Source organism: Paractinoplanes rhizophilus (genome assembly GCF_042664765.1).
GTDB lineage: Bacteria > Actinomycetota > Actinomycetes > Mycobacteriales > Micromonosporaceae > Actinoplanes > Actinoplanes rhizophilus.
This window is the reverse complement of the sequence record NZ_JBHTBJ010000042.1, coordinates 1-56,941: the sequence shown is the minus strand read 5'-3', so window position 1 is coordinate 56,941 and position 56,941 is coordinate 1. Positions and strand designations below refer to the sequence as shown.

The following is a 56,941-nucleotide window of genomic DNA, read 5'->3' as shown; positions in this document are numbered from 1 at the left end:
GCTCGATCAGCCCCAGCACCAGCTCGGCGATCGCCCGCCCGCCGCGCATGCCGGGGTTGAACGCCTGGATGATCGCCGCCGCGTTCCGGGCGGAGCCGGGCAGGACGCACGGCTTCGAGTTCATCAGCACCACGATCATCGGCGTCCTGGTGGCCGCGATCGCGTCGAGCAGCGCGATCTGACCGCCCTGCAGCTCGAGCGTCGCCGTCGACTTGTGCTCGCCGGTGAGGTTGACCGTGTCGCCAACGACCACGATCGCGTAGTCGGCCCGGATCGCCTCGTCGCGGGCGACCGCGATCAGGTGGGCGTCGACCGGCGCGGCCTGGGAGATCGGCGGGCGCGGCTGGCCGTCGGGGTAGGTCTCGCCCTCGGGGTCGGGGACGAGCCGCTCGATGTCGGCGCCGCGGGCGTGCGTGATGTCCCAGTGGTCCGGCGCGACCGTGCGGAAGCCGTCGAGCACCGTCTCGATCAGCTCGCGCGGGTGGCCGTCCGGCATCCAGTTGACCTGACCGGAGTCGCCGGCCCAGTCGCCCAGCTGGGACTGCGGGTGGTCGGCATTCGGGCCGATCACCGCGATGCGCCGGAATTTCTCCGGGTCGATCGGAAGCGTGCCGTCGTTGCGCAACAGCACGAGCGACCGCCGGGCCACCTCGAGGTTCAGCTCGGCGTGTGCGGGGATGCCGATCACCTCCAGCTGCCGCTGCGGCGACGGCGCCCGCGGGTCCTCGAACAGGCCCATGGTGAACTTCAGGCGCAGGATCCGGCGGACCGCCGCGTCGATCTCGTCCTCGCGCAGCAGCCCGCGCGCGACCGCCTCCTGAGCGCCCTCGAAGAAGCCGGGCGTCACCATGACCAGGTCGTTGCCGGCGCGCACCGCGACCGCCGCCGCCTCGGCGTAGTCGGCGCAGACCTTCTGCTCCCAGACCATCCGGCCGACGTTGTCCCAGTCGGTGACCAGCGTGCCGGTGAAGCCCCACTCGCCCTTGAGCACGTCGTTGAGCAGCCACTTGTTCGCCGTGATCGGCACGCCGTCCATCGACTGGTAGCCGAGCATGAAGACCTCGCAGCCCTCGCGCGCGACTCGCTCGAACGGCGGCAGGAACCACGAGCGCAGCTTGCGCGGGCTGATGTCGGCCTCGCTGGCGTCCCGGCCGCCCTGCGTCTCGGAGTAGCCGGCGAAGTGCTTGGCGGTGGCCAGGATGCCGGTCGGGTCGGACAGGCCCTCGCCCTGGTAGCCGCGGACCATCGCGGCGCCGAGCTCGCCGATCAGGTACGGGTCCTCGCCGAACGTCTCGTCGACCCGGCCCCAGCGCAGGTCGCGGGCGATGCACAGGACCGGGGAGAAGGTCTGGTGGATGCCGGTCGCGGCCACCTCCAGCGCGGTGACCCGGGCGGCCCGCTCGACCAGGGCGGCGTCCCAGGTCGCGGCCATCGCCAGCTGGGTCGGGAAGATCGTGGCGCCCGGCCAGAAGGAGTGGCCGTGGATGCAGTCCTCGGCGGTCAGCAGCGGGATCTGCAGCCGGGTCTCGGCGACCAGGTCGATCGCCTCCAGCATCTTGGCCGGCGACGTGTGCAGGATCGAGCCGGCCAGCTTCTCGCTGACGATCTCCTTGACGTCGTTGCGGGCGTCCAGCTGGAGCATCTGGCCGACCTTCTCCGGCAAGGTCATGCGGGCGAGCAGGTCTTCGACGCGCTGCTCGACGGGCAGGGCCGGATCCCGGTACGGAAGAAGATCAGCGGGCACTCGTGCCTCCGGTCGTCACGACCGCGGTGGCACGGTCTGTGGAACGCTAACAACCGGCAGTCTTCCAGTCCGGAACCGGTTCCGGCACCCCACCCCGGTTCCGGAACTGTTCACTCAGCTATCCGAATCACTCTCATCGATGCTGGGAACCTCGATGCCGGCCGCCTCCAGGGCGTCCAGGCGGGCCTCCGCCGCCTCCTTCTCGCGCTCCACGAGCGTCGCGTACTCGACCAGCACCGACGGGTCGTCGGTGTCCTCGAGCCGGTCGAAGAAGCGCTGGGTGGTGCGGACGGCCTCGGCGTACGCCGCCGAGGCCTCCCGGATCGCGATGATCGTCTTGTCTGCCATGCGGTCAGTCATACCACTCTTGCCCGTTCCGGCGGCGCGGCTGCCCCTCCGGGCAGGATCAGGCGAGGGTGCAGGCGGTGCCGTTGAGGACCGCCGAGGTGGGCGCGGCGTTGCTGGTACGCCAGCTGCCGAGCAGGCCCGCGCTCACGGTTCCGCCGCCGGCCGGGATGGTGCGGTTCCAGCTCTCGCCGGTCAGGACGACCGTCGTGCCGGACTGGGTGAAGGTCGCGTTCCACGCCTGGGCGACGGCCTGGTCGCCGCCGAAGGTCAGGACCAGCGTCCAGCCCTCGATGGCGGTCGCGCTCAGATTGGTGATCTTGACCTCGGCCACGAAGCCGCCGTTCCATTCCGAGGTCGTCTTGTAGGCCACCGTGCACAGGGTGGGCGGCGGCGGCGTCGTGGTGGTCGGCGGCGGGACCCGGACGATGGTGGAGGCGATCGAGACGTTGCCGGCGGCGTCCCGGGCCCGGACGTAGTAGTTGTGCATGCCGGTGCTGGAGGTGCCGAACGGGACGGTGATCGCCGTGCCGGTGGTGGAGCCGAGCAGCGTCGAGGTGTACCAGCCGTCGAAGTGGTAGACGTCGTACGCGGTGACGCCGACGTTGTCGGTGGCGGGGTCCCAGCCCAGGGAGGGGCCGGTCGGGTTGACCACGATCAGCCGGAAGTTGGCCGGCGTGGCCGGCGGCGTCGTGTCCCCGGTGGTGGAGGCCGGGGTGACGACCGTGACCGTGTTGCTGGAGGGCGAGTAGCCGCCGTCGTCGAGGGCGCTGACCCGGAACGAGTACTGCCGGGTCGGCAGGATGTAGCCGGTGACCGTCGCGGTGGTGACGTTGCCGACCGTCTGTGACCAGATGACGTCGTTGAAGGCCTGGTAGTAGGTGATCTGGTAGCCGGTGGCGCCCGGCGAGGCCGTCCAGGACAGCGTGACCGAGACCGGGGTGACGGCGGTGGCCTGGAGGTCGGTGGGAGTGGGTGCGGCGAGGGCCGCTGTTGCCGGTGCGGCCAGCAGGGTCGCCGCGAGGAGCGTCGCGGCGAGCCACAAACGAGGACGAGACATGCTTCGACCGTCCGATATAGATAGACGTCTGTCAACGCTTACGGCCGGGCCGGCTCGTGGGAAGCCGGCCCGGCCGCAAGCTGTCAGGGGTTGACGACCTTGCCGCCGAAGGTCACCTGCAAGGTGCCGTTGGACGCGTACGACCAGCCCAGGCTGCCGCTGTAGGTGGCGCAGCGGGAGCCATTGCCGCCCGACCAGAACTGGTTGGAGCTGTCCGAGTTGCCGATGATCCGGTCGTTGGTGCCGCTCGAGCTGCGGCACGACGTGTTGTTGCGGAACACCGACGTGCCCGCGTCGAACGAGAAGTTGCGTTCCGTGTTGTCGACGGCGACGTTGTTGGAGATCGTCATCGAGCCGGGGTTGCTGTTGTAGGTGAAGCCGTGCTTGCCGTTGCGGTAGGCGATGCTGTGCGTGACGGTGTGGTTCACCGCGATGTCCTCGCCGCCCAGCTTGTAGCCGTTGCGGTCGCCGTCGCCGGCCTGTGAGCCGTCGCTGAGCGTGCCGTTGTTGTAGGACAGCGAGTACTCGATGGTGACCGGCCCGATCGCCCCGGTGTCGTCCTTGGTGTACAGGTCCCAGCCGTCGTCGATGTTGTTGTGCGAGACGTCGTACCGGAAGATGTTGCCGCTTCCGACGGTGAGTTTCGCCGCGAAGCCGTCCGCGTCCTCGCCGTCCGAGTCGGCGTTGTCGTGCGACTCGGCGCTGACGACCAGGTTGTTGGCCGGCCATTGAGACTTCGGGGTGTCCGACGCGATCCGGGAGAGCTGCAGCCCGGTGTCGCGGTTGTAGCGGGTCACGGTCCGTTCGATGATGTTGTTGCTGCCGCCCACGAAGATCCCGTTGTCGCCGGCCCGCTCGACCACGATCCCGGAGACGCGCCAGTAGTTGCCGTTCACGGCGAGCCCGCGGTTGGCCGAGTCCTCGGTCTGGGCCGAGAAATTCAAGATCGGGACTTCATTCGGGTACGCCGAGAGTGTCTTACGCGCGCTGGAGGTGCCGTTGTTCCCGGGCGCGATGGTCAGGGTCGAGCGCAGCGCATAGGTGCCGCCGCGCAGGTAGATCGTGCCGCCCGCGGCGATCCGGGTCAGCGCGTCGGCGACCGTGGTGGGCGCCGACAGGGTGCCGGCCGCGCCCGCCGTGCCGTTCGGGGCCGCGTAGATCGCGCCGCTGGTGGGCGGGGTCGTCGGGCCGGTCGTCGGCGGCGTGGTCGGCGGGGTCGTTGGCGGGGTCGTTGGCGGCGTGGTCGGATTTGTCGTGGGCGGCGTCGTGGGCGTCGTGCCGCCCCCGTTGTCCACGACCACGTCGTCGAAGCGGCCGGCGGCGTGCTCGGTGAGCAGGCCGATCCGCCCGGCGCCGATCGTCGAGTCGGTGGCGCTGCCGACGGTGGCGCCGTTGACGCTGCCGCTGATCGAGGTCCCGTTGACGGTCAGCTTCAGCGTGTAGAACGTGCTGGTGGAGATCGTCTGACTCATGGCGCCGAGAACCGAGATGGCCGAGCCGTTCATGGTCTCGAGCTGGATCTTGTTGGCGCCGGTCAGCGACAACCGGTACATCTTGGTCGCGCCCGACGCCCGGGCGGTCAGCGCCACCACGCCCGCGGTGGAGGCGAACGAGGTGGCCTTGACCCGGGCCTGCACCGAGTAGTTGGTCCAGCTCGCGTCGCCGGCGAACTCGCGGGCCCGCTCGCTGCCGGCATCGGACTGCTGCAGGACCCGGGAGCCGTCGGAGACGACCGACCAGGTGCCGCCCGACTTGGACCAGCCGCCGGTGCTGCCGTTCTCGAAGTCGGCGCTGAAGACGGTGGCCGCCTCGGCGCTCGTGACAATGCCGGTCAGGCCGACGGTGACCAGCGTGACCAGGCCGCCGACACCGGCGAGGCGCCGCAGGCGCCGCGCGCGTGGGTGGGGTGCCATGCGCAATTCTCCTTGTTCTCAAATGCAATTCCGTTCCAAAAATCCTTGCTCCGTCATAAACGTGGGTCAATGAGTTCGGTTTGCAGATTTGTTGCATTGATCTTGGCGCCGTCTTGCCTGTCGCGCCCGGCCGGTCGTAGCATCGCCGCAATACCGCATTGACGCTCATGAAACTTTAGGCCCGGCTGTCGAAGCGCTTCGACAGACAAAGTCGCAGGTGACGCTCGTGTGGTCGGGATCTCATCGAGAGGAAGCGACATGCGTAGGCGAAAACTCGCCGGGTGCCTGGCCGCGTGCCTGGGCATCGCGGCCGGCGCCGGGGTCGTTACGGCCCTACCGGCCTCCGCGGCGGCCGGCTGCACCGTCACCTACGAGGTGAGCAGCCAATGGCCGGGCGGCTTCGGCGCCAATGTCACCATCAAGAATCTGGGCGACGCGATCGGTTCCTGGACGCTGGGGTGGTCCTTCGGCGCCGGCCAGACGGTGACCCAGTCGTGGAACACCACGCTCACCCAGAGCGGGTCGGCGGTGACCGCGAAGAATGTCGGCTACAACGGCTCGATCGCCACCAACGGCACCCAGTCGTTCGGCTTCAACGGCTCGTGGACCGGCAGCAATCCGGTGCCGACCGCGTTCACCCTCAACGGCGTGGCGTGCACCGGCGGCGTGACCAACCCGACGACCCCGCCGCCGACGACCCCGCCGACCACGCCGCCGACCGGTTCGCCGGGCGGGGTGCCGTCCGACGCGGCCTGGGTGGCGACCGGGCAGTTCGACTCGTGGACCAGCAACGGCTACACGCTCAACAACGACGTCTGGGGCGGCGGCGCGGGCTCGCAGACCATCTGGGCCCGCAGCGGCACCAACTGGGGCGTCGTGTCCAACCAGCCGCGGACCAGCGGCGTCAAGTCGTACCCGCACACCGGCCGGACGGTGAACCGCACCCTGAGCTCGCTGAGCTCGATCTCCAGCTCGTTCAACGTCTCGGTGCCCGCGGACGGCGACTACGAGACGGCCTACGACATCTGGGCCGACAATTACGCGTACGAGATCATGATCTGGACCAACCAGAAGGGCGCGGTCGGCCCGATTGCCGAGTCGTACGACGCCAACGGCGCGGTCCCGTCGGCCCGCAACGTCTCGGCCGGCGGCCACACCTGGAATGTCTACCGCGGGTCCAACGGCAGTAACCAGGTCTATTCGTTCATCCGCACCAGCCAGACCAACGCCGCCACGATCGACATCCGCGCGGTCCTGAACTGGTTGCGCACCAACGGCTGGTACGGCGACGTGACGGTTGGCGAGATCCAGTTCGGCTTCGAGATCTCGGGCACGGCCGGCCAGTCCAACTTCGTCTGCAACAGCTTCAACCTCACGTACGCCTGATCTGGGATTTTTGCTGGGTCGGTATGCCGACGGTGACCTCCTCGCCGCCGGCATGCCGGCGCTAGCTTGTCCGCATGGACGGCTTCCTGCCCTCGAAGCACGGCTTCGCGTTCACCAACACGTGGCCGTCGCAGCCGGCTGTCGTCCTGCCCACCCCGTTCGGCGACCTCCGCCTCGGCAACGCCGCCGGCGGCCTCTGCGGCGGCATGGTCTTCGCCGCCATGGACTACTTCCTCGACGGTCGCGAGCCGGCGTCCGACCGCCCGCCCGCCGGCGACCCCCGCTACAAGTTCATCGTCTGCCGGCTCATCGACTCGTGGCACGTCCCCGCCGGCGTCGCCCAGTACTACCAGTGGATGAGCCTCCCCGACGGCGACAAGACCAGGACGGTCCTTGGCCGCGAGGTCATCGTCGAGCGGGGCCTGGGTTGGCGAACCGTCCGCGTGCAATGGCCGCAGATCAAGAAGGACCTCGACCGCGGCCTGCCCGTCCCGCTGGGCGTGGTGACCGTGGCGTCGCGCAATCCCACGGACCTGGCGTTGAACCATCAGGTGCTGGCCTACGCCTACGAGACCAGCGGGAGCCACCTCACGGTCCGGGTCTACGACCCCAACCGGGGCCGCCGCGACGACACCAGCATCGAGCTGGACACGTCGGCCCCGGCGAAGCCGATCGTCATCACGCACAACCTCGGTCTGGGGCAGAAGCCGGTGCGGGGCTTCTTCCGGGTGGCGTACACGCCGCGCAAGCCTGGTTGAAGACGCAGTGAGCGCTTCGGACGCCGCGCCGGGCGATGCTGTCTCAGCATGACGACCTTGTCCCGGCGGCCGGTGGTGGCGCTGGTTGCGGTGTCGCGGCCGTGGTTCTGGCCTATGTCGGATAGCGCGCGGACCCGGACGCCGGTAGCGGAAACCGGAGCTTGAGGACGTCCGCGGCCACCGACAGTCTTATGTGGTGGCCACCTTTCTCAGCCAGTTGCCGGCGCTGCTGGGCGTCGTTGTCGGAACCGCGGGGACCATTGTCGCGACCACGATCGGGGACCGGGCGCGATGGCGGCGTAACCAGTCCGTTCGCTGGGACGAACGGCGCCTGACCGCCTACATGGAGTTCGCGAAGGCGCTCAAGGACGTTCACCAGCTGACCTTTCGCCTGGCGGCGCCGCGCCTGCCGCAGGTCCGGGCCATCCCGATCGACCCGGAGGAGGGGCTGGAGCTGTTGACGCGGGCCAAGGTGAGCCACACCAAGGCGTGGGAGGCGGTTCTCCTGCTCGGCGACTCCGCGACGGTCAGCGCGGCCCGGCGGTGGCGGGGCGCGGTCGCCGAGCTCGAACTGATCGCCCGCGGGCTGGCCGGCGACGACGTGTCGTGGGCCTCGACCGTGGGCGCGGCCAACGAGGCTCGGGACGAGTTCTATCTCGCCGCGCGGGCCGGGCTGGCTGTCGGGAGCGGCGGTGTCGCGCAAGCCGAGTGGCTGTCCGCCACGGCCGAGTTCGAGGAGACCCCCGGGGAGTCCGCTTCCCGGTAGTCACCCGAGCTCGATACGCATCACGCAGTTCCGCAAGCCCTTCGGGCGGATGTAGGCGAAACCGGCCCGCTCGAAGAGGTTGCGGGTGCCGTTGTAGAGAACCGACACCTTCTTGCCGTCGTTGTCGTGCGGGTATGCCTCCACGACACCGCCGCCGGCCTGGGCGATCAGGTCGAGGGCACCGCGGAGGGCGACCGTGCTCAGGCCCTTCCGGCGGTATTTCTTGTCGACGAACATGCAGGTGATGCGGTAATCCGGCAGCCGGTCGAGCTCGGCGTCGTACTGCTTGCGGTGGTAGATGTTCGGCAGCTCGGCCGGGCTGCCGAACTGGCACCAGGCCACCGCCTGATCGCCGTCGAAGACCAGGGCGGCGTGGGCCCGGTCGTCGTCGACCAGGCGTCGCTTCAGGGATCGGTTGTCGTCGGCGTCGAACGTCTTCTCGTCGTGCATGGTGTGGAAGTAGGTGCACCAGCAACCGCCGAACACGCCGTTGTGGCGCTCCATCATCCGCGCGTACGCGTCCCACGTCTCGGTGGTCAGCGCCTTGACCTCGTAATCGGCCGATGTCACGCCGCCGAGTGTGCCCGCTCGGCCGCCGGGCCGCCAGACCCTCGGGCGCGCCGCCGTCAGGGTAGGATCGGCGGCGAGATCCGTATTCCTGGCTCTGGAAACACGTCGCAGCATGGGCCCGGGACCCCGCCGCTGAGCGCGGGGAGGAGGTGGCGACTCGATAGTTGCCGCCTACCTTCGGGAGACGTCTCATGGAATTCGGCCTTGGGCTGCCCATCAACGACCCCGCGTGCCTGCTCGAGTGGGCCCGCCGCGCGGAAGACTGCGGATTCGGCACCATCGCGGTGCTGGATCGGCTCGCCTACGACAACCCGGAACCGCTGACGGCGCTGGCCGTGCTGGCCGGGACCACCTCGACCATCCGGCTGCAGACCGAGGTGCTGCTCGGGCCGCTGCGCGCGACGGCGCTGCTGGCCAAGCAGGTGTCCACTCTCCACCGCATGTCGGCGGGCCGGTTCGTGCTGGGCATCGGGATCGGCGGGCGCGCGGACGACCACGCCGCGGCCGGGACGCCGATCAACCGGCGCGGGCGGATGCTCGACGAGCAACTCGGGGCGCTGCGCGAGATCTGGCGCGGCGAGCCGTATCGGGGCGCGCGCATCGGGCCCCGGCTCGAGAAGGCGCCGGAGGTTCTCATCGGCGGGTTCGCCCCGGCCGCGTTGCGGCGGGTCGCGGCCCATGCCGACGGCTTCGTCTGCGCGGCGCCGGCCGCGTGGGCCGGCGGGCTCATCGACGCGGTGCGGGAGCAGTGGGCCGGCGCGGGCCGCGCCGGGCGGCCGCGGATCGTGTGCCAGGTCAACGTCGCGGCCGGCCCGCCGGAAACGGTCGAACGGGCCCGCCGGGCGGCGGCCGGCTACTACGCCTTCACCGGGCGCGAGGGCTGGGGCGAGCCGCTGAGCGACCCGGGGCGGATCGCGGCGGCCGTGGCCGAGTATCGCGAGCTGGGCGCCGACGAGGTGGTCCTGTACTGCTACGGCGACGACCCGCGACAGGTCGAGCGGCTCGCGCGGATGGTGCTCTGACCGGCGGGAGCCTGGTCATCGGCGTCGGGGCACGCGGAACTGGATAGGCTGAGCCCGATCGGGGCCCCGGATCTCGTGGCCGGGGTCGCGCGGTGGTCGAGGGGATGCCAGGTGTACGTCAAAGAGATCAGGCTGCGCAACGTGCGGGGGTTTCACGATGCCCGCAACGTCTCGATCGACCTCACGCGGCCGGACGGTTCCCTCGCCGGCTGGACGGTCATGGCGGGTCGCAACGGTTCGGGGAAGACCTCGCTTCTCCGCGCCGTCGCCCTGGCCATCGCCGGTCCCGGCGTGGCCCGGAATCTGGTGTCCGACTTCGCCAGCTGGCCCTCGGTCGGGGAGGCGGAGGCGATCGCCGCGGTATGCCTCACCTACGAGGCGGGCATCGATCGTTTCCCGGATGACGAGCGGCGGCCCGATACGCCGTTCTGGGCGGGCTTGTCCTGGACGTTCCCGCAGGATAGCCCGTTCGGCGTGCGCGATCGGCAACCGGCGATCGGGGTGCCGCGATTCGTCGAGGTCGAGGCGATCAGGGCGGGCCGCGGACCGTGGTACGACAACCCGGCCGGCTGGTTCTGCGGGGCGTACGGCCCGTTCCGGCGCCTTGCCGGCGGCTCGGGGGACGCCCAGCGGCTGATGCTCAGCCGGGGCCCGGCCGCGCGGATGGCAAGCCTGTTCCACGAGGACGCCTCGCTCGCGGAGGGCGTGAGCTGGCTCATCGAGCAGCACCTGCGCTCGCTGGAGGGGCGGGCCGGCGCGGCGCAGCTCAAGGCGGCGGCGCTGGCCGTGCTCGGCGACGGCCTGCTTCCGGACGGGTACCGCATCCGTGAGGTCAACTCGGACGGGCTCTGGGTGCAGCGGGACGGACACCTTTTCCCGCTGCGAGAGATGAGCGACGGTTATCGGACGGTCGTGGCGCTGGTGGTCGACCTGCTGAAACAGGCTCACGACGCGTACGGCGGGCTGGACGTCACGACGACCGGCGAGCACCCGGCGATCGCCGCGCCCGGTGTGGTCATCATCGATGAGATCGACGCCCATTTGCACGTCTCCTGGCAGAAGCGGATCGGCGGCTGGCTCAAGCATCATTTCCCGCGGACCCAGTTCATCGTCACCACACACAGCCCCTACATCTGCCAGGCTGCCGACGAACGCGGCCTGATCCGCCTGCCCGGCCCCGACGAGGACAACCCACCGCGGATCGTGGACCAGGATCTTTACGAGCGCATCGTTTACGGCAGCGGCGACGACGCGGTCATGTCGGAGCTGTTCGGGCTGGACACGCCGTACTCCGAACGGGCGGTGCGGTTGCGCCGGGAGCTGGTCGAGCTGGAGACCGCGGTCATCACCGGACGCGCGGACGACGCCGCGATCCGTCGCTACGAACATCTGCGTGATCTGCTGAGCAGTTCGCCCACCGCGCGCGTCGATGAGCTCGCGGCTCGTCTCGTGCCGGATGCGGAGCAGCCTCGGCCGTGATTCCGATTCCCCGGTTGCCGTTGCCTTCCGAGGTCGGCACCCGCATGACCACGTTGACCGCACGCATCCAGGCCGCTCCGCCGGGCGGGCGCACGAAGGCGGCCCGCGCACTCTGGCGTGACAAACGCACCCGCTCGACCGTGGTCGAACCGCTCCGGACAACCCTGCAGCGGATGGCTCCCGGCGTCGAACGCTGCATGTACTGCGGCGACAGCTTCGGCACAGACGTCGACCACCACGAGCCACTGGCGGTCAATCCCCTCCGGACGTTCGACTGGCTCAACCATCTGCTGGCGTGCTCCCACTGCAACAGCCATCAGAAGCGTGACGTATTCCCGGTGGACGAGCTCGGCGACGCGCTGCTGATCGACCCGACGGCGGAAGATCCGTTCGACCATATGGTGCTGTCGCTGTCCGCCGGCGAATATGCGGCTCTCACCGAGAAGGGGCGGCAAACGATCGCGGTCTGTGGCCTCAACCGATTTCCGCTGGCCCGGGCCCGGCAACAGGCCTACCGCGTGGTGCTGCTTTGCCTGCGCGAGTGGGGCCGGGCGGTGATCGGCGAGAGCGCGCACGAGCCCGCCGAGTTGTTGCACACCATTCGCGAGCAACCGTGCGCCGATGTCTGTCAGGCCATGCTGCGGCAGGTCGAGCAGCCCGGCGCCACCACGGTCTTCGCCCATGTGCCGGATGTCGTCGCGCTGCTCCGCGACAGCAACGTGCGGGAGGCGCTGCTGCTGCCGAAGGCGCTTGAGTAGGGATACCCATGGATCATCGGGCGCCGGTCCAGCAGGCTGGGCGGGTGACTGATATCGCGGCGGCCGGGTGGGTGGCTGAGCGCGCTGGTCTGGTGCGTGGTGATGGCGGTCAGCGCGACGTGGGAGCTGTTCGAGTGGGCCTCGGCGGTGGTCGGCGGGTCGGCGGCGGATGACTTCCTGGGGGCGCAGGGCGACATCTGGGACACGCAATGGGACATGTTCATGGCGGCGATCGGGGCGATCCTGAGCCTGGTGCTGCTCAGCCGGGTCCACGATCGGCAACTGAGAGATGTGACGGCCACTACGGGGGGTATGCGGTTGCCGCCCGGCGGACCGGCTTGATACGGTTCTCTGCATAGTCATGCGGAGGTTGGTATGGGAATCCGGGTTGCGGTCGTGGGGGCCAGTGGGTATGCGGGGGGCGAGCTCCTTCGCCTGCTGGCGGGGCACCCGGAGTTCGAGCTTGTGGCGGCCACCGCGCACTCGCAAGCGGGTGCGCATGTCGCCGCCGTACACCCGCAATTGTCCGGCCTCGACCTGACGCTGAGCGCGACCAGCCCGGCCGCGCTGGCCGACGCCGACCTGGTGTTTCTCGCTCTTCCGCACGGGCAGTCGGCGGCGCTCGCGGGGCAGCTGCCGGCCGGCGTGAAGGTTGTCGATCTGGGTGCCGACTTCCGGCTCCAGGACGGCGAGCTGTGGCGGCGGTATTACGGGGGCGAGCACGCGGGCACGTGGACCTACGGGCTGCCCGAGCTGCCGGGGCAGCGGGAGCTCATCGCGTCGGCCGACCGGGTGGCCAACACGGGTTGTTATGCGGCCACCGTCACACTCGCGCTCGCCCCGCTGATCGCCGGTGGGCTCGCCGACCCCGCGGACGTGGTGGTGGTCGCCGCCTCGGGCACGTCCGGCGCGGGGCGCAACGCCAAGGCGCACCTGCTGGGCAGCGAGGTGATGGGCGACCTCTCGCCGTACAAGGTGGGCGCGCACCAGCACGTGCCGGAGATCAAGCAGGCCACCGGCGCGACGTCACTGTCGATGACCCCGGTCCTGGCGCCGATGCCGCGCGGCATTCTCGCCACCGTCACCGCCCGCTTCGCGAAGCAGGGGGATCCCCGCGCGGTGCTCGTCGAGGCGTACGCGAACGAGGCTTTTGTACATGTCCTGCCCGAAGGGCAGTGGCCGCACACGGCGGCCACCTCCGGCTCCAATTCCTGCCACCTGCAGGCCACCGTCGACGCCGACTCCGGTCGCATCGTCGTGGTCAGCGCCCTGGACAACCTCGGCAAGGGCGCCGCGGGCCAGGCCGTGCAGTGCGCCAACCTCATGTCCGGCCTGCCCGAGACGACGGGCCTGTCCGTCTTCGGAGTCGCACCATGACCGTCACCACCCCCAAGGGCTTCCGGGCCGGCGGCGTCGCCGCCGGGCTCAAGCCCACCGGCAACCCGGACGTGGCGCTGGTCGTCAACGACGGGCCCGACTTCACCGCGGCCGGCGTCTTCACCGGCAACCGGGTCAAGGCCGCGCCGGTGCTGTGGAGCCAGCAGGTGCTCAAGGGCGGCATCGTCCGCGCGGTCGTGCTCAATTCGGGCGGCGCCAACGCGTGCACCGGCTCGCAGGGCTTCCGCGACACCCACTCGACCGCCGAGCACGTCGCGACCGTGCTGCGCGGCGGGTCCAAGCCGGTGATGATCGGGGCGGGCGACGTCGCGGTCTGCTCGACCGGTCTGATCGGCGAACTGCTGCCGATGGACAAGCTGCTGCCGGGTGTCACGGCCGCGGCCAAGGCGTTGGCGTACGACGGTGGCGGGCGCGCCGCCGAAGCGATCATGACGACCGACACGGTGCCGAAGAACGCCGTCGTGCGGCGGGACGGCTGGTCGGTCGGCGGGATGGCCAAGGGCGCCGGGATGCTCGCGCCGGCGCTGGCCACGATGCTGGTGGTGCTCACGACCGACGCGTCGGCCGACAACGAGGTGCTGGACGCGGCGCTGCGCGAGGCGACCCGGCTGACCTTCGACCGGATCGACTCGGACGGGTGCATGTCCACCAACGACACCGTGCTGCTGCTGGCGAGCGGGGCGTCCGACGTGCAGCCGACGCCCGAGGAGCTGACCGCGGCGGTGACCGAGGTCTGCCACGACCTGGCGCAGCAGTTGATCGCGGACGCCGAGGGGGCCACCAAGCACATCGCGATCACGGTGGAGGGCGCGGCGAGCGAGGCCGACGCGGTCGAGGTCGGCCGGGTCGTGGCGCGCAACAACCTGGTGAAGACGGCGCTGTTCGGCAACGACCCGAACTGGGGGCGGATCCTGGCGGCGGTCGGGACCACGTCGGCCGCCTTCGAGCCCGATCGCGTCGACGTGGCGATCAACGGGGTGTGGATCTGCAAGGGCGGGGCGGCGGCCGAGGACCGGTCGAAGGTCAAGCTCGACCACCGGGACGTGACGATCACGATCAACCTGCGCGAGGGGGAGATGGCGGCGACCATCTGGACGACCGATCTGTCGCACGCCTACGTGCACGAGAATTCGGCGTACTCCTCGTGACGCCGCACGACAAGGCGGCGGTGCTGATCGAGGCGCTGCCCTGGCTGGAGCGTTTCCACGGGTCGACCGTCGTGATCAAGTACGGCGGCAACGCGATGATCAACCCTTCGCTGCAGGCGGCTTTCGCCGCCGACATCGTCTTCATGCGGTATGTCGGGATCAAGCCGGTCGTGGTGCACGGGGGCGGGCCGCAGATCAGCCGGATGCTCGACCGGCTGGGGATCGAGAGCGAGTTCCGCGGCGGCCTGCGGGTCACCACGCCCGAGGCGATGGACGTCGTGCGGATGGTGCTGACCGGGCAGGTCGGCCGCGAGCTGGTCGGCCTGATCAACCAGCACGGGCCGTTCGCGGTGGGGCTGTCGGGCGAGGACGCCAAGCTCTTCACCGCGGTCAAGCGAACCACGCTGGTCGACGGCCAGGCGGTCGACCTGGGCCAGGTGGGCGACGTCGACGAGGTGGACACTTCGGCCGTCGACGACCTGATCGCCGCCGGCCGCATTCCGGTGGTGGCGACGGTCGCACCCGATCCGGACGGGGTGGTGCACAACGTCAACGCGGACTCGGCGGCCGCCGCCCTCGCCGAAGCGCTCGGGGCCCGGAAGCTGGTCGTGCTCACCGACGTGCCGGGGCTCTACACCGACTGGCCGGACACCTCGTCGCTGACCACTCGCATCGACGCCGACGCGCTCGAGAAGCTGCTGCCCCGCCTGGAGGCGGGGATGGTGCCCAAGATGGAGGCGTGCCTGCGCGCCGTCCGCGGCGGCGTGCCGGCCGCGCACGTCGTCGACGGCCGGGTCGCCCACTCCACGCTGCTCGAAGTCTTCACCTCGGAAGGGATCGGAACCATGGTGGTGCCGCAATGAGCTCGCTCGTCGATCGCTGGTCGCAGTCGATGATGAACAACTACGGGACCCCGCCGATCGCCCTCGTCCGCGGCGACGGGGCCGTCGTCACCGACGAGACCGGCAAGGAGTACGTCGACTTCCTCGGCGGCATCGCGGTGAACGCGCTCGGGCACGCCCACCCGGCGGTGGTCGCGGCCGTCACCGAGCAGATCTCGCAGCTCGGGCACGTCTCCAACCTCTACGTCGCGGAGCCGTGCGTGGCCCTGGCCGAGCTGCTGCTGGCGCTGGCCGGTCGGGCCGGCCGGGTCGTCTTCGGCAACTCGGGCGCCGAGGCCAACGAGGCCGCCTTCAAGCTCTCCCGCCTCACCGGGCGGACGCACGTGGTGGCCACGCACGGCGCCTTCCACGGCCGGACCATGGGCGCCCTCGCCCTGACCGGCCAGCCCGCGAAGGCGGAGCCCTTCCGGCCACTGCCGGGGGACGTCACCCATGTCGAGTTCGGCTCTCTCGCGGCTCTCGACGCGGCCGTGTCGGACCGCACGGCAATGATCATCCTGGAGCCCATCCAGGGGGAGAACGGCGTGGTGGTCCCGCCGGCCGGCTACCTGGCCGGGGCGCGGGAGATCGCCACGCGCCACGGCGCGCTGCTCGTGCTCGACGAGGTGCAGACCGGCATCGGCCGCACCGGCCACTGGTTCCACCACCAGAGCGAGGGCGTCGAGCCCGACGTCATCACCCTCGCCAAGGGCCTCGGCGGCGGCCTGCCGCTGGGCGCCTGCATCGCCTTCGGCCCGGCCGCCGAGCTGTTCACCCCCGGTTCGCACGGCACCACCTTCGGCGGCAACCCGGTCGCCTGCGCCGCCGGTCTCGCGGTCGTCCGCACGATCGCCGGCGAGGGCCTGCTCGACCACGTGAAGCGGGTCGGCGAGCAACTGCGGCGCGGCCTGGAGAACCACCCGCTCGTGGACCACGTGCGCGGCGCCGGCCTGCTGCTCGGCGTCGTGCTTCGCGAGCCGGTGGCCAAGGAGTGGGTCGCGGCGCTGGCCGGCCAGGGCTTCCTCGTCAACGCACCCCAGCCCGACGTCATCCGGCTCGCGCCACCCCTGATCATCAGCGCCGAGCAGGCCGACGCCCTCATCACGGCCGTGGAAGGCATCCAGTGACCCGCCACTTTCTTCGCGACGACGACCTCACCCCCACCGAGCAGGCCACGGTCCTCGACCTCGCCGCCGAGATGAAGGCCAGCCGCTTCCAGTACCGACCGCTCGAAGGCCCGCGCTCGGTGGCCGTCTTCTTCGACAAGGTCAGCCTCCGCACCCGCCTGTCGTTCGAGGCCGGGATCGCCGAGCTGGGCGGCCAGCCGATCGTCGTGGACACCCAGGCCACCCACTTCGGCCGCGGCGAGTCGCTGGCGGACGCCGGCAAGGTCGTCTCCCGCTACGTCGCCGCCATGGTCTTCCGCACCACCGGCGACGAGCGGCTCGCCGAGCTGGCCTCGGGCGTCGACGTCCCGGTCGTGAACGCGCTCACCGACGGATTTCACCCCTGCCAGTTGCTCGCCGATCTGCAGACGATCCGGGAGCGGCTGGGCAAGACCCAAGGGCACAAGCTCGCGTACGTGGGGGACGCGGCCAACAACATGGCGCACTCCTATCTGCTCGCCGGGGCGACCGCCGGCATGCACGTCCGGGTGGCCGGGCCGTCGGGGTTCGACCCGTCGCCGGCCGTGGTCTCCCGGGCCGCCGAGATCGCCGCGTACACCGGCGGCTCGGTCGACGTGCTGCGCGACCCGGTCGAGGCGGTCGACGGGGTGCACGTGGTCGCCACGGACTCCTGGACGTCGATGGGACAGGAGAACGACGGGAAGGACCGGATCACGCCGTTCCGTCCGTACCAGATAAACGCCCGCCTGCTGGCCGCCGCCGCGCCGGAAGCGTTCGTCCTGCACTGCCTGCCCGCGCATCGCGGGGAGGAGATCACCGACGAGGTGATGGACGGACCCCACAGCGCCGTCCTCGACCAGGCCGAGAACCGCTTGCACGCGCAGAAGGCGCTGCTCGCCTGGCTGTTGTCGGTGAACTCGCAATGACCGGGCCGGTGACCCGGGCCGGGCGCCACGCGCGGATCGTCGAGCTCATCCGCGAGAGGGCGGTCCGGTCGCAGACCGAGCTGGCCGAGCTGCTGGCGGGCGAGGGCGTGCAGGTCACCCAGGCCACGCTCTCCCGCGACCTGGAGGAGCTGAACGCGGTCAAGGTCGGCGGCGCCTACCTCATCCCGGAGGACGGCACCCGCCCGCTGCGCGAGGCCGAGAACGCGCCGGCCCGGCTGCTGCGGCTGCTGCGCGAGCTGCTCACCGGGGTGGACGCCAGCGGCAACATCGCGGTCCTGCGCACCCCGCCGGGGGCCGCGCAGTTCCTGGCGAGCGCCCTGGACCGCTCCGGGCTCACCGACATCGTCGGCACCATCGCCGGCGACGACACCATCCTCGTCGTGGCCCGCGACGTCACCGGCGGCAAGGCCCTGGCCGACAAGCTCGCCGACTGGGCCGGCCACACCCACGACGGCACCGAAGGGAGCCACCCGTGACGGGACGAGCGGCTGGCAGACTGACGTGGTGAGCGAACAGAAGACATCGTTGTGGGGCGGCCGGTTCTCCGGCGGTCCGGCCGACGCCCTGGCCCGGCTTTCGGTGAGCGTCCAGTTCGATTGGCGGCTGGCGCCGTACGACATCGCCGGCTCCCGGGCGCACGCCCGGGTCCTCGCCGCCGCCGGGCTGCTCGACCCGGACGAGCTGGGCCGGATGCTGGCCGCCCTGGACGACCTCGAGGCGGCCTGCGCGTCCGGCGAGTTCCGGCCCACCATCGACGACGAGGACGTGCACACGGCGCTCGAGCGGGGCCTGCTCGAACGGCTCGGCACGCTCGGCGGCAAGCTGCGCGCCGGCCGGTCCCGCAACGACCAGGTCGCCACCGACCTGCGGCTCTACCTGCGCGATCACGCCCGCGGCGTGGCCGTCGCGCTGGTCGAGCTGGCCGACGCGCTCACCGAGCAGGCGGCCCGCAACATCGACACGGCCGCGCCCGGCCTGACCCACGTGCAGCACGCCCAGCCGGTCACCTTCGGGCACTGGCTGCTCGCCCACGTGCACCCGCTGCTGCGCGACCTCGACCGGCTGCGCGACTGGGACGCGCGGGCGGCGGTCTCGCCGCTCGGCTCCGGCGCGCTGGCCGGCTCGTCGCTGCCGCTCGACCCGGCCGCGGTCGCTGTCGCGTTGGGTTTTTCGGCGCCGGCGGCCAACTCCATGGACGCGGTCTCCGATCGTGACTTCGTGGCCGAGTTCCTGTTCGTGACGGCGCTGATCGGCGTGCACCTGTCCCGCCTGGGCGAGGAGGTGGTGCTCTGGACCTCCACCGAGTTCGGCTGGGTGGAGCTGGACGACGCCTTCGCCACCGGCTCGTCGATCATGCCGCAGAAGAAGAACGCGGACATCGCCGAGCTGGCCCGCGGCAAGAGCGGCCGCCTGGTGGGCGGCCTGGTCGCGGTGCTGACCATGCTCAAGGGCCTGCCGCTGACGTACGACCGGGACATGCAGGAGGACAAGGAGCCGGCGTTCGACGCGATCGAGACGCTCGAGCTGCTGCTGCCCGCGCTGGCCGGCATGATCTCCACGATGACCGTCCGCGTCGACCGCCTGACCGCGGCCGCGCCGGTCGGCTTCTCGCTGGCCACCGAGGTCGCCGACTGGCTGGTCCGGCGGGGCGTGCCGTTCCGCGAGGCGCACGAGATCACCGGCCAGCTGGTGGCGCTGTGCTCGGTGCGCGAGTGCGAGCTGGAGGACCTGACGGACGAGGACCTCGCGAAGGTCAGCGAGCACCTCGACCCGTCGGTGCGCCAGGTCCTGTCGGTCGAGTCGGCGCTGGCCAGCCGCACCACGCCGGGCTCGACCGGGCCGGGGCCGGTGGCCGAGCAACTCGCCCTGGTGCAGCATCGCCTCGACAGCTGGCGCCAGTGGGCGGTCGAGAAGGTGGTTCCCCGCTGAGCTGCCCCGCGCCGGATCGCCCCGGAAGCTATCCTCGCCGGTCGTGGAGATCCGGCCGGCCCTTGCGATACATCGATCGAATGCGATGATGGGAGCGCTCCCATTCGATCGTACGGAGGAATCATGCGCCACCTCGTTGCGGTGCTCGCCGCCGCCGTTGTGTTCGGTTCCGTGACCGGCAGCGTGCCGGCCGGCGCGTCCGGCCAGTCCGGCGCCCCGGGCTCGCCCGGCGGCCCGGGCCTTTCCGGCGGCGCCGCGCACCACGGGTCGTGCGGGCGTGGCCTGCTGTTCTGCGAGGACTTCGAGCGGCTGCCGCTCGGCGGTCCCAGCACGCTGAACTGGGGCGTCGACACGCGCCACGGCACCCTCGCGGTCGAGCGCGGGCGCCGGGGCAACCAGGTGCTGCACCTGCACACGGTGGACAACGGGCGCGCGTTCCTGCGCGTCGACGACTTCGCCGCGCCCGGCAACCGGTTCTACGGCCGGATGTGGCTGCGGGTCGACGCCTTCCCGGTCGCCCCCGACTGGGCGCATTTCACGCTGGTCGAGGCGACCGGGACCGGCAGCCCGGAAGTGGTCCGGCCGATCGGCGGGCAGTACGCGCCGACGGTCCCGGGCGTCTTCTGGGGTGTCGGCGCGGACGGCGGGCCGACCGGCGACTGGACCAACTGGCGGGAATCGGCCCCGGCGGTCGAGGACACCTGGCAGTGCTTCGAGTGGATGCTCGACCCGGCCGACAATCGCGTCGCCGTGTGGATCGACGGCGTGGCCAACCCGGAGCTGACCGCGTCCACCGCCGACCACGGCGGCAACCAGGTGCCGTTCGTCCTGCCCGCGGTCGACACCGTCAAGATCGGTTGGCAGCTCTACCAGGGCGGGACCACGCCGGGCGCGTTCGACCTCTGGATGGACGACATCGCCCTGGCCGGCAAACGGCTCGGCTGCTGATCAGGCGCCGTAGTCGCCGAAGCCGCGCTCGAGCAGCGCGAACGCCTCCGCCGCCGAGCGTGCCAGGCGGTCGGCCAGACCGCCCGGCAGCTCGTCGGCCAGCACCGCCTCGCGGACCTGCAGCACGAGCGCTCGTTGCACCGCGATCAGGGCGTGCGCCACGACCCGTGCGGTGAGCCGGTCGCCGGGGCCGGTGCGGGCGAGGGCGGTGGCCAGCAGCTCCGCGGTGCGGGTCAGGGAGATCTGCTCGCGGCCCTGCAGGACCGGGCTCTCCGCCACCACGCGGTTGACCGTGCGCAGCCGGGCCAGCGCGTGCGGGTCGCCGTCGAGCTGCTCGACCAGGCCGCCCTGGGCCAGCAGCAGACGGTGGAACGCCGCCGTCACCGACTCGCCGGGCGGGCGCTCCAGCACGCCCTGGACCAGGCGCTCACCGTGCTCGTCCAGGCGGAAGAAGAAGATGTCCTCCTTCGTGGCGAAATAGTTGAACACCGTGGCCTCGGAGACCTCGGCGGCCCGCGCGATCCCGGCCACGGTGACCCGGGCGAACCCGTGGTCGGCGATGAGCGCCCAGGCCGTGTCGGCGATGTGCCGCCGGGTGCGCTCCTTCTTCTGTTCGCGCAGTCCCACCGCGCCTCCGCTCCGGTTCGAGGTTGTTTTTCGAGTGACTCTAAGTTTAGAGTAACTCTATGGATGCTAACAAGGTCAACGACTTGCAGGATCGAGTGAACCAGGCGCTGCTCGCCGGCGACTGGCAGACGCTGACCGATCTGGTGTCGGCGGACGCCGTCATCACCGGGCCGCGGGGGTACACGATCACCCGGGACAGCTGGATCGGGGCGCACCGCGAGGAGGCGTACGAGCAGGTTTCCCTCGAGGTCGTGGAGTCCGCCGTGCGCACGTACGACGCGACCGGCATCCGATTCGACCTGGTCGAGTCGGAGTGCCGCTACCACGGCGAGCGGATCCTCGGCCGGTTCCGGGTGAGCCAGGTCTGGGCGAGCGACCACGGCCGGTGGCAGCTCGCCTCCGTGCAATACACGACGGCGGCGTGAGCCATGGACGTGAGCATCAGCATCACCTCGTACCCGGCCGGCGACGCGGCGGCGGCGCTGACCGATCTCGGCCGGGCCGCCGACGAGCTCGGCCTGCACACCGTCTGGGCTACCGACCACCTGCTCCAGGCCGACCCGGCCGCGGCCGACACCGATCCGATGCTCGAGGCCTACGCGGTGCTCGCCTTCCTCGCCGCGGCCACCCGGCGGGTACGGCTCGGCGCCATGGTCAGCCCGGTGACGTTCCGCCCGCCGGCCCTGCTGATCAAGACCGTGACCACGCTGGACGTGCTCTCCGGCGGTCGCGCCTGGCTGGGCGTCGGCGCCGGTTACCAGCAGGAGGAGGCGCGGGACATGGGCCTGCCGCTGCCGTCGTCCGGACGCGAGCGCTACGAGCACCTGGAGGACACGATCCGGCTCGCCGCGCAGATGTGGCGGGGCGACACCGCGCCGTTCCACGGCGTCCACGCCCGCCTCGAACGCCCGGTGAGCAGCCCGGCCCCGGTGACCGCGCCACGCCCGCCGATCCTCATCGGCGGAGTGGGGGAGAAGCGGACGCTGCGCCTGGTCGCGCGGTACGCCGACGCCTGCAACCTGTTCGACATCCCGGACGGCGGCGCGACGATCCGGCACAAGCTCGCCGTGCTGCGCGACCACTGCGCCGAGATCGGCCGCGACGACGCCGAGATCGTCAAGACGGTGAGCACCGCGCTCGGCGACGGCGAGCCGGCCGAGCGGTTCGCCGAGCGCTGCGCGACGCTCAAGACGTACGGGATCGGCCACGTCGTGGTCATCGCCCGCGGCCGCCCGCTGACCGTCGCCGACGTGGAACGCCTGGCCGCCGCCACCGCCGTCTGAGAAATCCCCCGGCCGAGGATGATCGCCCGCTCGCCGTACTGACCTGTGGATCTCGACCGTCTACCGTGGCCGGAAGGCCGGAAACGACGGCGCGGGAGGTACGTCCCACGATGATCGGTCTCGAGTCCCTGCGATGGTCGCTGACGCTGGCCTTCGCGGTCGCCACCGGGTTCCACCTCGCCCGCCTGCTCCGGCCGGGCGCCGGCGCGGAACGCATCTCCGACGCGTTGCACCTGCTGATGGGCGGTTCGATGATCGTGATGATCTGGCCGTGGGGCGGCGGGGTTCCGGCCGGGGTGTGGGCGGCCGGCTTCACGGTCTCGACGGGATGGTTCGCGGCGCGGGCGGTCCGGGCCGGCGGGTGGCGGTTCGCCGAGCCGGGGGTGCGGTGGCCGGTGTGCACGGCGGCGGGGGCGGCCGCGGTGTACTTCGCCACGTCGGCGGCCGCGATGGTGTGGATGAGCGTGGCGATGCCGGCCCCGCACCAGCACCACCTCGGGACCGCCGAACCGGCTATCGGGCCGGCCACCGGACCGGACATCGGGCCGGCCGCCGCCTGGGTCAGCGCGGCCCTCGGCGGCTACCTGGTGGCCGCCGCGCTGTGGTGGGTCGCGCGCGGGATGCGGCTCGCGCCGGCCGGCCCGCACGGGGCCACGCCGCACTGGCCGGCGCTCTGCCACGCAATGATGAGCGCCGCGATGGGGCTGGCGCTGCTGGCGATGGCCTGAAAACTTGCCGAACCGGTTCACCAAGCGGTGGCATATCGTGCAAATCCCGCAAGAAGTTACGCGGCGGGTGGGCATGGCGGTCCCCGGTGATCGCGGTGGATTGCCGGCCGTTCGTAGCCGAGAACGTCGAGCGCGGTCAGCACCGCCTGCCGGGTCTCGGCGGAGACGCCGGGCCGGTCGTTGATGACGCGGGACACGGTCGCCTCGCTGACCCGGGCCTGCCGGGCGATGTCGGACATGCGAGCGCGGGACACCCTGAGGACGGGTTGCACGTCATGATTCTGCAAGGTCTTCCAAAAGATGCAAGTGCTTGCTAGCGTCCCCGCAACACGGCCGACACAAGTCGATCCATCGATGGTCGGTCGCGGCAACCCCTTTCACACGCAAACCCAGGGAGACCCCTATGCGCATCCGTGCCGCGGGTGTGGCCGGCGCCCTCACCCTCGCCCTGCTCGCCGCCGGGTGCGGTGGCAAAAGTGACAAATCCACCACCGCGACCGACAATCCGGGCGCGAAAGCGGCAGCGGGGGAACTGGTGATCTGGGCCGACGACAAGCGGGCCGCCGCCCTCAAGCCGTTCGCCGACAAGTTCGGCGCCGAGAACGGCGTGACCGTCAAGATCCAGGCGATCTCGAAGGACCAGCAGACCACCTTCGTCACCGCGTCCCAGCAGGGCAGCGGCCCGGACGTGACGGTCGGCGCGCACGACTGGATCGGCAACCTCGTGCAGAACGGCGCGATCGACCCGGTCCAGCTGTCCGCCGAGCAGAAGGCCGGCATCGCCGGGAACGCATTGAAGGCCGTCACCTTCAACGGCCAGGTCTACGGCGTCCCGTACGCGACGGAGAACCTCGCCCTGATCCGCAACACCGACCTCGCCCCGCAGGCCCCGGCGACCATCGAGGACCTGGTCGCCACCGGCCGGAAGCTGGTCAGCGGCAAGAAGGCGGCCGAGATCCTCTGCCTGCAGGTCGGCCAGACCGGCGACGCCTACCACCTCTACCCGCTGTACTCGAGTGCCGGCGGCTACCTGTTCGGCACCACCGCGACCGGCGACTACGACCCGAAGGACCTGGGCGTCGGCAAGCCGGAGAGCGTTGCCGCGTTCAAGAAGATCGCCGCCCTCGGCGAGAAGGGCAGCAAGGCCCTCAAGCGCTCGATCACCTCGGACAACTCGATCGCCACCTTCACCGGCAAGAAGTGCGCGTTCCTGGTGAGCGGCCCGTGGGCGGTCACCGACGTCAAGAAGGCCGGCATCAAGTACGACATCACGCCGGTCCCGCCGTTCGCGGGCGGGAAGCCGGCCCAGCCGTTCCTCGGCGTGCAGACCTTCTACGTCGCCGCGAAGGGCAAGAACAAGGCCCTCGCGCAGGAGTTCGTCACCAACTACGTCACCACCCCCGACCTGGCGGTGGCCCTCTATCAGGCCGAGCCCCGGCCGCCGGCGCTGACCGCCGCGTTCGACCAGGTCAAGGGCAGCGACCCGGACCTCGCCAAGTGGCAGGAGGCCGGTAAGAACGCGATCCCGCTGCCGGCCATCCCCGAGATGGCGGCGATCTGGGACCCGTTCGGCAAGGCCGAGGCCGCGGTGGTCGGCGGCGCCGACCCGGCCAAGACCATCGAGGCGGCCGGCAAGACGATCTCCGGCTCCATCACCAAGTAATGACGACGCAGCTCGGAGGGCCCGTGACCCGGGCCCTCCCCGCCCCCGAGAAGAAGCCGGAACACCGCGGAAGCGGCGTGGCCGGTAACAGCGTCAAGATCGTCCTGCTCGGACTCGTGGTGGCGATCGCGATCTGGGCCGCCTTCCCCCTGGTCGAGCACGAGTCGTGGCTCGGCCTCGGCATCCTCGTCGTCACCACGGCCGTCCTGCTCTGGCTCTACCTCACCCCCCGGCACATCCCCGCCAAGTACCTGGCCCCCGGCACCCTCCTGCTGATCGTCTTCCAGATCTTCCCGGTGCTCTACACCGCGAGCACGGCCTTCACCAACTACGGCGACGGCCACCGGGGAACGAAGGAAGAGGCCGTCGTGGCCATTCAGACCGCGTCCGTCACGCAGGTGCCGGGTTCCATCACGTACGCCCTGAGCATCGCGACCACCGGCGACGCGGCCACGGGTCCGCTCGTCTTCCTGATCACCGACCCGGCCACGAAAGTCGTGTCGGCCGGCGACGCCGACGGCCTCGAGCCACTGAATGCGGACGACGTGACCGTGACCGCGAGCGGCAAGGTCACCGCGGCCGAGGGCTACACCGTGCTCACCGCCGGCCAGGCCTCGCTGCGCAGCAAGGAGATCACCGCCCTCGCGGTCCCGGTCGACGGCGGCGCGATCCGCTCGTCCGGGCTGTCCCGGGCCTACGAGGGCAAGGCCGGGCGGGTCTACCAGCCGGAGTGCGACTGCATCCGCGACACGACCAGCGGCGAGACCTGGACGGCCGACGAGAGGGCCGGCGCCTTCATCAGCGCGCAAGACGGTGAGCGGCTTGCGCAAGGCTGGAAGGTCGATGTCGGGTTCGGCAACTTCACCCGGGTGGTCACCGACCGGGACATCTCCGGGCCGTTCCTGCGCACGCTGATCTGGAACTTCGCGTTCGCCGTCGGCTCCACCGGCGGCACGTTCCTGCTCGGCATGCTGGTCGCGGTCGCCCTGCACGGCAAGCGCGTCCGGGGCCGCAACCTCTACCGCGTGGTGCTCGTCCTCCCGTACGCGATGCCGGCCTTTGCGATGTTGCTGGTCTGGCGGGACATGTTCAACAAGGACTTCGGCCTGATCAACACGTTCTTCGGGACCGACGTCGACTGGCTGGGCCAGGCCTGGACGGCCCGCATCGCGGTGCTGCTCGTGCAGTTGTGGCTGGGATATCCGTACATGTTCCTGGTGACCACCGGCGCGCTGCAGGCGATCCCGGCCGAGCTCAGCGAGGCGTCCCGGATCGACGGCGCCGGCGCCTGGCAGAGCTTCCGGCGGATCGTGCTGCCGCTGCTGATGGTCGCGCTCACGCCGTTGCTGATCTCGTCGTTCGCCTTCAACTTCAACAACTTCAACGCGATCTACCTGACCACCGAGGGCGGCCCGTTCGCGCCGGACAACCCCGCCAACGGCGCCACCGACCTGCTGATCACTTACACCTACCGGCTCGCCTTCGGCGGTTCCGGCGCGCAATACGGCTACGCCGCCGCCATCTCCATTTTCATCTTCCTGATCGTCGGAACGGTCTCCGCCATCGCCTTCCGAAGGACCAGGGCACAAGAGGAGGTGTACGCGTGAAGCGGTGGCTGACCCGGGTCGGCTGGCGGCATCTCGTCGGCGTGCTGGCCGTGATCTTCTCGCTCGGTCCGATCCTGTTCGTGGTCTCGTCGGCGCTGAACCCGCTCGGCACCCTGTCGTCGAGTTCCCTCGTGCCCACCGACGGCATCTCGTTCGGCAACTTCGGCAAGCTGCTCCACGACACCGACTTCGGGCAGTGGTTCCTCAACTCGGTGGTCATCGCGGGCACGGCCTCGGCGGTCGCCGTCTTCATCTCGGCGCTCGCCGCGTACGCGTTCAGCCGGCGGCGCTTCCGCGGACGCCGTACCGGTCTGCTGTCCCTGCTCTTGATTCAGATGTTTCCGCAGTTCCTGGCCGTGGTGGCGATCTTCCTGATGTTCGCGACGATCACCGACTACTGGCCGGTGATCGGCTTCAACACCTGGTGGGGCTTGGTGCTGCTGTACCTCGGCGGAGCGCTGGGCGTCGGCACCTGGCTGATGAAGGGCTTCTTCGACACCGTCCCGCGCGAGCTGGACGAGTCGGCCACGATGGACGGCGCTTCGCACGTACAGGTCTTCTTCCGCATTTTGCTGCCGCTCGTGGCCCCGGTGCTCGCGGTGACCGGGCTGCTGGCCTTCATCAGCACCATCAACGAGTTCATCTTCGCCAACATCTTTCTCACCGATTCGAGCGCCAAGACCCTGTCGGTCGGCCTGTGGGGGCTGGTCGCGGCCGAGCAGCGCAACACCAACTTCGGCATCTTCTGCGCCGGCACGCTGCTCACCGCCATCCCGACCGTCCTGGTCTTCCAGATGTTGCAGCGCTACATCGTCGAGGGCCTCACCTCGGGTGCGGTCAAGGGATGAGCGCCGCCCGGCAACTCGAGCCGGGCGAGCCTTTACGGCGGCGGCAAGCCGCTGTACACAGCTACGTAAGGGGGACAGCGTGGTCCATAAGGGGGATAGTGTGGTCGCGAAACGACGGCGGCTGGCCACCGCGGTGCTCAGTTTGTTCCTTCCGTTCCTGGTCGCCGTGCCCGCCGAAGCGGGGCCGGCCGCGCCCGCGCCGCCGCTGGGCGACGCCGCGATCGCGAGCTGGGGCAGCGATCGGCTCGACACCTCCGAGCAGTACTACTTCGTCCTGCCCGACCGCTTCGCCAACGGGAACCGGGCCAACGACAAGGGCGGCCTGACCGGTGATCGGCTCAAGACCGGCTACGACCCGGCCGACAAGGGCTTCTACCACGGCGGCGACCTGCCGGGCGTGATCGACAAGCTGGACTACATCCAGGGGCTCGGCACGACCGCGATCTGGCTCGCCCCGGTTTTCAAGAACCGGCCCGTGCAGGGCAGCGGCGACGACATCTCGGCCGGCTACCACGGGTACTGGATCACCGACTTCACCCAGGTGGACCCGCACTTCGGCAGCAACGCCGACCTCAAGCGCCTGGTCCAGCTCGCGCACCGGCGGGGCATGAAGATCTACCTGGACATCATCGTCAACCACACCGCCGACGTGATCCAGTACGCCCAAAATAACCATCCAACCGCCCCGCCCACCACCCAACATTCGACTGAAGACAATCCTGTTTACATCGACAAAACGACGTCGCCCTATCGCGATAGCCAGGGCCGCGCTTTCGAGGACCGCAACTACGCCGACGGCAAGAACGGCTTCCCGCGCGTCTCCGCGGCATCGTTCCCCTACACGCCGATATTCCAGTCCAGATCGGACGCGAGCGTGAAGGTACCGTCGTGGCTCAACGACCTGACGATGTACCACAACCGCGGCAACTCGACCTTTGCCGGGGAGAACAGCGAGTACGGCGACTTCTACGGCCTGGACGACCTGTGGACCGAGCGTCCCGAGGTCGTGCGCGGGATGACCAAGATCTACGCGGACTGGATCGGCGCGACCGGCATCGACGGCTACCGGCTCGACACGGTCAAGCACACCGATCTCGACTTCTGGCCCCAGTTCAGCGCGGGGATCAAGGCGGCCGCGGGCAACCGGGACTTCTTCATGTTCGGCGAGGTCTACAGCGCCGACCAGGAGATCGAGTCGACCTACGTGCGCCGGGGCGGGCTGCCGGCCACCCTCGACTTCTCCTTCCAGGAGGCGGCGAAAGGTTTCGTGACCGGCGCCGGCTCGGCGCAAGGGCTTGCCGACGTGTACGCGAAGGACCCGCTCTACACCGCGCGCGACACCGGCGCCGACCGGCTCCCGACCTTCCTCGGCAACCACGACATGGGCCGGATCGGCTCGTTCATCGAGTCCAGCGGCGCGGACGCCGCCAGCTATCTGAAGCGGGACCAGCTCGCGCACGAGCTGATGTTCCTCACCCGCGGCCAGCCGGTCGTCTACTCCGGCGACGAGCAGGGCTTCACCGGCCCGGGCGGCGACAAGGACGCCCGCCAGGACATGTTCGCCTCGAAGACCGCCGACTACCTCGACGACGACCTGATCGGCACCGACCGCACCCACGCCGTCGACAACTTCAACACCGCTCACCCGCTCTACCGCACGATCGCCTCGCTGGCCGCGCTGCGCAAGGCCAACCCCGGCCTGACCGACGGCGAGCAGATCACCCGGTACGCGGCCACCGGCCCCGGCGTCTTCGCGGCCTCCCGGCTTGGCAAGACCGAATACGTCGTCGCCGCCAACAGCGCGACCACCGCGCAGACCGTCACCTTCGACGTCTCGTCGGCCGGCAACTTCCGCACGATCTACGGCGGCAGCGCCGTCATCCCGTCGCGATTCGGCAAGATCACGGTGACCGTGCCGGCGCTGTCCACGCTGGTGCTGCGCGCCGGGTCGCCGACGGCCGCCCCCACGGCGAAGCCGACCGTCACGATCACCTCGCCGGCGGCCGGCGCGCTCGTGCCCACCCGCGCCGAGGTGACCGCCCAGGTCACCGGTGACCCGCTGGCCACCGTCACGCTCGCCGCCCAGGTCGGCGACGGGCCGTGGAAGCTGGTCGGCACCGCCACCCGCGCGCCGTACACGATCTACCACGACCTCGACGGGCTGGCCGGCGGCACCACGGTGCGGTACAAGGCAGTGGTGCGCGACCGCAAGGGACGCCTCGCGTCCGCCACCACCGCGATCGCCGTCGGCACCCCGGTCGTCTCGACCAGCCCCGGCTATGCGGTCGTGCACTACCAGCGCCCGGCCGGCGGGTACGACGACTACGGCCTCTACGTGTGGGGCGATGTCGACGACTCGATGGCGACCACCTGGCCGGCCGGGCAGCCGTTCGCCGGCGAGGACGCGTACGGGAAATTTGCCTTTGTGAAGTTGAAGCCCGGAGCGAAGAGCATGGGCTTCATCGTGGTCGGCAAGGACGGCGTCAAGGATGTCGACGCCGACCGGTCGCTCGACCCCTCGACGAACCCCGAGGTGTGGCTGAAGCAGGGCGATCCGGCCGTGTACACCACCATGGACACCCCGCCGCAGGACCAGAACACGGCGATCATCCACTACCGCCGGGCCGACGGCGACTACAGCGGCTGGGGGTTACACGTCTGGGACGGCGCGGCCACCGGGACCGACTGGGGATCGCCGCTGCCGCCGGCGGCGACCGACTCCTTCGGCGTCACGTTCCGGGTGCCGCTGGCGGCCGGCGCGACCGGGCTGAGCTACATCGTCCACAAGGGAGGCACCAAGGATCTGCCGGACGACCAGCGCCTCGACTTCGCCTCGGCCGGCCGGGAGATCTGGCTGCTGAGCGGCGTGGCCGACCGGCTGCTGCCGGTGGTGCGGAAGGCCGGCGCGGGCGGCGTGATCGACCTGACCAAGGAGTCGGCGGTCTGGATCGACCGGGGCACGATCGCGTGGCAGCCGTCCGATTCGACGGATGGGAAGAAGTACGCGTTGGTGTATTCGCCGTCCGGTGGGATCGGGGTGGCCGACGGCGAGCTTTCCGGGGCTTATTCCGAGATCGCCCTGTCGGCCCGCCGGGACGGATTGACCGAAGCCCAGCGCACCAAGTTCCCGCATCTGTGGCAGTACGACGCGTTTGACGTTCCCGCCGCGAACAAATCGCACATCCTGCGCGGGCAGGTGGTCGTCACCGAGCGGGATGCGGCCGGAAAGTTGCTGTCGGCCACCGGGGTGCAGACCGCGGGCGTACTCGATGATCTTTATGCCTCGGCGACCGGCGCGGCCCTCGGGCCGGTCGGCACCACGCTGTCGGTCTGGGCGCCGACCGCGCGAACCGTCGACCTGCAGCTTTACGACACGCCCCGCTCGTCGCCGTCGACCGTGGCGATGAAGCGGGACGACCGGACCGGGGTCTGGTCGGTGCGCGGGCCGTCCTCGTGGAAGGGCAGGTTCTACACCTACCGGGTCACCGCGTGGCAGCCGGCCGCCGGGACGATCGTCACCGCATCGGTCACCGACCCGTACTCGCTCGGCCTGTCGGCCGACTCCAAGCTGAGCCGGATCGTCGACCTGGCCGATCCGGCGCTGGCGCCGTCCGGCTGGGCGTCCTTGCGCAAGCCGGCCGCAACCGATCCAGCCAAGATCCAGATCTCGGAATTGTCGGTGCGCGATTTCTCGATGGCCGACAACTCGGTTCCCGCGTCCGCGCGCGGAACGTACGAGGCCTTTGCCAACCCGGACACCGTCGGGATGAAACACCTTGCCGCGCTGGCAAAGGCCGGTGTCACCCACTTGCACCTGTTGCCGGTGTTCGACTTCGCCACGATCCCGGAGAACCGGGCCGACCAGCAGCAGCCGGCGTGCGATCTGGCGGCGCTGCCGCCGGACTCCGACCAGCAGCAGGCGTGTGTCACCGCCGTGGCGGCGAATGACGGTTACAACTGGGGTTACGACCCGCTGCACTACACGACGCCCGAAGGCGGCTACGCCGTCGATCCGGCCAACCGGACCCGGGAGTTCCGCGACATGGTGGCCGGCGTCAACAAGGCCGGCCTGCGCGTGGTGATGGACGTCGTCTACAACCACACGTCGGCGGCGGGGACCGACTCGAAGTCGGTGCTCGACCAGATCGTGCCGGGCTATTACCAGCGGCTGCTCGCCGATGGGACGGTGGCGAACTCGACCTGCTGCGCCAACACCGCGCCGGAGCACGCGATGATGGGCAAGCTGGTCGTCGACTCCGTCGTGACCTGGGCGAAGGCGTACAAGGTCGACGGTTTCCGCTTCGATCTCATGGGACATCACCCGAAGGCGAACATCCTGGCCGTGCGGGCCGCGCTCGATCGGCTGACCGTCGCCCGCGACGGGGTCGACGGCAAGAACATCTACGTGTACGGCGAGGGCTGGGACTTCGGCGAGGTCGCGGGCAACGCGCGCTTCGTCCAGGCCACCCAGGCCAACATGGCCGGCACCGGGATCGGCACCTTCAACGACCGGCTGCGCGACGCCGTCCGCGGCGGCGGCCCGTTCGACGCCGACCCGCGGCTGCAAGGCTTCGCGTCGGGGCTCTACACCGATCCGAACGGCGACCCGGCCAACGGAACGGCCGCCGAGCAGAAGGCGCGGCTGCTGCACGACCAGGATCTGATCAAGGTCGGGCTCAGCGGCAATCTCGCCTCCTACAAGTTTGTCAGCTCCTCGGGCGAGACGGTCACCGGCTCGCAGGTGGACTACAACGGGTCGCCGGCGGGCTACAACTCCTCGCCGGCCGAAGCGATCACCTATGTGGACGCGCACGACAACGAGATCCTGTACGACGCGCTCGCTTACAAGCTGCCGCAAGCGACGCCGGCCGCCGATCGGGCCCGGATGCAAACCCTGGCGCTTTCCACCACCGCTCTCGGGCAAGGTGTCGGCTTCGCCGCGGCGGGCTCGTCGCGGCTGCGGTCGAAGTCGCTCGATCGTAATTCGTACAACTCGGGCGACTGGTTCAACCAGATCATCTGGGATTGCGGTTCCGGCAATGGTTTTGGCCGTGGCCTGCCGCCCGCAGCTGACAATTCCGACAAATGGGTTTTTGCGCGCCCGCTGCTCGCTGACGCCTCTTTGGTGCCGGGCTGCGACGCCATCGACCAGGCCGACCAGACCTACCAGGAGCTGCTGCGGATTCGCCGCTCCTCGCCGGTCTTCGGCCTCGCGGCCGCCGCCGAGGTGCAGAAGCGCCTGCGGTTCCCGCTCTCCGGAACGGCCGAGACCCCGGGGGTCATCGTGATGACCCTGGACGGACGGGGAATCGACCGGAACTGGCGGTCGGTGACCGTGGTCTTCAACGCCACCCCGGCGCCATCCACCCCGACCGTGGCCGCGCTGGCCGGGAAGCGGATAACCCTGCATCCCGTCCAGCGGGCCTCGGCGGATCCGGTCGTCCGCACGGCCTCCTACACGAAGTCGTCCGGCACGTTCACGGTCCCCGCCCGGACGGTCGCGGTGTTCGTCGAAAGCTGACCCTGCTCCTCGACGGGGCCCGGTCTGCCCAGGTGGTAGCCCTGGGCATACCGGGCCCCCATCCGGGTCAGCAGCCGGAGCTGGTCCGCGGTCTCCACGCCCTCGGTCACCACCTTGAGCCCGAGCGTGTGCCCGAGCTGGATCACCGCGCTGACCAGCTGCTGCTGCCGCGCGTTGCCGGCCAGGCCGTCGATGAACGAGCGGTCCACCTTCAGCACGTCGACCGGGATGTCGCGCAGGTAGCCCAGCGACGAGTAGCCGGTGCCGAAATCGTCGATCGCGATGCGCACCCCCAGCTCCCGAAGCTCCTCCAGCCGCGCCGAGGTGACCGTGACGTCGCGCATCAGCACCGTCTCGGTCAGCTCCAGCACCAGCCGGCGCGGCGAGAGCCCGGTGGTGGACAGCGCGTAGGCCACCCGGTCGGTGAGGTCGGGCAGGTCGAGGGTGGCCGCCGACAGGTTCACGCTCACCCATGTGTCCGGCCAGTCCGCCGCCGCCCGGCACGCCTCGAACAGCACCCAGCGGTCGATCTCCGCGATCAGGCCGGTCTCCTCGGCCAGCGGGATGAACGCGCCCGGCTGCTGCAGCCCGCGCTCCGGGTCGGCCCAGCGCACCAGCGCCTCCATGCCGGCGACGCCCCCGCCGGCCAGATCGACCACCGGCTGGACGTGCAGGCGCAGCTCGCCACGGTGCACGGCGTCGCGCAGCCGGGACTCGCTGTCCAGCCGGTCGAGCAGCTCCTCGTGCATCCGGCTCTCGAAGACCTGGTAGCAGCCCTTGCCCTTGGCCTTGGCCGCGTACATCGCCACGTCGGCGTCGCGCAGCACGTCGTCGGCGTCGCTGTGCTGCTCGGCGTCCGGCACGATGCCGATGCTCACCGAGACCACGGCCGTGCGGCCCCGCACCAGGAAGGGCTGATTCAGCGCGTCCAGGCAGGCCCGCGCCAGACCCCGCACGGCCGCCTCGCCGGCGTCCTCGAGCAGCACCGCGAACTCGTCCCCGCCGAGCCGGGCCACGGTGTCCTGCGGGCGCAGCGCCGCGACGAGGCGTTCGGCAGTCGTGCGCAGCAGCTGGTCGCCGGCGTTGTGCCCGAGCGAGTCGTTGACCTTCTTGAACCCGTCGAGGTCCAGGTAGAGCACCGCCACCCGGTCACCGGCCGCCCGGGCCCGGGTCATCGCGTGCGCCAGCCGATCGAGGAACAGCTTGCGGTTCGGCAACCCGGTCAGGCCGTCGTGCAGGGCCTGATGGCGAAGGTCGCGCTCGAGCGCGCGCTGGCGACTGACGTCGCGCAGCACGACCACCGCGCCCAGTCGCGCGCCGTTCTTGGTGATGGTGCTTGTCGTGTACGCCACCCGCACCGTGGTCCCGTCCGGGCGGTGCAGGGTCCCCTCGCCCTCGCCCTCGTCGGCCGCCGGCAGGATCAGCGCGGCGTCGGCCCCGAGCACCCCCGCCACCCCCAGCCCGGTGATGCGCCCGGCCGCCGCGTTGGCGAAGGTGATCCGGTTGCCGGCGTCCACCCCGCAGATGCCCTCGCCCGCGTTGGCCAGGATGCTGTCGGTGTACTCCTTGGCCAGGATCTCGCGGGCCGACCGCTCCAGCCGGCCGGCCATGTCGTCGAAGGCGTGCCCGAGGCGGGCGATGTCGTCCCGGCCCTTGAGCGCCACCCGCCGCGAGTAGTCCCCGTCCCGGATGACCTGCACCGCCCGGGTGAGCGAGGTGATCCGCCGGGTGATCGACGCCGCGATCGCCGCACCCAGCAGCGCCACCAGCAGCACGCACACCAGGACGGCCGCCATGATCGCCCGCCGGGCCGGCTTGGTGGCCGCCATCATCTGGTCGTAGAGCTGGGTATACTCGAGGATCACCGCGCCGTTGACCCGATGGGTGGGCCCGAGGATCGGCACCACCAGCTGCAGCATCGGCTCCGACGAGTCGTCGCTGCGCTCCTCGAACAGCCTGGTCCGGCCGTCCTCGATGGTGGCCGCGACCTCGCCGTCCGGGTCCTCGGCGAAGGTCGTGCCGACCTCGTCGGGCACGGCATCGGCGAGGATCCGCCCGAACCGATCCACGACGACGATGTCCCGGTTCTGCGTCTCCTGCTGGCGCAGGAGGTAGGAGGCCAGCGCCCCCGGGTTGTAGAACAGCGGCGCGGTGGTCCCGCCGATCCGGTCGGGCGGAAGACCCAGCGCCACGTCCCGCGAGATGCCCCGCGCGACCTGCTCCGCGGCACTGACCGCGGCGTCGCGCGCCGCGGCCGCGTTGGCTTGCAGCACCACCGCTCCGGTGACCGCGACCAGCGCCGCGGCGGCCAGGAAGGCACCCAGCACCTTGTGCCGTACGTCCATTCACCTGTCCCATCTCCCGCCCTGTTTCTTCGGCGGCGAACCGCGGCGCATGAGCACTCCGTCCGGCGACAAACCGCCGGCGGCCCGCGCCCGACGGCGAGCGCGGCCGGGTCGACGGCCCGCGCCCGGGTGCCGACGGCGGGCGGGAGGCGACAGCGGGCGGGAGGCGACGACGGGCGGGAGGCGACGGCGGGCGGGGGGCGACAGCGGGCGGAAGGCGACGGCGGGCCCGGGCGGCGACGCGGTTGGTAACACACTGACGCCCCAAGCCCCCGCGGGGGCGCCGGGGCTTCAGACGCCTTGCTCTGCTTCCTCACGGTAAGCGAACGCCTTGCTCTGCTTCCTCGCGGTAAGCGAACGCCTTGCTCTGCTTCCTCGCGGTAAGCGGAGGCAGGGCTGCGCGCTTCCCCACAGTAAGCAGAGCAAAGTCTGGCGAACGGGCTGGTCGTCCCGGTCGCAAAGCCGACGCCGACCCGCGTCCCGCCTCGACGGCCCCGACACGCAGACGCGGTCCGGACCCCCGCCCCCGGTTCGGCCCGGGCGAGAGCCTTGCTCCCGACGCTCTGCGCGCCATTGCCCGCCGCCGGTCGGGCGATGGTCTTCGAAGGCTTTGCTTACTGTGGGGAAGCGCGGGGGCTACGGCGTGCGCGCGGGCTGCGGCCGGCCGGTGCGGCGGAGGCGGACGGCGGGTTCCGGGGCCGCGGTCGGCTCGGTGGTTGCGGTCGGTTCGGCGGATGCGGTCGGCTCGGCGGTCGAGGCCGGCTCGGTGGTTGCGGTCGGCTCGGTGGTTGCGGTCGGCTCGGTGGTTGCGGCCGGGCGGAGCCGGCCCCACAACCCGGACGCGACGGCCACCAGGACCGCCAGCCCGGAGATGACCCCGACCGCGGCGGTGGGGACGTCGAACAGCTTCAGCGCGCTCGCCAGTAGCACGATCACCAGGGCCGAGCGGACCAGCCCGGCCGGGGCGCGGGACGAGATGCGGGAGCCGATCAGCACGCCGGGGACCGAGCCGATCAGGACCGCGGCCGCCAGGTCGAGCTTGAGGTCGCCGAACAGGGCGTGGCCCAGCGCCGCCGAGGTGACCAGCGGGATCGCCTGGACCAGGTCGGTGCCGACCAGGTCGTTGGCGCGCAGCTTCGGATACATCGCCAGCAGCACCACGATGATCAGGGAGCCGGAGCCGACCGAGGTGAGGCCGACGATCAGGCCGCCCACGGCGCCCAGCAGCACGGTGGGCAGGGGTTTCACCTTGATCTGGGGCGCGGGCTCGGACGAGGCGGGCCGGCGCCGGGACGTCCAGGACTTGATCAGCAGGCCGGCCGCGGCCAGGACGAGGGCCGCGCCCAGGCAGATCCGGATGGTCCGCTGGACGCTCGCGTCGTCGCCGAGCAGGCGGAGCAGGAGCACACCCAGGAAGGCCGCGGGCACGCTGCCGGCGCAGAGCCAGGCGACCATGGCCCAGTTCACGGTGCCGCGCCGGGCGTGCACGAAACCGCCGAACGGCTTCATCACGGCGCTGGCGGCCAGGTCGCTGGAGACGGCGGCGATCGGCGGCACGCCGAAGACCAGGACCAGGATCGGGGTCATCAAGGCGCCGCCGCCCATGCCGGTCAGGCCGACGACGATGCCTACGCCCAGACCGGCGAGCGCCAGGGTGAGATCCATCGGGCGAGTCTCGCCGACGAACACCCACCTTGTCCACTAAATCAGTGGAGATTGTCGACTTTCCTACCGGCTGGGATGACACCCAGAAGGAGGGCGATGTCGGGGCCGGGCATCGGTCTCGCGAAGTGGAAACCCTGCGCGAACCGGTACCCCATCCGGTGCAGCCGATCCGCCTGTCCGGCCGTCTCGACGCCCTCGGCGACGGCTTCGATCCGCAGGCCCCGGGTGATGACGATGAGGCCGTCGACGATCACCGCCCGCTCCGCGGCCTCGGTCACGCCGTCGGCGACCGCGGTCTGCGCCGCGGGGTCCGCCACGCCGTCGACGAAGCTCTTGTCGACCTTCAGGATCTTGACCGGGCAGTCGACCAGCAGGCTCAGCGACGACTGGCCGGTGCCGAAGTCGTCGAGGGCCACCCGCAGGCCCAGCGCGTGCAGGGCCCGGACGGCGTGCAGCCCCTCGCCGGTGCCCAGCACCGCGGTCTCGGTGACCTCGGCGACCAGTCGGTGCGGCGTCAGGCCGGAGTCGCGCAGCAGCTCGGCCACCTCGGCCGGGAAGCCGGGCTCGCGCAGCTGACGGGCCGAGATGTTGACGCTCACCTTCCCGGGCGCGTCGTCGCCGTAGGTCAGCTCCCACTCGCGTGCCTGCCGCACGACCTCGCGGAGCACCCAGCGGCCCAGCTCGACGATGTAGCCGTTGCGCTCGGCGAGCGGGATGAAGACCCCCGGCGAGACCAGGCCCTGGGTGGGGTGCCGCCAGCGGACCAGCGCCTCCACCCCGGCGAGCCGGCCGTGCGGCAGCTCGACGATCGGCTGGTAGAGCACGAACAGCTGGTCGCGGGCGATGGCCTGGCGCAGGTCGGCGGCGAGCCGGGCGTCGGCGTCGGCGATCTGATCCATGATCGGGTCGAACCAGGTGCAGCGCCCGCCGCCGGTGTTCTTGGCGGCGTACATGGCGACGTCGGCGCGGCGGACCAGCTCCTCGGGCGTGTCGCCGGCCCGCGCGGTGGTCACGCCGATGCTGACGCGGGGCGCGATGTCCTGGCCGTTGAGCGACAGCGGCTCCTGCACCCGCTCGAGGATGTCCCGCAGCAGGCGGGCCGCGTTCTCGTCGGAAAGGCCGACCAGCAGCAGCGTGAACTCGTCGCCGCCCTGCCGGGCCAGGAAGTCGCCCGGGCGCAGCTTCTCGTGCAGGCGGGAGGTGACCGCGCACAGCAGGGCGTCGCCCATGCCGTGCCCCATCCGGTCGTTGATGACCTTGAAGTCGTCCAGGTCGAGCAGCGCCACGTGGAACCACGCGCCGCCGGCGAGCCGGGACCGGACCTCCTCGGCGAAGAGCGTCCGGTTGGCAATGCCGGTGAGCGCGTCGTGGCTGATCTCGTGGTCGAGCTCGGTCTGGTACTCCTGGAGCCGGGCCAGGTTGGCGTCGACCGTCTCCAGCAGGCGCCGGTTGTCGCGCAGCGCGCTGACCTGGCGGATCACCACGAGCGCGGTGAGGGCGGCCACGCAGAGGGCGGTGCCGAACTGCTCGACGCCGTCGTCGAACTCCGCGCTGATCAGGACGGCGCTCATGGCCGCCACGGCCAGGTAGGGCAGAACGCTGATCCGCGGCGCCATCGTCGCCGGCGTGATCGGCGCGGCGCCGGTGCGGCGCTGCCGTTCGGCGGCCAGGATGGTGAACAGCGTGGCGACCGGACCGGCGATGAACGATGCGTTGAGATAGGGCCGCTCGGCCAGGGCGGGCGCCAGCGCGCCGTTCGCCGCCGACAGCACCACGCCGATCAGCAGCAGGTGCAGCGAGCGGCGGTCGATCTCGCCCGCGCCCGCGAACGCCACCTTCACGATGGCGATCATGGCGATCAGGGCGAGGCCGCAGACCGCGAGGATCGCGGTGTTCTGCGCGGTCCACCGGTCGTCGAGGCCGAGCCGATAGCGCCACAGCAGGCCACCGCTGGTGATCACGAGGACACCCGCGTCGAGCCCGAACCGGGCCCAGTCGCCGCGCGTGCGCTGCCAGGCCGGCAACCGCAGCAGTGCCCAGATCATCACGATCACCACGACGAGCAGCAGACCCATGCTGACCGGGCTGATGTCCTGCGTCGGCTCCGGGCCGGAGAGGCTGTCGTAGGCGTTGGTGATCTCGCCGATCGCGAGCACGCCCGAGGCGAGCGCGAGCGAGCGCCAGAACCGGCTGGTTGCCGCGGCGAGGCCCGGGCTCCGGGTGACGCGCCGGCACGCGTACGCGGACAGCAGCGACATCGCGACGACCGGAGGCCACCCGATGATCGGGTAGGACCACTCGTGCTCCCACCCGGCGAGCACCCAGAACGTCTCGAAACCGAACAACGCGAGCGCGAGAGCGATCACGCCGCCGGGCCGGCGGAGGAGGGTGGCGGACATGGTTGTCAATTCGGTGCGGCCGCGGCCCGGATGAGTAGTGCGCGGGGTGCGGTTCGGGTGCCGCGGCGCTCGCCCAGCCGGGTAGGCGCCGCTGCCGTTGGCTGGGTCACAATCGGCTCCGGAGATCGCCATCGGGAGTCGGGAGCGCTAGTGTACGAAACAGTTTCGTTTCGCATGGCTGTCAGGACGGGGGGAAGGCATGGCTGAGCAGACGACCGTCACCGCGGCCGGCCGTTCCCGCAAGCTCGACGGGGAACGTGAGCAGGCGATCCTGCGCGCCGCCTTCGAGCTGCTGGGCGAGACGGGCTATCAGGGGCTGCGCGTCGACGCCGTCGCCGCGCGGGCCCAGGCGAGCAAGGCGACCCTGTACCGGCACTGGCCCACCAAGGCCGGCCTGGTCGTCGACGCCGTCCAGTGCTGCAAGGTGCAGGACCCCCCGCCCCGCGACACCGGAAGCCTCCGCGGCGACCTGGTGTCGTGGTTCGGCCAGATCGGTGCGGCGGTCACCGGGGTCGAGGGTCCGCTCCTGGCCGGCCTGTTCATGGCCATGCACACCGACCCCGACCTGGCCGCCGAGCTGCGCGCCATGCGGGAGTCCAAGGTGCCGTTCGCGGAAGCCATCTGCGCACGGGCCGCCGAGCGCGGCGAGATCAGGCCCGGGTACGACGCCCGGCTGATCGACGAGATCGTGCCCGCGGTGCTGTTCATGCACTGCTTCGCCTTCGGCCGGCCGCTCGACGACGCGTTCATCGCGCACATCGTCGACGACATCATCCTGCCGCTGCTCACTCGCGAGCCGCGGCCCTAGACCCCGCTCCCGGTTTCTCCAGCCCGCGGTCCGTGGGCGATCTCCGCGTGCCCTTTTAGGGGGATTTCTGTGTCCATGTCAACTTCCGTGACCTCGCCCGCCTCCGGCCTACCCGATATACCGGAAAAATCGGGATCCAAGTGGCTGGCGCTCGCCGTCATCGCGGTCTCCCAGCTGCTGATCGTGCTCGACGCCACGATCGTCAACATCGCGCTGCCCACGGCCCAGGCCGACCTCGGCATCAGCGACGCCAACCGGCAGTGGATGATCACCGCGTACACCCTGGCGTTCGGCGGCCTGCTGCTGCTCGGCGGCCGGATCGCCGACTTCACCGGCCGCAAGCGGGCCTTCATCATCGGCCTGCTCGGCTTCGCGGCGGCCTCGGCGCTCGGCGGCCTCGCCCAGAACGCGGGCACGCTGTTCGCCGCCCGGGCCCTGCAGGGCGGGTTCGGCGCGCTGATGGCGCCGGCCGCGTTGTCGCTGCTCACGGTCACCTTCACCGAGGCCAAGGACCGGGCGCGCGCGTTCGGCGTCTACGGCGCCATCGCCGGTGGCGGCGGCGCGGTCGGCCTGCTCCTGGGCGGGGTCCTCACCGAGTACGCCTCGTGGCGCTGGACCCTGCTGGTCAGCACGCCCATCGCGATCGTCGCGGCGGTGGCCGCGCTGCGCTTCGTCGGCGAGAGCCGCGCCGCCGGCAACACCCGCTACGACCTGCCCGGCGCGATCACCTCGACCGGCGGCCTGGTCGCCCTGGTCTACGGCTTCACCAAGGCCGCCAGTGACGGCTGGGACTCGGCCACCACGATCGGCTTCCTGGTCGCCGCGGCCGTGCTGCTGGTCGCCTTCGTGGTGATCGAGGTCCGCTCGTCGCACCCGTTGCTGCCGATGCGCGTGGTCCTCGACCGCAACCGCGGCGGCTCGTATCTCTCCGCGCTGCTGATGGGCGCCGGCATGTTCGGTGTGTTCCTGTTCCTCACCTACTACCTGCAGCTGACCCTGGGGTATTCGGCGCTCGAGACCGGCGTCGCGTTCCTGCCGTTCGCGTTCGGCATCGTCCTAGGCGCCGGCTTCTCGGCCCAGATGCTCACCCGGGTTGGCCCGCGGGTCCTGATGTTCGCCGGCATGCTGCTGGCGGCGGCGGGCATGGTCCTGCTGACCCGGATCGGCCTGGACACCGGTTTCTGGACGCACGTCTTCCCGGCCGAGCTGATCATCAGCTTCGGCATGGGCGTGACGTTCGGCCCGATGTCCAACACCGCCCTGGTCGGCGTCGCCGAGCACGACGCCGGCGTGGCGAGCGCCCTGATCAACACCACCCAGCAGATCGGCGGTTCGCTGGGCACGGCCCTGCTGAACACCATCTTCACGTCGGCGGTGGCGGGCTACATCGCCGGCCACGCCGCGGACCGATCGCAGCTCCCGGCCGTGCAGGGGGCGGCGGTGGTGCACGGATACACGGTCGCGTTCTGGGTCAGCGCGGCGGTGATCGGTGCGGCGGCGCTGATCGCGCTGGCGCTGGTCAAGGCCAGTCGCCAGGAGGTCGCCTCGACCGAGGCGGTGCCCGTGGCGGCCTGACGTCGCGGCGGCGCGGCCCTGGTGCGGGGCCGCGCCGTCCCGCCGGGTCATAATGATGCCCGTCACATCGACGGGGGCCTGGCGGGGGACACATGGCGGGCGACGAGACACCGGATCCGTTCGCGCAACTGGCCGACTGGGCGCAGCAGGCCGAGCGCCGCGAGCGGCGCAAGCGACGGTGGAGCGGCATCGCGCGGAAAGGCCCGTGGGTGCTGACCGGAGTCGTGCTGGCGGGGCTGCTGGCGCTGGCGGTGCCGAGGATGTTCGCGGCCGAGCCGGGCGCCGCCGACGACACGTACCCGAAAGCCGGCGTGCCCAGCGGCATCACCGTGACCACGTCGGAAAGCGCCACCCCGACGGACCCGTTCGCCGGCACTCCGGCGGCGCGATACCCCAAGGGAGCCGCCGGCATCACGCTGCCGAAGGCCGCCGCCGTCACCGGCTTCACCGCAGCGGAGGTCGACAAGGCCCTCAAGCAGGTGCGCAAGGCGCTGATCGCGGGCCGCCTCGACGACATGATGCTGACCGGGCACGATCCGTCGCGGTTGATCGCGCTGCTGGCGCCCGGCCAGCGCAAGCCGGCCGCGGGCTGGTTCGACAACCGCAAGTTCAGCGGCGTCGCCACCTGGATCGATCCGTCGGTGCGGCTCGATCCGGGCGAGGAGCCGCGGGTGAGCGGGCGGATGACCTACAACTCCGCCGTGGTCGGCGGCCTTCGCACGCTGCGCGTGACGACAAACTTCATTTTCGTGTACGCCTTCGCGGGCCCCGACCATCCGCTGGCCGCGGCGCACGCCGAGATCACCTGGGAGTTCCCGACGGCGAAGAACCTGCGCGCCGGGGATCGCGGCATGTGGGCCGGGGACAGCAAGTCCTACTCGGCGTGGGTGGACTGCGCCGCCGCCCGGCGCGGCCTGCTCGCGCCGACCCGCCCCGAGGCGGCCCCGCGCCCGAGCGGTTCCGAAGACCCGAACGCGCTGCTGGAGGCCGACCACTCCCTCGACATCACGGACGAGTGCTGATCAGCGCGGCGCCCGGACCGGACAGCTCGGGCAGCGTGGCGGTGCGCCCCGCGATGGTCAGCAGCAACGCCGCGATGGGCCCGCCGAGCGTGGGGCCGGCGGGCACGCCCGCCGCCGTGTCGACCCGCCGGTGGGTGAGCCCGTGCATGCCGGACTCGCCGAGCACGGCGATGGCCGCGTAGTTATTCGGCCGGTGCCGGTTCGGGAGCGCGGGTGGCGGTGATGGCGTCGTCGGCCGAGCGCGGGATCAGCGCCGACAGGGCGAACATGGCCACCGAGACCAGCGCGATGCCGACGAAGACGCGGTGCACGGCCGTGGTCAGGACGGCGGGGGAGGGGTGGTCCGAGCCGATCGTGGCGTTGGCGATCGCGCCGAAGACGGCGACGCCGACGGCGCTGCCGAGCGAACGCAGGAAGATGTTGCTGGCCGTCACCACTCCGCGCTCGGCCCAGCCCACGCTCGACTGGGCGGCGATCAGCGTGGGCGACGCGGTGAGGCCCATGCCGAGGCCGATCACCAGGCAGATCGCGGCCACGGTGACCACCGCCGAGCCGGCGTCCAGCGTCAGCAGCAGCAGGCTGCCGGCCAGCACCAGGGTGGTGCCGATGGCGGCGCACCAGCGGAAGCCCAGGGTCAGGAAGATGCGGCCGGCCTGGCTCGCCGACACCGGCCACCCCAGCGTGAGCGTGGCCAGGGCGAAGCCCGCCACCAGCGGGCCGGCGCCGAGGGCGTCCTGCGCGTAGGTGGGGATGTACGAGCTCAGGCCGTAGAGGACGGCGCCGATGCCGACCGAGATCAGGCCGCTCGAGACCAGCAGCCGCCGCCGGAAGATCCACAGCGGCAGGACGGGCGCCGGGGCGGTGCGCTCGACCAGGGCGAAGCCGATCAGCGACGCGAGACCGACGCCGAGGACGGCGATGCTCGCGGGGGAGTCCCACGCCCAGGCCTGACCGCCCTCCAGCGCCCCGAGGATGACCAGGGCCAGGCCCAGCGCCAGCAGGCCGGCGCCCTTGTAGTCGATCACCGGGTGGCCGCGCTCGACCCGCTCGTGGAAGCCGCGGCCGATCATCGCGGCGGCCAGCAGGCACAGCGGGATGTTGGCGAAGAAGATCCAGCGCCAGGAGACGTACTCGCTGAAGACGCCGCCGAGGGCGGGCCCGACGACCGACGCGATGCCCCACACGCTGGCCACGTAGCCCTGGACCTGGGCGCGCTCGCGGACGTTGTAGAGATCGCCGACGATGGTGATGGTGGTCGGCAGGATCGCGCCCGCCCCGAGGCCCTGCACCACCCGGAAGGCGATCAGCGGCCAGATCGACCAGGCCACGCCGCACATGATCGAGCCGAGCAGGAACAGGCCGATGCCCCAGAGGATGACCGGCTTGCGGCCGAACAGGTCGTTGAGCTTGCCGTAGATCGGGACCGAGACCGCCTGGGCGAGCAGGTAGATCGAGAACAGCCAGGGGAACTCGGCGAACCCGCCGATGTCGTCGACGATCGAGGGCACCGCGGTCGCGATGATGGTTCCCTCGATGGCGACCAGCGCGGTGGCGAGCATGACGGCGGCGAGCACGGGGCCGCGTTCGGACCGCAGTCCGACGGAGTTACCTGGCACGTGAAGCCAAGCTACCTCCTTCCGCGGTCCCCGCCCCGCCGCGACCGGGTAAAGATCTGGACGGGATCTATTTACGACCGTCGGCGGCGGCCCATACCGTGTGCTGCAACACAGCGCGCCACCGGAGGTCCCGTGATGCAGATGCCGGCCCGGATCGGTGGGCCGCGTGATGAGTGACACCCCCGCGATCAAGCTGACCGGGCTGCGGAAGTCCTTCGGCTCGGTCGAGGCAGTCGCGGGCATCGACCTCGAGATCGCCGACGGCGAGTTCTTCTCGATGCTCGGGCCGTCCGGCTCCGGCAAGACCACGGTGCTGCGGATGATCGCCGGCTTCGAGCTGCCGACGAGCGGGACGATCGAGCTGAGCGGCCGGGACGTCACCTCCCGGGCGCCGTTCGAGCGCGACGTGAACACCGTGTTCCAGGACTATGCGCTGTTCCCGCACATGACGGTGCTGGAGAACGTCGAATACGGGCTCAAGGTCCGCAAAGTGCCGCGCCGGGACCGCCGGGAGCGGGCCGAGAGCGCGCTGGCCTCCGTACGGCTGAACGGCTTTGCCTCTCGCAAGCCCAGCGAGATGTCCGGCGGGCAGCGGCAACGCGTGGCCCTGGCCCGGGCGCTGGTGAACCGGCCGAAGGTGTTGCTGCTGGACGAGCCGCTCGGCGCGCTCGATCTCAAGCTGCGCGAGCAGATGCAGGTTGAGCTCAAGCAGATCCAGCGCGACGTCGGGATCACCTTCGTCTTCGTCACCCACGACCAGGACGAGGCGCTGACCATGAGCGACCGGGTCGCGGTCTTCGACGCCGGCCGGATCGCGCAGGTCGGCACCCCCGAGTCGGTGTACGAGCAGCCCGCCACGCCGTTCGTCGCCGGCTTCGTCGGCACCTCCAACCTCCTGACCGGAGACGTCGCGGTCGCGCTGCTGGGCCGGCGCGGGACCTTCTCGGTCCGGCCCGAGAAGATCACGCTGGCCGAGGCCGGCATTCCGGGCACGGTCGCCGAGGTGATCTACGCGGGGCCGGTCACGCGCTACGTCGTCGACCTCGACGCCGGCGCCCGGATGACGGTCGTCGAGCAGAACCAGCGCACCGGCACCGCCGCGCTGGCCGAACTGCGGGGGAAGCCGGTCCATCTGGCCTGGCGCGAGGAGCACGTCATCGAGATCCCCGGTTCAAAGGAGAACGCGGATGCGGCATAGATATTTGGTGGCAACCCTGGCAGCGGGCGTGCTGGTGCTCGCCGGCTGCGGTGGCGGCGACGACAACGGCAGCTCGGGCAGCGGGCCCGGCGGCCTGTCGGTCCCGAAGGTCGACAAGTTGTCGGCGCTCGGCGCCGGCGAGGGCTCGGTCAACATCATCTCCTGGGCCGGCTACGTCGAGGACGGCTCCACCGATCCCAAGGTCGACTGGGTGTCCGGCTTCGAGAAGGAGACCGGCTGCCAGGTCAACAACAAGGTGGCGGCCACCTCGGACGAGATGGTCACGCTGATGAAGACCGGCGAGTACGACGTGGTCTCGGCCTCCGGCGACGCGTCGCTGCGGCTGATCTACGGCGGCGACGTCGCGCCGGTCAACACCGACCTGATCGCCAACTACCAGGACGTCTTCGACGGCCTCAAGAACAAGCAGTGGAACTCGGTGGACGGTGTGCCCTACGGCGTGCCGCACGGCCGCGGCGCCAACCTGCTGATGTACCGCACCGACGTGGTCAAGCCGGCCCCGACCTCGTGGGGCGCGGTCTTCGACGCGGCCTCTCCCTACCGGGGCAAGATCACCGCGTACGACTCGCCGATCTACATCGCGGACGCGGCGCTGTACCTGATGAAGACCAAGCCGGAGCTGGGCATCAAGAACCCGTACGCGCTGGACGACACCCAGTTCAAGGCAGCCACCGACCTGCTGACCGAGCAGAACAAGATGATCGGCGAGTACTGGTCCGACTACACCAAGGAGGTGCAGGCGTTCAAGGCCGGCAACTCCGTGCTCGGCACCACCTGGCAGATCATCACCAACCTCGCCCAGGCCGACAAGGCGCCGGTCGAGGCGATCCTGCCGGCCGAGGGCGCGACCGGCTGGTCGGACACCTGGATGATCTCGTCGAAGGCCAAGCACCCGAACTGCGGCTACCTGTGGATGAACCACATCATCTCGCCCAAGGCCAACGCCGCGGTCGCCGAGTGGTTCGGCGAGGCGCCCGCCAACAAGCTGTCCTGCGCCGAAACCGCCGACAAGAACCACTGCGCGACGTTCCACGCCGAGGACGAGGCGTACTTCTCCAACGTCTGGTACTGGACCACCCCGATCGCCCAGTGCCTCGACGGGCGCAAGGACGTGACCTGCAAGGACTACTCGGCCTGGACCCAGGCCTGGACGACGATCAAGGGATGAGCCGAGGCTCCTTCCTGCACCGGCACCCCCGGGTACGGCTGGCCGCGCTGCTGTCGGCCCCGCTGCTGTGGCTTGTTGTCGCCTACCTGGGGGCGCTCGCCGTGCTGCTGATCTCCGCGTTCTGGAGTGTCAACAGCTTCACCGGCGACCTGGTCAAGGTGTTCAGCCTGGACAACTTCCGGACGCTGGTCACCGAGCACGTCTACCGCGCCGTCGCCCTGCGCAGCATCGGGGTGGCGGCCGCGGTCACCGTGATCTGCGTGGTGCTCGCCGTGCCGATGGCCTTCTTCATGGCCAAGGTTGCCTCGCCCCGGTCCCGCCGGCTCCTGGTGATCGCGATCCTCACCCCGCTGTGGGCGAGCTACCTGGTCAAGGTGTACGCGTGGCGGGTGCTGCTGGCCAACGGCGGCCCGGTGGACTGGCTGCTCGGCGGCCCCGGGCACGGACCCGGCTACGGCCTGTTCGCGGTGGTCCTGGTGTTGTCGTACCTGTGGCTGCCGTACATGATCCTGCCGGTCTACGCGGGCCTCGAGCGGCTGCCCGATTCCATGCTGGAGGCCTCGGCCGACCTGGGCGCGCGGGCCGGCCGCACGTTCCGCGCGATCGTCCTGCCGATCCTGGTGCCCTCGATCTTCGCCGGCTCGATCTTCACGTTCTCGCTGTCGCTGGGCGACTACATCACGGTCCAGATCGTCGGCGGCAAGACCCAGATGATCGGCAACCTCGTGTACGCGAACATCGGCGCCGCCAACAACCTGCCGTTCGCCGCCGCGATCGCCACCATCCCGGTAGCCGTCATGGTCATCTACCTGATCGCGGTCCGCCGCTCGGGCGCCCTGGAGGAGCTGTGACGCTGTCCCCATGGGCACGCTGGGCGCTGCGCCTGTTCATGGCCCTCGGCCTGGTGTTCATCTATGTGCCGCTGCTGCTGGTGCTGGTCAACTCGTTCAACGGCGACCGCACCTTCGGCTGGCCCCCGCACGACTTCACCACCCGCTGGTGGTCGGCCGCCTGGACCAACACCGGCGCCCGGCAGGCCCTGCTCACCTCGGTCAAAGCCGGCCTGGGCGCCACCACCATCGCGCTGGTCCTGGGCACGATGGTCAGCTTCGCCGTCCAGCGCTTCAAGTTCTTCGGCCGCGACACCCTGAGCCTGCTGATCGTGCTGCCGATCGCGCTGCCCGGCATCGTCACCGGCATCGCGCTGGACTCGGCGTGGCGCTCGATCATCGAGCCGCTGGGGATCGGCAAGGGCCTGTTCTCGGTGATCGTCGGCCACGCCACGTTCTGTGTGGTCGCCGTCTACAACAACGTGCTGGCCCGCTTGCGGCGCACCGGCACCAGCCTGGAGGACGCGTCGGCCGACCTGGGCGCAACGCCGCGCCAGACCTTCCGGTACGTGACGTTCCCGCTGATCCGCTCCGCCCTGCTGGCCGGCGGCCTGCTGGCCTTCGCCCTGTCGTTCGACGAGATCATCGTCACCACGTTCACCGCGGGCCCCGGCATCACCACCCTGCCCATCTGGATCTTCAACAACCTGTTCCGCCCCAACCAGGCCCCCGTGGTCAACGTGGTAGCGGCGATCCTGATCGTCCTGTCCGTGATACCGGTCTGGCTGGCCCAGCGCCTGGCCGGCCCCGAAGCAGGCGCCAGCCGCACGTAACGAACACCCGGCACGGGCCATTCTCACGAAAACGGCGTAACCGGCCTTTCCCGTGCCTCCCCGTCGACCACCAAATCCACTTTCTCGTTGTAGAACGCGACCAACCCCGCAATCGCCGCCACCGCCGGCAACGGAAACGCATACGACCAGGCCAAATCCGAGTAGCACCCACCCGGCGTCCGCACCGACCAGTAATCGCTGGTCCGGCCCTTGTACGGACACAGCGTCGCGGTGTCGGAATGCTCCAGCACACCCATGTCCACATCGGTGCGCGACAGGTAATACCGGGTAGGCAGCGCCGTCTCGAACAACAAGACGGGCGAGGACGACTCTCCCAGCACCACCCCATCCAGCTCGACCCGCACCCGCCGGCTCGACCGCAGCGCATCCACCCGGTGATACGGGCTGCGCGGATGTCCGAAGATCTGCTCGTCCTCCTCGAACCAGGCGTCGACCGCCTCCCACTCGAGCCGCACCAGGCCGTGCACGTGGATCTTCGCCGCCGCGGCCAGCCCCGGCTCGACGTCCTCGATCGGCAGGTAGTACTGCGGATAGGCCGGATGCTCCCAGACGTAGACGGCGCGCTGGGTGTCGACCACCACCCGCGCGCCGAGCGTCGCCCGCACCCGCCGGGCCGAGGGCACCATCTGACCGACGGTGTTGACCGAGGGTGGGTAGTCGCCGCTCATGAGGGCTTCTCCGCCTGGTAGGCCGGGAGGTTGAGGGCGGCGCGGATCTTGGCCTGCACCTCTTCCGCCGGCGGGCGGGCGTCGATGTCGTGGACGAACTCCTTGCGCCGGAAGAGCTCCAGCACCGGGCGGGTCTTCTCGTTGTAGTCCCGCAGGCGGGCGTCCAGCGCCTCGGGCGTGTCGTCGGCGCGGGTGATCAGCTCGTGGCCGCAGATGTCGCAGCGGCCTTCCTCTTCGGGGCGGTCGGCGATCAGGTTGTAGTCCATGCCGCAGTTCGGGCAGAGCCGGCGGCTCAGCACCCGCCGGCGCACCTCGTCCTCCGGCAGCTCCAGGTGGATCACGCCGTCGATGTCGTAGGACTCCATGAAGAACTCCGCCTGGCGGCCGTTGCGGGGGAAGCCGTCGATGACGAAGCCGAAGTTCCAGTCGTGCTCGTCGAGGCGGCCGCGGACGATCTGCTCGACCAGGTCGTCGCTGACCAGCTCGCCGGCGTTCATGATGCGGCGGACCTGGGCGCCGAGCTTGGTGTGATGCTGAACGTTCCAGCGGAAGATGTCGCCCACCGAGATGTGCACCAGGTCGAGGTCGTCGCAGAGCAGCTGGCTCTGCGTGCCCTTGCCGCTGCCCTGCACCCCCATGATCACGTATTTGCGCATCGGTCTGCCCTCTCTCAGTCAGGTGCGCCGAGTCGCAGCGGGCCGGGCGCCGGGCGCCCGGTCAACGTCGTCGGGTCAATGCTCCAGGCATCGGCGACCCTGAGCACGTCCTTTTCGCCCACCAGCACAACGGTGTCCTCGTCGAGCCGGGCGGGCAGGCCGGCGTCGCGCTCGGCGGGGCCGGGCTCGCCGTGCCACGAGGTCACCTCGCCGGTCTGCCCGACGTACCCGAAAGCCCGGATCAACTCCCCGCGCGACGCCCGCTGCCAGCGGTGCAGCTCGGTCACCCGGTGGGTCGCGAAGGACTGCACCTCGGTGCCGAGGGCGGCCGACAGGCCGATCACGTCGACGGCCGCCGGCTGCAGGAGCAGCCGGCGGCCGGTGGCCAGGACCCAGGCGGTGTCGCGCGCGCCGGGCAGCGGCGGGGTCACCGCCACCCGGTCGTCGGTCAGGTGCGCGAGGTCGATGCCCTCGCGCCACGGCACCGGGCCGAGATCACGCAGGCCCAGCGCCTCGAGCACGGCCACCGGCTCGGCGCCGGCCACCGCGAGCCACGCCTGCTTGCCACCGAAACCCACCATGACGCCGTCGCTCATGGCACAAAACTATCCGGCGCCGGTCAGGCCCACCCATAATCCCGGCGCAGCACGGCGGCGACGCGGTCGAAGCGGGCCCGGTCGAGGATCGCGCCCTCCCGGCGGATGCCGTCGCCGTCGATGTCGAGGACCCGGTCGAGCCGGATCCAGCTGGGCCGCTGCTCGCGGTCCCAGGCGCCGGGGCCGAGCGCCAGCCAGTTGCGCCGGCCGTCGCGCTCGCTCTGACTGGAGAGCATCAGCGCGTACACGTCGTGGCCGTTGCGGCCGACCACCAGCACCGGGCGGTCCTTGCCCTGCGCCGGGTCGTCCTCGTAGGGCACCCACGTCCAGACGATCTCGCCGGGGTCGGCGTCGCCGTCGAGGTTCGGCGAGTACTCCAGGTGCCGCCCGCTCGGCCGGGGCAAATGCCTCGGGGGCCGGGGCGTTGCCTGCTTGGGGGGTCGGGGAGTCGGGGGCTTCTTGCGGAAGAGGGACTTGAGGATGTTGGCCACCGCAGCAAACTAGTTGACGAAGTCCTGCGTCATCCAGGTGATGCCCTTGGCGTCGCGCACGATGCTCAGGCCGATGCGCTTGAAGCCCTTGTTGAGCAGGTTCTTGCGGTGCCCGTCGTTCGGCGGGACCTCGGCGAGCATGCTGTCGGTGAGGCCGTTCGCCGCCTTGATGATCTGCGCCTCGCTGGACCCGCTGGAGCCGAAGCCGATGTTCTCCCCGGCCGACGACCACTGCACGCCCTGGGCGCTGAACCGCTCGCCGAGCCCGGACTCGCCCGAGCACTGGTGCTCGAGGCCGCAGCCGTTGATCATCAGCTTGGTGTGCAGGGCGGACGCCTTCGAGAGGTCGGCGTCGAGGGTGAGCGGCGAGAGCCCTTCCCCGGCGCGGACGGCGTTGATGTGCGCGAGGACCTCGTCGAGGACGTCGTCGCCGGTCTTCGGCACGCTCGCGATCGCCTTCTTCGACGACTGGGCGGGCTTGGGCGTGGTCTTCTTCGGCGCCGGGGTGGCCTTCTTCGGCGCCCGGGTGATCGACTTCGACGGGGACGGCGTCGCGGACGGCGCCGGCTCCAGCGAGACCGGGGGCTCCTCCGTGGCCGGCGGAACCAACGGCTCCTGGGCGCCGGTGACGGTGGTGGAGGTCGCCTCGGCCTCGGCGTGGCGGCTCAGGCCGATGACTGTGAACCCGGTCCCGATCACCACGGCGGTGGCCCCGGCCACCAGCGTGTAGCGGAAACGGGCGGCAGCGGACATCGACACGGGCGGGCACCTCGGAAGTGGAACGGGCAGCGGACAACGCCGTTCACTATGGGTGCGCGCCGGGCCGCCGGCCCGGGACCTAAAGAGCCCTTAAGAAAGGGATCACGCAGACCTAATGAACCCGGTCGAACTCGCCGTCGCGCACGCCGGCCAGAAAGGAGCGCCACTGCGCGGGGCTGAAGGTCAGCGTCGCCCGGCCGCGGTCCTTGCTGTCCCGTACGGCCACGACGCCCGGAAGGTTCACCGCGACCTCGACGCAGTCGCCGCCGTTGCCGCCGCTGCGGCTGCTCTTGTGCCAGACGGCGCCGGTCAGGTCACCCAACGTCGGTCTCCCTCCTCGTGCCCGGCCTCTGGTGCCCGGCGCCGCCGGTCAGGTCACCCGACGTCGATCTCCTTGATCACGGAGCCGATGAGGTCGTCCGAATCCTCCTGGCTCAGCGCGATCGCTTCGAGCTCGGCCCAGGTCGATTCGTACGCCTCCACCTCCGGGAGCTTATCGAGGTAGAGCGCGCCGGTGAGGGTCTCGCAGTAGATGGTCGTCGGTTCGGGTGAGGCGGCCCCCGCCGCGGGGAAGTCGAGGATGGTGAACTGGCCGGAGCTCGCCGCCTTGTGCGGCCCGGCCGCGAACGGGATCACCCGGACGCAGACGTTGGGACGGGTGGAGACGTTGACGAGGTGGGCCAGTTGCTTGCGCATGCCGAGCCGGTCGGGGATCGCGCGGCGCAGCACGCCCTCGTCGACGATCGCCTCGAGGACGGGCGCCGGCGGGTCACTGCGGGTGAGGACCCGCTGCCGTTCCATGCGTACGGTCACGGCGCCGGGGCGCACGCCCGGCCAGGTGCCGAAGACGTGCTCGGCGTATTCCGGGCTCTGCAGCAGGCCGGGGATCAGGGTCGGCGCGAACGAGCGGAGGCGGCGCGCGGCCTGTTCCAGGCCGACGTACAGCTCGAACCAGGAGGGGACGACATCGCCGTACGCCTGCCACCAGCCCTTCGCCTTCGACTCCTGGGCCAGGCCGATCAGCACCTCGGTCATCCGCGGCGTGGCCCGGTACACCGTGCACATCGCGATCACGTCGTGCTTGCGGACCGCGACCTCACCGTTCTCGATCCGATACATCCGGGCGCGGGAGAACTCCAGCTCCTCGGCGGCGGCCAGCAGCGAGATGCCGGCCCGCTCGCGGAGCTGGCGCATCAGGCGGCCCACCTGGCGGCGCGGAACGGTGGAGCCGGTGCCTGGCATGCGCGCGCCCTTCGAGAATTTCTTCGCGAGATTCCCATCCGGGACACAGAGTATTCGCTTGATCGCTGTTCGTGAATGCCAAAATCGGCAAGATCCTCTTAGGCCGGTCTACATCGGCACCGGCCTGCCGACCGCCGGCAACACCCACGAGGTGGCGGTCAGCGTCGATCTTCGGGGCGGTGGGGCGAAAGCCGTAGCGAGCCGGTGTGCTTGGCTTGCGGGGTGGATTACTCCTGGCTGAGCCTGCCCGCGACCGCCGTCGACACCGCCGCCCGGGAACTGCTCGGCTGGCGGATGACCGCCAACGGGGTCACCGTGCGGCTGACCGAGGTCGAGGCGTACAGCGGGCTGGGCGCGGACCCGGCCAGCCACGCCCACCGGGGCCGCACGGCGCGCAACGCGGTGATGTTCGGTCCGGCCGGCCGGCTGTACGTCTACCAGATCTACGGCATGCACTTCTGCGCCAACATCGTCTGCGGCGAGGAGGGCCGCGCCGCCGCGGTGCTGCTGCGGGCCGGCGAGGTCGTCGACGGCCTGGAGACGGCCCGCGGGCGGCGCCCCGCGGCCCGCAAGGACAGCGACCTGGCGGCCGGGCCGGCCAAGCTGATGCAGGTCCTGGCCGTGAACCGCAGCGCCAACGCCACGTCGGTCATCGACGGCACCGGCCCGGCGACGCTCGCCCCGCCGTCGTCGCCGCGCGGCGCCATCTCGTCCGGCCCCCGCGTCGGAGTCACCTCGGCGCACGACGTGCCGTGGCGCTTCTGGATCGCCGGTGATCCCACGGTGAGCACCTACCGCAGGCACACGCCGCGGTCCCGGAAAGTGTCGGAGGCGGCCGGCGAACCGGCACCATGACGGCCCTCCTGCCCTGGTCACTCGGTGCGGCCGACCGGAGCGAAACGGCCACACGGGCGGCGGCGGGCGGCTAGCGTCCGACGTGATGATCCCGCATCGGTTGTTGGCGCTGTGCGGCGTGATGTGCTCGGTCGGCGTGGTCTGGACCGGGGTGCTCATCGCGGCGCTGCTGGCCGGGGTCCGGCTGGTCCCGTCCGTGGTCGCCGTGCTGGTCGCCGCCGCGCTCGCGCTGCCCGGCGTGATCGCCGGCGTGCTCGGCAACCGCTGGTACTACCGCACCACCAGCCCTCGCCGCGCCTGGAGCCTGACCTCCTGGGTGCCGCCGCACGTCCCGCATTGGGCGTCGATGCTCGCCGGCGCGCTGTTCTTCGGCTTCTGGCTCGCGGTGGTCGTGGCCTTCGCCGGCCTGAACGGCAACGCCGAGATGCGCGACGGCCAGTACGTCCTCGACCACAACGGCCGCATCACGGTCATCACCCAGGCCGACTACCAGCGCCAGCTCGACCACGAGCAGCAGATCTCGCTCGGCGTCCTGGGCGCCCTGGCCGTCGGCGGCACCTTCATGACCGGAGCGGTGCTCACCCACCACGCCGCCCCCGAGCCCACCCACACCCAGTCCGCCGGCCTGCCCCTCGCTTAGGGGTCTGTGTCGACCCTGGAGCCTGCGGCCGCGGCCACGGGAATCGGTAGGATGCGGGCATGAGCTCAGAGGCTGTCGGCAGGTACATGCCTGAGGTCGTGACGCTCGACGACCTCACGGCGATGATGTCCGCCGATGAGCACCACCGTTATGAGATCAGCCCAGAGGGAGTGCTCTCCGTCGTGCCGCCGCCGGGGTATGTCCATGCGATCATCGCGACCCGGCTCATGGCCTGGCTGCTTGCCGCCGGGGTTCCGGCCGAACGGATCGCTCAGGCGGTGGGGTTGCGCATTCCGGGTGCGACCGGCGTCGGCGGACGGATCCCCGACCTCGTCGTCTGGAGCAAGGCCCAGGCCGATGGCGTCTGGCTGGCGGTGGATGACGTGCTGCTGGTCGTCGAGATCATCTCGCCGGGCTCCGAAGGCACCGACACGGTGACCAAGCGGAACGAGTACGCCTCCGCGGGCATTCCGCAGTACTGGGTGGTCGACCAGGACTCGGCGCAGACCGTCACGGTTCATCGCCTGGCCGGCGACCAGTACGCGGTACAGGCGACCATGCCGCTCGCCTGGCTGCTCAACACCGTGCCGGCGGAGCACGATCTCGCCTGACCCAGCCGGTGCCCGGCCCGGCCCGATCGGTCAGAACTTCTGGCCGCGCCGGGTGAGTTCCTCCTCGATCGCGTCGCAGACCGCCTCGACCACGGCGAAGCGGGCGTAATGCTTGTTGTCGCCCGGGATCACCCGCCACCGCGCCCACGCCGGGTCGCAGCGCTCCAGCATCTCCTCGACCGCCTCCTCGTACTGCTGCCGCTTCTCGCGGTTGCGCCAGTCCTCGTCGGTCAGCTTCCAGGTGCGCAGCGGGTCGTTCGCGCGGTCCTCGAAGCGGCGCAGCTGCTCCTCGGCGGAGACGTGCATCCAGAACTTCACGATGATCATGCCTTCGGCGACCAGCGTGCGCTCGAACTCGACGATCTCGTTGTACGCGCGCTGCCACTGCTCCTTGGTCGAGAAGCCCTCGACCCGCTCGACCAGCACCCGGCCGTACCAGGAACGGTCGAACACCGTCATGCCGCCCCAGCCGGGCAGCTTCGGCCAGAACCGCCACAGGAAGTGGTGCCGCTTCTCGTCGTAGGTCGGCGCCGCGAACTGGGAGACCCGCACGTGCCGGGGGTCGAGCGGCGCCACCAGCCGCTTGATGGCCCCGCCCTTGCCGGACGCGTCCCAGCCCTCGAAGACGCAGGTGAGCGGCGGGCCGATCCGCTTCTCCTCGATCTGGCCGCCGAGAATCAGGCGTAGCCGCAGCAGGCGGTCCTGCGCCTCCTCGAGCCGGGTGACGGCCTTCTTCTTGGAGATGTCGATCGGCGCGGTGGCGCTACCCAGGCGAGTCATGCCTCCAGCATGTCGAAACCCGGTGTCCGGCGCACGGACGGGTGCGGGAGAATCGCTGTCGTGACTCTCGTAGACGACCTGCGGTGGCGGGGCTTGATCCAGGATTCGACCGACCTAGAGTCGCTGACGGCGGCCTTGAACGGCGACGGGATCACCTTCTACGTGGGCTTCGACCCGACCGCCGCCTCGTTGCACGTCGGGCACCTGATGCAGGTGATGACCGCGCGCCGGCTCCAGCTCGCCGGGCACAAGCCGCTGCTGCTGGTGGGCGGCGCCACCGGGCAGATCGGCGACCCGCGCGAGTCCAGCGAGCGCTCGCTCAACCCGCCCGAGGTGATCGCCGGCTGGGTCGACCGCATCCGTGAGCAGTTGTCCCCGTTCGTCACCTACGAGGGTGCGAACGCCGCCGAGCTGGTCAACAACCTCGACTGGACCGGACCGACCTCGGTGATCGAGTTCCTGCGCGACGTCGGCAAGCATTTCCCGGTCAACAAGATGCTGGCCCGCGACGTGGTGCGCAACCGCCTCGAGACCGGCATCAGCTTCACCGAGTTCAGCTACCAACTGCTCCAGGCCAACGATTTCTACCAACTGCACGTGCGGCACGGTTGCGCCCTGCAATACGGCGGTTCCGACCAATGGGGAAACATAACCGCGGGCGTTGATTTCGTACGCCGTCGCGGCGCCGGCCCGGTGCACGCGTTCACCACGCCGCTGGTCCTCAAGGCGGACGGCACCAAGTTCGGCAAGAGCGAGGGCGGCGCGGTCTGGCTCGACCCCGCGATGACCTCCCCCTACGCCTTCTACCAGTTCTGGATCAACGCCGACGACCGCGACGTCATGCAGTACCTGCGCTACTTCAGCTTCAAGAGCCGCGAGGAGCTCGAGGAACTGGAGAAGGCGACGGCCGAGCGCCCCCAGGCCCGGCTGGCCCAGCGGGCCCTCGCCGAGGAGATCACGACCCTGGTGCACGGCGCCGACGAGGCGTCGCAGGCGGTGACGGCGTCGCAGGCGCTGTTCGGGCGAGGTTCGCTGGACTCACTCTCCGCGGGCACGTTGCGGTCCGCGTTGGCCGAGGCCGGGCTTCTTTCCGTACGGGGTGAGCTGCCGTCCCTGTCCGCGCTGCTGAAGGAGGCGGGACTCGTCGCCTCGGCCAACGAGGCGCGACGCACCATCGCGGAGGGCGGCGCCTACCTGAACAACGAGCGGATCACGGACGGTGAGGCGGTCCCGCCCTCGTCCGCGCTCCTGCACGGTCGCTTCCTCGTGCTGCGCCGTGGCAAGAAGTCGTTCGCCGGCGTCGAGGTTTTTTACCATCCAACCGCCCCGCCCGCCACCCATGGCCGGCCTGAAGGCTCTATCTGACGGTCGGCCCGCTGTGATCTGGTTCGCAGGGGGCCGATTTGGCGTCCGGGCGGGGTGCCCTGTAATGTTTCCCGAGCCGCCAGGGAGACGGGCGAGCGAGCGGGGCCTTTACAGGGCCCGCAGCGGCCGTCCTGGGGGACCCCGAGGAATGAGCGCGGATTTCACCGTGTATTGTTTCGCGGGTCGGAACGGAAGCCCCGAGGGTGGTTTTACTTCGGGTGTGGTTGTTCTTTGAGAACTCAACAGGGTGCTTGTAAAGCCAGTGCCAAATGTAGTTTTTTCCCTGGCCGGTTTGATCCGGCTTGGATTCCTTTGGCAACT

The 56,941-nt window shown here is 70.7% G+C and carries 52 protein-coding genes and 1 pseudogene (1 of these 53 cut by a window edge); 33 read left to right on the top strand and 20 right to left on the bottom strand.

Annotated features, from left to right (window positions below):
• The 4 genes from ACFQS1_RS34280 to ACFQS1_RS34265 all read right to left on the bottom strand — a co-directional run.
• On the bottom strand, nt 1-1,744 hold the 5' portion of the coding sequence (locus ACFQS1_RS34280; RefSeq protein ID WP_378976170.1) for an exo-beta-d-1,3/1,6-glucosidase. The gene continues 512 nt to the left of window position 1, outside the view; the window shows 1,744 of its 2,256 coding nt (coding positions 1-1,744); its start codon is at nt 1,742-1,744; its stop codon lies off the left edge, out of view.
• Nucleotides 1,745-1,858: 114 nt separating this feature from the next.
• The gene (locus ACFQS1_RS34275; RefSeq protein ID WP_378976169.1) at nt 1,859-2,092 is read right to left on the bottom strand and encodes a hypothetical protein; all 234 of its coding nucleotides are present in this window, start codon (nt 2,090-2,092) and stop codon (nt 1,859-1,861) included.
• Between the two features lie 58 nt (nt 2,093-2,150).
• Nucleotides 2,151-3,149 carry a cellulose binding domain-containing protein gene (locus ACFQS1_RS34270; protein WP_378976168.1) on the bottom strand — a complete coding sequence of 333 codons (999 nt, stop codon included), beginning with the start codon at nt 3,147-3,149 and terminating at the stop codon, nt 2,151-2,153.
• An 83-nt stretch (nt 3,150-3,232) separates the two neighbouring features.
• Nucleotides 3,233-5,062 (bottom strand): cellulose-binding protein, encoded by a 1,830-nt coding sequence (locus ACFQS1_RS34265; RefSeq protein WP_378976167.1) that lies wholly within the window; start codon nt 5,060-5,062, stop codon nt 3,233-3,235.
• A 258-nt stretch (nt 5,063-5,320) separates the two neighbouring features.
• On the opposite strand from ACFQS1_RS34265, the gene ACFQS1_RS34260 reads away from it, so the two are divergent.
• The 3 genes from ACFQS1_RS34260 (at nt 5,321) to ACFQS1_RS34250 (ending at nt 7,972) form a co-directional block, all read left to right on the top strand.
• Nucleotides 5,321-6,448: a glycoside hydrolase family 12 protein gene (locus ACFQS1_RS34260; RefSeq protein WP_378976166.1), complete on the top strand. Its 1,128-nt coding sequence runs from the start codon at nt 5,321-5,323 to the stop codon at nt 6,446-6,448.
• Nucleotides 6,449-6,522: 74 nt separating this feature from the next.
• On the top strand, nt 6,523-7,206 hold the full coding sequence (locus ACFQS1_RS34255) for a hypothetical protein (protein WP_378976165.1): 684 nt from the start codon (nt 6,523-6,525) through the stop codon (nt 7,204-7,206).
• A gap of 196 nt (nt 7,207-7,402) precedes the next feature.
• Complete coding sequence (locus ACFQS1_RS34250; protein ID WP_378976164.1) at nt 7,403-7,972, top strand: hypothetical protein; 570 nt, start codon at nt 7,403-7,405, stop codon at nt 7,970-7,972.
• Here ACFQS1_RS34250 and ACFQS1_RS34245 read toward each other — a convergent pair whose 3' ends face one another.
• A complete protein-coding gene (locus tag ACFQS1_RS34245) occupies nt 7,973-8,542 on the bottom strand; it encodes a GNAT family N-acetyltransferase (protein WP_378976163.1) in 570 nt (189 codons plus the stop codon).
• 191 nt (nt 8,543-8,733) lie between these two features.
• Here ACFQS1_RS34245 and ACFQS1_RS34240 point away from each other — a divergent pair, with 191 nt between their 5' ends.
• From ACFQS1_RS34240 to ACFQS1_RS34185, 12 genes are all read left to right on the top strand, one after another.
• The gene (locus ACFQS1_RS34240) at nt 8,734-9,564 is read left to right on the top strand and encodes an LLM class flavin-dependent oxidoreductase (protein WP_378976162.1); all 831 of its coding nucleotides are present in this window, start codon (nt 8,734-8,736) and stop codon (nt 9,562-9,564) included.
• Nucleotides 9,565-9,675: 111 nt separating this feature from the next.
• Complete coding sequence (locus ACFQS1_RS34235; protein ID WP_378976161.1) at nt 9,676-11,043, top strand: AAA family ATPase; 1,368 nt, start codon at nt 9,676-9,678, stop codon at nt 11,041-11,043.
• Between the two features lie 44 nt (nt 11,044-11,087).
• Nucleotides 11,088-11,801, top strand: coding sequence for an HNH endonuclease family protein (locus tag ACFQS1_RS34230; RefSeq protein ID WP_378976160.1), 714 nt, complete (start codon nt 11,088-11,090; stop codon nt 11,799-11,801).
• Nucleotides 11,802-11,849: 48 nt separating this feature from the next.
• A complete protein-coding gene (locus tag ACFQS1_RS34225; RefSeq protein ID WP_378976174.1) occupies nt 11,850-12,143 on the top strand; it encodes a DUF2238 domain-containing protein in 294 nt (97 codons plus the stop codon).
• A 33-nt stretch (nt 12,144-12,176) separates the two neighbouring features.
• Nucleotides 12,177-13,178, top strand: a complete 1,002-nt coding sequence (gene argC / locus ACFQS1_RS34220; RefSeq protein ID WP_378976159.1) for an N-acetyl-gamma-glutamyl-phosphate reductase — start codon at nt 12,177-12,179, stop codon at nt 13,176-13,178.
• Entirely contained in the window at nt 13,175-14,347 is a 1,173-nt protein-coding gene (gene argJ, locus ACFQS1_RS34215) for a bifunctional glutamate N-acetyltransferase/amino-acid acetyltransferase ArgJ (protein WP_378976158.1), read from the top strand. The genes argC and argJ overlap by 4 nt, the downstream gene beginning before the upstream one ends.
• The gene (argB, locus tag ACFQS1_RS34210; protein WP_378976157.1) at nt 14,344-15,210 is read left to right on the top strand and encodes an acetylglutamate kinase; all 867 of its coding nucleotides are present in this window, start codon (nt 14,344-14,346) and stop codon (nt 15,208-15,210) included. Before argJ ends, argB begins: the two co-directional genes overlap by 4 nt.
• Nucleotides 15,207-16,355 (top strand): acetylornithine transaminase, encoded by a 1,149-nt coding sequence (locus ACFQS1_RS34205; RefSeq protein ID WP_378976156.1) that lies wholly within the window; start codon nt 15,207-15,209, stop codon nt 16,353-16,355. The genes argB and ACFQS1_RS34205 overlap by 4 nt, the downstream gene beginning before the upstream one ends.
• Entirely contained in the window at nt 16,352-17,281 is a 930-nt protein-coding gene (gene argF / locus ACFQS1_RS34200; RefSeq protein WP_378976155.1) for an ornithine carbamoyltransferase, read from the top strand. Before ACFQS1_RS34205 ends, argF begins: the two co-directional genes overlap by 4 nt.
• Complete coding sequence (locus ACFQS1_RS34195) at nt 17,278-17,778, top strand: arginine repressor (protein WP_378976154.1); 501 nt, start codon at nt 17,278-17,280, stop codon at nt 17,776-17,778. Before argF ends, ACFQS1_RS34195 begins: the two co-directional genes overlap by 4 nt.
• Before the next feature lie 28 nt (nt 17,779-17,806).
• Nucleotides 17,807-19,231, top strand: coding sequence for an argininosuccinate lyase (gene argH, locus ACFQS1_RS34190; protein WP_378976153.1), 1,425 nt, complete (start codon nt 17,807-17,809; stop codon nt 19,229-19,231).
• Nucleotides 19,232-19,354: 123 nt separating this feature from the next.
• Entirely contained in the window at nt 19,355-20,179 is an 825-nt protein-coding gene (locus ACFQS1_RS34185; RefSeq protein WP_378976152.1) for a hypothetical protein, read from the top strand.
• On the opposite strand, the gene ACFQS1_RS34180 is transcribed toward ACFQS1_RS34185, so the two are convergent.
• Nucleotides 20,180-20,806 (bottom strand): TetR/AcrR family transcriptional regulator, encoded by a 627-nt coding sequence (locus ACFQS1_RS34180; RefSeq protein WP_378976151.1) that lies wholly within the window; start codon nt 20,804-20,806, stop codon nt 20,180-20,182. It lies immediately after the preceding gene.
• Nucleotides 20,807-20,865: 59 nt separating this feature from the next.
• Between ACFQS1_RS34180 and ACFQS1_RS34175 the strand changes: the two genes are divergently transcribed.
• The 3 genes from ACFQS1_RS34175 (at nt 20,866) to ACFQS1_RS34165 (ending at nt 22,817) form a co-directional block, all read left to right on the top strand.
• Nucleotides 20,866-21,231: a nuclear transport factor 2 family protein gene (locus ACFQS1_RS34175; RefSeq protein WP_378976150.1), complete on the top strand. Its 366-nt coding sequence runs from the start codon at nt 20,866-20,868 to the stop codon at nt 21,229-21,231.
• A 3-nt stretch (nt 21,232-21,234) separates the two neighbouring features.
• Complete coding sequence (locus ACFQS1_RS34170; protein WP_378976149.1) at nt 21,235-22,089, top strand: TIGR03560 family F420-dependent LLM class oxidoreductase; 855 nt, start codon at nt 21,235-21,237, stop codon at nt 22,087-22,089.
• A 110-nt stretch (nt 22,090-22,199) separates the two neighbouring features.
• Entirely contained in the window at nt 22,200-22,817 is a 618-nt protein-coding gene (locus ACFQS1_RS34165; RefSeq protein ID WP_378976148.1) for a DUF5134 domain-containing protein, read from the top strand.
• Nucleotides 22,818-22,918: 101 nt separating this feature from the next.
• Here ACFQS1_RS34165 and ACFQS1_RS34160 read toward each other — a convergent pair.
• Nucleotides 22,919-23,056: pseudogene (locus tag ACFQS1_RS34160) on the bottom strand (LacI family DNA-binding transcriptional regulator); the annotation flags it as partial.
• Nucleotides 23,057-23,220: 164 nt separating this feature from the next.
• On the opposite strand from ACFQS1_RS34160, the gene ACFQS1_RS34155 reads away from it, so the two are divergent.
• From ACFQS1_RS34155 to pulA, 4 genes are all read left to right on the top strand, one after another.
• Entirely contained in the window at nt 23,221-24,480 is a 1,260-nt protein-coding gene (locus tag ACFQS1_RS34155; RefSeq protein WP_378976147.1) for a sugar ABC transporter substrate-binding protein, read from the top strand.
• Nucleotides 24,480-26,087: an ABC transporter permease subunit gene (locus ACFQS1_RS34150; protein ID WP_378976146.1), complete on the top strand. Its 1,608-nt coding sequence runs from the start codon at nt 24,480-24,482 to the stop codon at nt 26,085-26,087. Before ACFQS1_RS34155 ends, ACFQS1_RS34150 begins: the two co-directional genes overlap by 1 nt.
• Complete coding sequence (locus ACFQS1_RS34145) at nt 26,084-26,935, top strand: sugar ABC transporter permease (protein ID WP_378976145.1); 852 nt, start codon at nt 26,084-26,086, stop codon at nt 26,933-26,935. The genes ACFQS1_RS34150 and ACFQS1_RS34145 overlap by 4 nt, the downstream gene beginning before the upstream one ends.
• 100 nt (nt 26,936-27,035) lie before the next feature.
• Nucleotides 27,036-32,456 (top strand): pullulanase-type alpha-1,6-glucosidase, encoded by a 5,421-nt coding sequence (pulA, locus tag ACFQS1_RS34140; RefSeq protein WP_378976144.1) that lies wholly within the window; start codon nt 27,036-27,038, stop codon nt 32,454-32,456.
• Here pulA and ACFQS1_RS34135 read toward each other — a convergent pair.
• From ACFQS1_RS34135 to ACFQS1_RS34125, 3 genes are all read right to left on the bottom strand, one after another.
• Nucleotides 32,390-34,801 carry a putative bifunctional diguanylate cyclase/phosphodiesterase gene (locus ACFQS1_RS34135; RefSeq protein ID WP_378976143.1) on the bottom strand — a complete coding sequence of 804 codons (2,412 nt, stop codon included), beginning with the start codon at nt 34,799-34,801 and terminating at the stop codon, nt 32,390-32,392. The two genes, pulA and ACFQS1_RS34135, sit on opposite strands and share 67 nt — an antisense overlap.
• Nucleotides 34,802-35,437: 636 nt before the next feature.
• On the bottom strand, nt 35,438-36,466 hold the full coding sequence (locus ACFQS1_RS34130) for a sulfite exporter TauE/SafE family protein (protein ID WP_378976142.1): 1,029 nt from the start codon (nt 36,464-36,466) through the stop codon (nt 35,438-35,440).
• Between the two features lie 41 nt (nt 36,467-36,507).
• Nucleotides 36,508-38,865 carry a putative bifunctional diguanylate cyclase/phosphodiesterase gene (locus ACFQS1_RS34125; protein WP_378976141.1) on the bottom strand — a complete coding sequence of 786 codons (2,358 nt, stop codon included), beginning with the start codon at nt 38,863-38,865 and terminating at the stop codon, nt 36,508-36,510.
• 199 nt (nt 38,866-39,064) lie between these two features.
• Here ACFQS1_RS34125 and ACFQS1_RS34120 point away from each other — a divergent pair, with 199 nt between their 5' ends.
• The 3 genes from ACFQS1_RS34120 (at nt 39,065) to ACFQS1_RS34110 (ending at nt 42,270) form a co-directional block, all read left to right on the top strand.
• On the top strand, nt 39,065-39,673 hold the full coding sequence (locus ACFQS1_RS34120; protein WP_378976140.1) for a TetR/AcrR family transcriptional regulator: 609 nt from the start codon (nt 39,065-39,067) through the stop codon (nt 39,671-39,673).
• A gap of 75 nt (nt 39,674-39,748) precedes the next feature.
• Nucleotides 39,749-41,248 carry an MFS transporter gene (locus tag ACFQS1_RS34115; protein WP_378976139.1) on the top strand — a complete coding sequence of 500 codons (1,500 nt, stop codon included), beginning with the start codon at nt 39,749-39,751 and terminating at the stop codon, nt 41,246-41,248.
• Between the two features lie 92 nt (nt 41,249-41,340).
• Nucleotides 41,341-42,270, top strand: coding sequence for a hypothetical protein (locus tag ACFQS1_RS34110; protein ID WP_378976138.1), 930 nt, complete (start codon nt 41,341-41,343; stop codon nt 42,268-42,270).
• Here ACFQS1_RS34110 and ACFQS1_RS34105 read toward each other — a convergent pair.
• Nucleotides 42,254-42,436 carry a hypothetical protein gene (locus ACFQS1_RS34105; protein WP_378976137.1) on the bottom strand — a complete coding sequence of 61 codons (183 nt, stop codon included), beginning with the start codon at nt 42,434-42,436 and terminating at the stop codon, nt 42,254-42,256. The two genes, ACFQS1_RS34110 and ACFQS1_RS34105, sit on opposite strands and share 17 nt — an antisense overlap.
• Nucleotides 42,437-42,452: 16 nt before the next feature.
• Nucleotides 42,453-43,886, bottom strand: a complete 1,434-nt coding sequence (locus tag ACFQS1_RS34100; protein ID WP_378976136.1) for an MFS transporter — start codon at nt 43,884-43,886, stop codon at nt 42,453-42,455.
• Nucleotides 43,887-44,055: 169 nt separating this feature from the next.
• Here ACFQS1_RS34100 and ACFQS1_RS34095 point away from each other — a divergent pair, with 169 nt between their 5' ends.
• Genes ACFQS1_RS34095 through ACFQS1_RS34080 form a run of 4 tightly spaced genes read left to right on the top strand, consistent with a single transcriptional unit; the run spans nt 44,056 to nt 47,936 of the window.
• The gene (locus tag ACFQS1_RS34095; protein ID WP_378976135.1) at nt 44,056-45,084 is read left to right on the top strand and encodes an ABC transporter ATP-binding protein; all 1,029 of its coding nucleotides are present in this window, start codon (nt 44,056-44,058) and stop codon (nt 45,082-45,084) included.
• A 7-nt stretch (nt 45,085-45,091) separates the two neighbouring features.
• Nucleotides 45,092-46,273, top strand: coding sequence for an ABC transporter substrate-binding protein (locus ACFQS1_RS34090; protein WP_378976134.1), 1,182 nt, complete (start codon nt 45,092-45,094; stop codon nt 46,271-46,273).
• Complete coding sequence (locus ACFQS1_RS34085) at nt 46,270-47,124, top strand: ABC transporter permease (RefSeq protein WP_378976133.1); 855 nt, start codon at nt 46,270-46,272, stop codon at nt 47,122-47,124. Before ACFQS1_RS34090 ends, ACFQS1_RS34085 begins: the two co-directional genes overlap by 4 nt.
• Complete coding sequence (locus ACFQS1_RS34080; protein WP_378976132.1) at nt 47,121-47,936, top strand: ABC transporter permease; 816 nt, start codon at nt 47,121-47,123, stop codon at nt 47,934-47,936. Before ACFQS1_RS34085 ends, ACFQS1_RS34080 begins: the two co-directional genes overlap by 4 nt.
• Before the next feature lie 23 nt (nt 47,937-47,959).
• On the opposite strand, the gene ACFQS1_RS34075 is transcribed toward ACFQS1_RS34080, so the two are convergent.
• From ACFQS1_RS34075 to ACFQS1_RS34045, 7 genes are all read right to left on the bottom strand, one after another.
• Nucleotides 47,960-48,625 (bottom strand): DUF427 domain-containing protein, encoded by a 666-nt coding sequence (locus ACFQS1_RS34075; protein WP_378976131.1) that lies wholly within the window; start codon nt 48,623-48,625, stop codon nt 47,960-47,962.
• Entirely contained in the window at nt 48,622-49,281 is a 660-nt protein-coding gene (locus tag ACFQS1_RS34070; protein WP_378976130.1) for an adenylate kinase family protein, read from the bottom strand. The genes ACFQS1_RS34075 and ACFQS1_RS34070 overlap by 4 nt, the downstream gene beginning before the upstream one ends.
• 14 nt (nt 49,282-49,295) lie before the next feature.
• Entirely contained in the window at nt 49,296-49,877 is a 582-nt protein-coding gene (locus tag ACFQS1_RS34065; protein WP_378976129.1) for a hypothetical protein, read from the bottom strand.
• A gap of 23 nt (nt 49,878-49,900) precedes the next feature.
• Nucleotides 49,901-50,368 (bottom strand): type II toxin-antitoxin system PemK/MazF family toxin, encoded by a 468-nt coding sequence (locus ACFQS1_RS34060; RefSeq protein WP_378976128.1) that lies wholly within the window; start codon nt 50,366-50,368, stop codon nt 49,901-49,903.
• Nucleotides 50,369-50,377: 9 nt separating this feature from the next.
• Complete coding sequence (locus ACFQS1_RS34055) at nt 50,378-51,121, bottom strand: CAP domain-containing protein (RefSeq protein WP_378976173.1); 744 nt, start codon at nt 51,119-51,121, stop codon at nt 50,378-50,380.
• 118 nt (nt 51,122-51,239) lie between these two features.
• The gene (locus tag ACFQS1_RS34050) at nt 51,240-51,449 is read right to left on the bottom strand and encodes a DUF397 domain-containing protein (RefSeq protein ID WP_378976127.1); all 210 of its coding nucleotides are present in this window, start codon (nt 51,447-51,449) and stop codon (nt 51,240-51,242) included.
• Between the two features lie 53 nt (nt 51,450-51,502).
• Nucleotides 51,503-52,369, bottom strand: coding sequence for a helix-turn-helix domain-containing protein (locus tag ACFQS1_RS34045; protein WP_378976126.1), 867 nt, complete (start codon nt 52,367-52,369; stop codon nt 51,503-51,505).
• A 222-nt stretch (nt 52,370-52,591) separates the two neighbouring features.
• Here ACFQS1_RS34045 and ACFQS1_RS34040 point away from each other — a divergent pair, with 222 nt between their 5' ends.
• The 3 genes from ACFQS1_RS34040 (at nt 52,592) to ACFQS1_RS34030 (ending at nt 54,475) form a co-directional block, all read left to right on the top strand.
• Entirely contained in the window at nt 52,592-53,224 is a 633-nt protein-coding gene (locus ACFQS1_RS34040) for a DNA-3-methyladenine glycosylase (protein ID WP_378976125.1), read from the top strand.
• A gap of 85 nt (nt 53,225-53,309) precedes the next feature.
• On the top strand, nt 53,310-53,864 hold the full coding sequence (locus tag ACFQS1_RS34035; RefSeq protein ID WP_378976124.1) for a hypothetical protein: 555 nt from the start codon (nt 53,310-53,312) through the stop codon (nt 53,862-53,864).
• A gap of 98 nt (nt 53,865-53,962) precedes the next feature.
• The gene (locus ACFQS1_RS34030; RefSeq protein ID WP_378976123.1) at nt 53,963-54,475 is read left to right on the top strand and encodes a Uma2 family endonuclease; all 513 of its coding nucleotides are present in this window, start codon (nt 53,963-53,965) and stop codon (nt 54,473-54,475) included.
• Nucleotides 54,476-54,505: 30 nt separating this feature from the next.
• Here ACFQS1_RS34030 and ACFQS1_RS34025 read toward each other — a convergent pair whose 3' ends face one another.
• Nucleotides 54,506-55,255 carry a polyphosphate kinase 2 family protein gene (locus ACFQS1_RS34025; protein ID WP_378976122.1) on the bottom strand — a complete coding sequence of 250 codons (750 nt, stop codon included), beginning with the start codon at nt 55,253-55,255 and terminating at the stop codon, nt 54,506-54,508.
• 60 nt (nt 55,256-55,315) lie between these two features.
• Here ACFQS1_RS34025 and tyrS point away from each other — a divergent pair, with 60 nt between their 5' ends.
• The gene (gene tyrS / locus ACFQS1_RS34020; RefSeq protein WP_378976121.1) at nt 55,316-56,620 is read left to right on the top strand and encodes a tyrosine--tRNA ligase; all 1,305 of its coding nucleotides are present in this window, start codon (nt 55,316-55,318) and stop codon (nt 56,618-56,620) included.
• Nucleotides 56,621-56,941: the final 321 nt, after the last annotated feature.

Bases quoted from the DNA above. Each gene is read 5' to 3' on its own strand.
- ACFQS1_RS34275 (WP_378976169.1), bottom strand. From the start codon at position 2,092: ATGGCAGACAAGACGATCATCGCGATCCGGGAGGCCTCGGCGGCGTAC.
- ACFQS1_RS34270 (WP_378976168.1), bottom strand. From the start codon at position 3,149: ATGTCTCGTCCTCGTTTGTGGCTCGCCGCGACGCTCCTCGCGGCGACC.
- ACFQS1_RS34265 (WP_378976167.1), bottom strand. From the start codon at position 5,062: ATGGCACCCCACCCACGCGCGCGGCGCCTGCGGCGCCTCGCCGGTGTC.
- ACFQS1_RS34260 (WP_378976166.1), top strand. From the start codon at position 5,321: ATGCGTAGGCGAAAACTCGCCGGGTGCCTGGCCGCGTGCCTGGGCATC.
- ACFQS1_RS34255 (WP_378976165.1), top strand. From the start codon at position 6,523: ATGGACGGCTTCCTGCCCTCGAAGCACGGCTTCGCGTTCACCAACACG.
- ACFQS1_RS34240 (WP_378976162.1), top strand. From the start codon at position 8,734: ATGGAATTCGGCCTTGGGCTGCCCATCAACGACCCCGCGTGCCTGCTC.
- ACFQS1_RS34230 (WP_378976160.1), top strand. From the start codon at position 11,088: ATGACCACGTTGACCGCACGCATCCAGGCCGCTCCGCCGGGCGGGCGC.
- argC (WP_378976159.1), top strand. From the start codon at position 12,177: ATGGGAATCCGGGTTGCGGTCGTGGGGGCCAGTGGGTATGCGGGGGGC.
- argJ (WP_378976158.1), top strand. From the start codon at position 13,175: ATGACCGTCACCACCCCCAAGGGCTTCCGGGCCGGCGGCGTCGCCGCC.
- ACFQS1_RS34205 (WP_378976156.1), top strand. From the start codon at position 15,207: ATGAGCTCGCTCGTCGATCGCTGGTCGCAGTCGATGATGAACAACTAC.
- ACFQS1_RS34195 (WP_378976154.1), top strand. From the start codon at position 17,278: ATGACCGGGCCGGTGACCCGGGCCGGGCGCCACGCGCGGATCGTCGAG.
- ACFQS1_RS34185 (WP_378976152.1), top strand. From the start codon at position 19,355: ATGCGCCACCTCGTTGCGGTGCTCGCCGCCGCCGTTGTGTTCGGTTCC.
- ACFQS1_RS34175 (WP_378976150.1), top strand. From the start codon at position 20,866: ATGGATGCTAACAAGGTCAACGACTTGCAGGATCGAGTGAACCAGGCG.
- ACFQS1_RS34170 (WP_378976149.1), top strand. From the start codon at position 21,235: ATGGACGTGAGCATCAGCATCACCTCGTACCCGGCCGGCGACGCGGCG.
- ACFQS1_RS34165 (WP_378976148.1), top strand. From the start codon at position 22,200: ATGATCGGTCTCGAGTCCCTGCGATGGTCGCTGACGCTGGCCTTCGCG.
- ACFQS1_RS34155 (WP_378976147.1), top strand. From the start codon at position 23,221: ATGCGCATCCGTGCCGCGGGTGTGGCCGGCGCCCTCACCCTCGCCCTG.
- ACFQS1_RS34150 (WP_378976146.1), top strand. From the start codon at position 24,480: ATGACGACGCAGCTCGGAGGGCCCGTGACCCGGGCCCTCCCCGCCCCC.
- ACFQS1_RS34135 (WP_378976143.1), bottom strand. From the start codon at position 34,801: ATGGACGTACGGCACAAGGTGCTGGGTGCCTTCCTGGCCGCCGCGGCG.
- ACFQS1_RS34130 (WP_378976142.1), bottom strand. From the start codon at position 36,466: ATGGATCTCACCCTGGCGCTCGCCGGTCTGGGCGTAGGCATCGTCGTC.
- ACFQS1_RS34125 (WP_378976141.1), bottom strand. From the start codon at position 38,865: ATGTCCGCCACCCTCCTCCGCCGGCCCGGCGGCGTGATCGCTCTCGCG.
- ACFQS1_RS34120 (WP_378976140.1), top strand. From the start codon at position 39,065: ATGGCTGAGCAGACGACCGTCACCGCGGCCGGCCGTTCCCGCAAGCTC.
- ACFQS1_RS34115 (WP_378976139.1), top strand. From the start codon at position 39,749: ATGTCAACTTCCGTGACCTCGCCCGCCTCCGGCCTACCCGATATACCG.
- ACFQS1_RS34110 (WP_378976138.1), top strand. From the start codon at position 41,341: ATGGCGGGCGACGAGACACCGGATCCGTTCGCGCAACTGGCCGACTGG.
- ACFQS1_RS34095 (WP_378976135.1), top strand. From the start codon at position 44,056: ATGAGTGACACCCCCGCGATCAAGCTGACCGGGCTGCGGAAGTCCTTC.
- ACFQS1_RS34085 (WP_378976133.1), top strand. From the start codon at position 46,270: ATGAGCCGAGGCTCCTTCCTGCACCGGCACCCCCGGGTACGGCTGGCC.
- ACFQS1_RS34075 (WP_378976131.1), bottom strand. From the start codon at position 48,625: ATGAGCGGCGACTACCCACCCTCGGTCAACACCGTCGGTCAGATGGTG.
- ACFQS1_RS34070 (WP_378976130.1), bottom strand. From the start codon at position 49,281: ATGCGCAAATACGTGATCATGGGGGTGCAGGGCAGCGGCAAGGGCACG.
- ACFQS1_RS34065 (WP_378976129.1), bottom strand. From the start codon at position 49,877: ATGAGCGACGGCGTCATGGTGGGTTTCGGTGGCAAGCAGGCGTGGCTC.
- ACFQS1_RS34055 (WP_378976173.1), bottom strand. From the start codon at position 51,121: ATGTCCGCTGCCGCCCGTTTCCGCTACACGCTGGTGGCCGGGGCCACC.
- ACFQS1_RS34045 (WP_378976126.1), bottom strand. From the start codon at position 52,369: ATGCCAGGCACCGGCTCCACCGTTCCGCGCCGCCAGGTGGGCCGCCTG.
- ACFQS1_RS34035 (WP_378976124.1), top strand. From the start codon at position 53,310: ATGATCCCGCATCGGTTGTTGGCGCTGTGCGGCGTGATGTGCTCGGTC.
- ACFQS1_RS34025 (WP_378976122.1), bottom strand. From the start codon at position 55,255: ATGACTCGCCTGGGTAGCGCCACCGCGCCGATCGACATCTCCAAGAAG.